The organism is Pseudomaricurvus hydrocarbonicus (assembly GCF_011602365.1).
GTDB classification, from domain to species: Bacteria; Pseudomonadota; Gammaproteobacteria; order Pseudomonadales; family Cellvibrionaceae; genus Pseudomaricurvus; species Pseudomaricurvus hydrocarbonicus.
Genome location: NZ_JAAONZ010000013.1, coordinates 115344 through 167519 on the forward strand (window position 1 = coordinate 115344; position 52176 = coordinate 167519).

The following is a 52176-nucleotide window of genomic DNA, read 5'->3' on the forward strand; positions in this document are numbered from 1 at the left end:
TAGAAAGAAAAGGGTCGATGGGCGTTGGGTTCATCGGCCTTTTTTGTCTGTGGTTTATGGGAGAGGCTATGATGTCTTTTTCTCCGTTACTTTTTTGGCAGGACTTTCAATGACTTCTTCTGACTGGCGACCGTCGGCAACACTGGACGCCGTGCAGCAACGGGCTGAACTCTATCGCGGCCTGCGAGAGTTTTTTTATCAGCGTCAGGTGACCGAAGTCGACGTGCCTTCGCTATCGCGCGCGGCGGTGTCCGATCCTCACATTGACAGCATTAACGCTCAGGTCTGCGGCGAAGCCCTGTATCTGCAAACGTCACCGGAATTTTTCATGAAGCGTTTGCTGGCGGCGGGCTGTGGTGACATTTACAGCCTCAATAAAGCGTTTCGCAATGGCGAGGCAGGGCGCCGGCACAACCCTGAATTTACCATGCTGGAGTGGTATCGACGGGGCTGGGATGACCAGCGCTTGATGGATGAAGTGGCTGAGTTGATCGGCGCTTGTGTTGAATTGTCATCGGTGCAGCGGTTGTCTTATCGGGAAGTGTTTCAGCGTGAGCTTGGGCTGGATCCGCATATTGCGAGTGTGGGAGAGCTGCAGCACGTTGCCCGGCAACTGTGTGATATTCAATGGGATGACGACGACAGGGATGTCTGGCTCGATGTGCTTATGACGCATGTTATTGAGCCAGGCCTGGGCGATGGTTTGGTGCTGGTGTACGATTTTCCGGCCAGTCAGGCTGCGCTGGCGCGCTTGGGGGTGGACGCTCAGGGGCAACAGGTTGCCAGGCGTTTTGAGGCTTACGTCGGTGGTGTTGAATTGGCGAATGGCTATTGGGAGCTGTGCGACGGTCAGGAGCAGGCGCAGCGTCTGCAAAGCGACTTGCGCAAACGCCAGGCTCTGGATTTGCCTCAATACCCCGTTGATCAACACCTGATCGAGGCGCTGACCGCGGGCCTGCCCGATTGCGCCGGCGTCGCCCTGGGTGTCGATCGCCTGCTGATGCTGACCACCGGCATCAACGACATACGCCAATTGTTGGCCTTTCCCTTCGAGCGTGTATAGCCGGACTTGATGCGGGGCGGACTGGGGAGTGATTGTTCATTATCTTTTCGTTGCAATAACGATGTGCCGGTAATCTTTTTCTAGTTTCTAGTTTCTAGTTTCTAGTTTCTAGTTTCTAGGAATCAGATATTCTGATTCATGTCCATCGCCGGCTGGCTATCGAGCGTGCCGACGTCTTTCGCCGGGACACCGGCGACCACCGTGTGGGCCTTCACGGGTTTGAGGACCACGCTGCCGGCGCAGATTTTCGCGCCTTCGCCCACTTCAATATTGCCCAGTATTTTGGCTCCGGGGCCGATCATCACGCCGGCACGAATCTTCGGGTGACGATCGCCGGATTCTTTGCCGGTACCCCCCAGGGTGACGGATTGCATAATGGAGACGTTGTCTTCCACCACCGCGGTTTCGCCCACCACAATACCGGTGGCGTGGTCGAGCATGATGCCTTTGCCTATCCGCGCTGCCGGGTGTAAATCGACCGAAAAAACACTGGATATGCGGTTTTGCAGAAACAGGGCCATGTCCTTGCGATGATTGTTCCACAGCCAGTGGCCCACGCGGTGTGCCTGCAGGGCGTGAAAGCCTTTAAAGAACAAAAACGGGGTGGAGAGGTTGTCGCAGGCTGAATCCCGGTCCTGGATGGCTGTCAGGTCGGCACGCATTGCTTGGCCAATGGTGGCGTCGCTGTTCAGGGCCAGTTGCACCACTTCACGCACTTGCATGGCTGACGCCGCCGCACTCTCCAGTTTGTTGGCCAGGTGAAAGCTGAGCGCATCTTCCAGGCTGCTGTGGTTTAAAATCGTGGCGTGATAAAAGCTCGCCAGAATCGGTTCCCCGGCGGCCTGTTGTTTGGCCTCTTCGCGAATGGTCGTCCAGATCAGATCCGGCGCTGTCGCGTGTTTCAGTTTCTCCGACATGAGATCGGCTCCTGCGAAAGTGAAGGCGACATTATCGCGGTTATCGGCGGTTGTGGCTAGATGAAAGAAAGGGGCGAGTTGACAGTAACGAGTAGACAGGAAAACTTCACTCGCCACTCGCCACTCGCCACTCGCCACTCGCCACTCGCCACTCGCCACTCGCGACTGTCTTTCACCAAGGCATTGACAGGGGCGGCTCCTGCAGTGCGGCCAGCTGCTCGCGCAGGGTCAGGATGTGATCCGACCAGTAGCGCTGGGTGTTAAACCACGGGAAGCTGTGAGGGAAGGCGGGGTCTTCCCAACGGCGGGCCAGCCAGGCGCTGTAGTTCATGATGCGCAGGGTGCGCAGGGATTCCACCAGATTCAGTTCGGCGCCGTTGAAACGGCAAAACTGCTGATAGCCAGCCAGGATTTTGTTCAACTGCCCCTGTTGCTGATCGCGATCATCGCCGGACAGTAACATCCACAAATCCTGTACCGCGGGACCCGTGCGGGCATCGTCAAAGTCGACAAAGTTGGGGATGTCGTCACGCCAGAGTACGTTGCCTGGGTGACAGTCGCCGTGCAGGCGCAGAGTTTCAAAATGCGTGTCGGCAAAACGCTGTTGAATGATTTTCACCAGATCGTCGGTGAGCGTTTGGTAGGAAGTTTCCAGCTCCATGGGAATGAACTGGTTGGCCAGTAAAAATTCAGCACTGTCCAGCGCGTACGTCTGGATGCTGATGGTGGGCCGACTTTCAAACGGTTTGAGGTGCCCCACATTGTGCATGCGCCCCAGAAAGCGGCCCATGATCTCCAGGTTGTTGAGGTTGCCCAGTTCCGGGGCGTGGCCGCCACGACGCTCAAACAGCGCAAACATGAAACCGCCGTAATCGCGGATGGTGTTGCCATTGGCATCGGGCAGTGGCGGTACGACGGGAAGCTCGTTCTCGACCAGTTCGGCACAGAAGTCGTGCTCTTCCTGAATCTGTGCCCGCGTCCAGCGATGGGGGCGGTAAAACTTGGCGATGATCGGTTGGCTGTCTTCAATGCCCACTTGATACACCCGGTTTTCGTAGCTGTTGAGAGCCAGATTGCGGCCATCGCAGTAATAACCTTCAGCTTCGACGGCATTCAATACCGTGTCAGGGGTCAGTGCTTCGTAGGGGTGAACTGATGTCGTTTCTGAGTCGTTCATAGTAAGCACTTAGTCGGTTGTCTTGCCTTGGCAAGATGAGTGATAAAATCTGCGGTTTACAAAACTAACCGTCTATAAAAAATACCTGTCTGTAAAAAGCGCCGTCTACAAAAAAGAAAGGCCCGTTGATCGGGCCTTTACGGATTGAGGTCGGCAGCGCACTGTCAGCGTTTCTTCAGTACCAGGCTGCCAATGGAATAGCCGGCCCCAAAGGAGCAGATCAGGCCGAGATCACCGGGCTGCAGGTCTTCGTGGTGCAGGTTGAAGGCAATCAGTGAGCCCGCCGAGGCGGTATTGGCGTAGCGATCCAGTACGATCGGTGCTTCCTCGGCCGTGGCGTCCCTTCCCAGCAGGCGCTTGCTGATGAGCAGGTTCATGTTGATGTTGGCCTGGTGCAGCCACCAGCGTTTGACGTCGGCGATCTGGATGTCCAGTGATTCCAGTTGCGTGCTGATGTGTTCGGCGGCCATCGGGCACACTTCTTTAAACACTTTGCGGCCTTGCTGGATAAAGAATTTATCCGGCGCGTAGGGATCGCTGTCGTCTGCGTAAGAGGTGTAGCCGAAATTGGAGCGGATGTTGTTGGAGTAGCTGGTGACGGTCTTGGTGTCCAGAATGTCGTAGCTGTGCTCGCTGGTGCAGGTGTCGGCGGTTTCGATCACCGTGGCGGTCGCCACGTCGCCAAAGATGAAGTGGCTGTCGCGGTCGCGCCAGTTGTTTTGCGGCGAGGTCAGTTCCGGGTTTATGGCCAGAACACACTTGGCGGTACCGGCTTTTACCATTTCATAAGCGCGCTGCAAGGCAAAGGTCGCGGCGGAACACGCCACCAGCATATCAAAGCCGAACCCTTTAATGCCCAGTTCGTTTTGCACTTCGATGGCAATGGCCGGGTAGGAACGCTGGGTATAGGCACAGGAGACAATCACGGCATCGACATCTTCCGGCTTTTTGTTGGCTGCAGCCAGCGCCTTGCGAGCCGCATGCAGAGCGATCTCTGCCTGATGAGAGAGCTCATCATTGCTGCGCTCTTCAAATTTAGGGCGCATGCGGTTGATGTCCAGGATGCCGTCTTTGCGGTACACAAAGCGACTTTTAATGCCGGAGGCCTTGGTGATGAATTCGGCGCTGGAAAGAGGCTTGGCGACTAAGGTGCCAGCCTCGATTTCCGCGGCGTGCTCGGCGTTATATTTTTCCGCATAGCCGTTGTAGGCTTCCACCAATTCTTCGTTGGTGACGGTGTTGGTAGGGGTCCATAGACCGGAACCACTGATAACTACATTTTTCTCTGACATACATGATCCCGTTCACGGCAGGTAATTTGGAGATTTTCGTTCCTCGACCGTACTCATTATAGGTTCTTACCAACTTGGGTTCTTGCCAAATTGGCGCCTTACCGTATTTCAGCGGTGTGTGACTGGTCGGTCACTCTGGCAATGGGTACAGGAGTTTAATTTGCGGGGGTGATTGTGCCGTAATTGACCGCACAGGTCTAATAGTGAAGATGGGTTTTGTCGGTTCGTGCCAGGCTCCAGATGTCCACCCGGCCAATGCCCTGGTGGCGTAATTCCCGGCTAATGGCACGGGCGGTGGCGGTGGTGGTGATCACATCGTCAATCAGGGCCACATGTTTGTTGTGCAGGGATGGCCAGATGGACGCTCGCTGACATCGCGGGTGCAGTCTGAAGACCCCCCGGAGATTGCGCTGACGTTCCTGTCGGCTGAGGTGGCGCTGGTCATCGCCGGGCTGGGTGCGGTGCAGGGCCTGAATGACCGGAATGTTGAAATGCCTGCCCAGTTGGCGGGCCATCCAGCAGGACTGATTGAAGTTGCGCCACAGAGCTTTGCGCCAGTGGAGGGGGACGGGAATCAGTGCCTGGGGCCGTCCGTCGGTCGAAGGGTAGGCCCGTTCCAGTTGTTGTATCAGTCGCCGGGTCAGCAGGTGGCCATCGCGCAAGTCGCGAAAATCTTTGAAATTCTGCAACCAGTGACTGAACGGCGGCTGATAGCTGTCGCCGCACACGGTGCGGTCAAAACAGGGAGGATTGGCCAGGCACTCACCGCAGATGCCGGCACTGTCGGTCAGGGGCAGGGCACATTGAAAGCAGCGTTGCCGCAAGTCCTGAAGTGCCTGTTCACAGCGTGAGCAGAGTGCGCCGGATTCGGTTGCAGCGGCGCAGTAACGGCAGGCCTGGCGCGGACCGGCGAGGGCCAAAAGGTGTAACAAGGGGCTGGTCATTGAGATCGTCCGTGATCGAATCAGTGTCTTTTGCCAAGGTAAATGATGAATTAGTTAACCCTGGAGTCAACTTTGGGTTGACAGCGTTGTGCATCCCACTATCATTTGAGCTTTCGCTGATGGGGCTTAGCCTCCGGCAACTCATTTTTGGGTAACTGCCCGTTTTTCGGGCAATTGCCAGACTCCGGCGACTTATGCCAGACAGGAAATCTTTAATTATGGGCACCACCGACACGATTCGCAATGACTGGACCCGCGACGAGATCGCGGCCTTGTTTGAACTGCCATTTAATGACCTGATGTTTCAGGCGCAGGTGGTGCACCGTCAGCACTTTAACCCCAACGAGGTGCAGATCAGCACTCTGTGCTCCATCAAGACCGGTGCCTGCCCGGAAGACTGTAAATACTGTCCACAAAGCGCCCGCTACGATACCGGGCTGGAGAAAGAGCGGCTGATGAAGGTGGAGGCGGTGCTGGAAGAGGCCCGTGCGGCCAAAGCCAGTGGTGCGACCCGTTTTTGTATGGGAGCGGCCTGGCGCTCGCCGAAGAAAAAAGACATGCCCTACGTGACCCAGATGGTCAAAGACGTCAAGGCGCTGGGTCTGGAAACCTGTATGACTCTGGGGATGGTCAGTGAGGCGCAGGCGACCGAATTGGCTGGAGCCGGTCTGGATTATTACAATCACAACCTGGACACTTCCCCGGAATTTTACGGTGACATCATCACCACCCGCACTTATCAGGATCGGTTGAACACACTGGGTAATGTGCGCGCCGCCGGCATGAAAGTCTGCAGCGGCGGCATTGTCGGCATGGGCGAAGGTCAGTCTGATCGCGTCGGTTTGCTGCATCAATTGGCCACCATGGACAAGCATCCGGAATCGGTTCCGGTAAACATGCTGGTGCGTGTTGAGGGGACTCCGCTGGCGGATCAGGCCGATCTTGATCCTTTCGATTTTATTCGCACGATTGCCGTAGCCCGTATCATCATGCCGAAATCTCATGTGCGTTTATCGGCGGGCCGTGAAGAGATGAATGAGCAGATGCAATCCATGGCGTTTATGGCCGGTGCCAACTCCATCTTTTACGGAGAAAAGTTGCTGACTACGCCCAACCCGGAAGCCAGCAAGGACATGCAACTGTTAAAGCGTCTGGGCATCAATACGGAAAAGTATGAAGTCCACGAAGACGAGGCTGAGCAGGAAGCAAACGTGTTGCAGTCCATGGAAGCGGCTAAAAACGACAAGTTCTTTTACGACGCAGCGACCAAGTAACGGCTGCGTGGGCCTGTGCCTTTATGAGCAATAACCCAAAGCCGCAGGCTACGCCTTCGCAGGAAGCTGCCTCTGCGCCGAAAGCGGTCTCTTCGCGGGAGTCGAACTCTTCACTAGAGACTGCCCTGGCTCCGGCGCTGGAAGCCCGCAAGCAGGCCCACCTTTATCGCCGTCGCCGTACCCTCAGCAGTGCCCAGGGGGCACTGGTGACGGTGGATGGTGAGCAGCTGGTCAATTTTTGCAGCAACGATTACCTCGGCCTGGCCAATCATCCCTCTATTGTGACGGCGTTTAAAAACGCGGCGGATCACTATGGCGTCGGCAGTGGTGCTTCGCATCTGGTCAGCGGCCACAGCCTCGAACATCACGCGCTGGAAGATGAGCTGGCGGTGTTTATGGGGCGCGATCGGGCGCTGTTGTTTTCCACCGGCTACATGGCCAATCTGGGCACCATCAATGCGTTGGTGGGCAAGGGCGATGCGGTGTTCGAGGATAAACTGAACCACGCTTCCCTGCTAGATGGCGGTCTGTTATCCGGCGCCCGCTTTCAGCGCTTTCTGCACAACGACCTCGCGGACCTCGACAAAAAATTAGCCCGCAGTGACGGTGATCGCAAGTTGGTGGTGGTGGACGGTGTCTTCAGCATGGACGGCGACCTGGCGCCGTTACCGGAATTGTCTGAGCTGGCTCAGAAACACAATGCCTGGTTGATGATGGACGATGCCCACGGCTTTGGTTGTCTGGGAGCATCGGGTTCCGGTAGCGCTGAACATTTTGCTCTGAGCCAACAACAGCTGCCGATTGTGATGGGCACGCTGGGCAAGGGCGCCGGTTCGTTTGGCGCGTTTGTGGCCGGCAGTGAGGTGTTGATTGAAACGCTTGTCCAGCAGGCGCGGCCCTATATTTACACCACCGCCATGCCGCCGGCGGTGGCCGCCGCCACTCGCGCCAGTTTGCAGGTGATTCAGGAAGAAGCCTGGCGCCGGGAACATCTGCAGCAATTAATTCAGCAATTCCGCACCGGCGCCACACAATTGGGCTTGCAGTTGATGCCGTCACCGACCGCCATTCAGCCGGTGGTGTTTGGTGATGCCGCCACTACCTTGACCGTCTCCGAGCTGCTGCGGGCCCAGGGTTTTTGGGTGGGCGCAATACGTCCGCCAACCGTGCCCCAGGGAACCTCCCGATTGCGCATCACGTTGTCGGCCGCACACTCTGCCGGGCAGGTGGCAGGCTTGCTGGCAGCGCTGGAAGGTGTCGTCAAGTCCTTGCCGGAGTTGACGCCAACTTCATGATTACTCTGCAGACATTACCGGCGCAATCGTCACGCGCATACGCCGAACCGCTGGTGCTTTTGCACGGTTGGGGCTGCGACTCGCGCAGTTGGCAACCGCTGTTGGACAGGTTAAACGAAACCCTGGATGTCATCCTGGTGGATCTGCCGGGGTTTGGCCGTGGCAGCGAACTGGAAATGATTCAGACTGCGGACGATTTTTGTGGCCGTCTGATGGCAGTGCTGCCCCGTCGTTTTCTGCTGCTGGGTTGGTCGCTGGGCGGGATGTTGGCAACGCGACTGGCGGCGCAATACCCACAGCGGGTCCTGGGCCTGATTACGTTAGCGAGCAATCTGAAATTTGTGGCCTCGCAAGAGTGGCCAAGCGCGATGCCGCGCCATGAGTTTGATGCGTTTGCCCAGGGGTTTACCCAGTCGGCGGAGCTGACCTTAAAGCGCTTTGCCGCATTAACGGCCAAAGGTGATATCGACAATGAGCGTGGCTTGTTGAAATCGTTGCGTCAGCAAGCTCAGGCCGCCTGGTTGCAGGCGGGGGCCAGACAGCTGAGTTGGCGAGTGGCGCTGAGCTGGCTGGACGACCTCGACAACCGCCAGTACTTTGCCGGCCTGTCTCAACCCGGGCTGCACCTGCTGGCGGAGGACGACGCGCTGGTTCCGGGTGCGGCGGCGCAAGCCATGGGCTTGTTGAATCGACAGCAAAAAATAAAGCTGCTAGATGGCTGTGCCCACGCGCTGCACTGGTCCCGCCCAGAGCGAGTGAGCGCCGAGATTCTGACCTTTGTGGATGCGGTTCATTACGCGGTCGATAAACGCAAGGTGGCGGAATCCTTCGGTCGAGCGGCGGACAAATACGATTCCGTGGCAGGCTTACAGCGTCAAATTGGGCATAATTTATTATCCACCGTGCAGCCCGACAGCGCCGGGCACTGGCTGGATTTGGGCTCGGGCACCGGCTATTTTACGCCGCAGCTGGTGGCGCGTTGTGAGTCGGTGTTGGGGCTGGATTTGTCCGAGGGCATGCTTCGCTATTCCCGCCAGCACCATGGCTGTGACAACATTCAGTGGTTGTGCGGTGATGCCGAAGCGATTCCGTTAGCGGATGCGTGTTTGTCTGGAGTGTTTTCTTCGCTGGCGATCCAGTGGTGTGCGAATTTACCGCAGTTGTTTGCGGAGTTGAAACGTGTCCTCAAACCTGGTGGCCGTTTGTCTCTGGCAACCCTGGGGCCGGGAACCTTACACGAATTGCGCGCCGCCTGGAGCGAGGTAGACAAGTACACCCACGTCAATCACTTTGCCTCCGAAGCCAGCGTGCGTCAGGCCATCGCTGACAGCGGGTTAACCCTGGAGCGTTGGCAGACTGAACATATCGTTCTGCGCTACCAGCAGGTGCGTGAGTTAACTTACGAACTGAAAACCCTGGGAGCGCACAACATGAATCACGGTCAGAGTTCCGGTTTGACCGGCCGCCAGCGCATCACCCAATTCAAGCAGGCCTACGAACAGTTTCGACACACCGATGGACACTTGCCAGCCACCTACGAAGTGTTTTATCTGGAGCTCTCTCACTAGAGAGAGGTTCTTAAGAGCAAGGTACTTAAGAATAAGGTTCTTAAGAGCAAGATCCTTAACAACAAGGTACTTAGAGAGAGATTATCGCGACCGTGAGCGCTTCTCCCCGACAGTCAACGAATTTACAGCGAGCGAATCCAATCCATGGCTAAGCAAAAATACTTTATTGCCGGTACCGATACCGATGTGGGTAAAACTCTGGTGGCCTGCGGCATTCTGGAAAAAGCCCGTCAGCAGGGACTCACCACGGCGGCCGTGAAACCGGTAGCGGCGGGGTGTGAGCGCACGCCAGACGGCTTGCGCAACGGCGATGCGCTGGCGCTGCAGGAGGCCATGACGCTGGATCTGCCCTATGAACAGGTGAACCCGGTGGCCCTTGAACCACCCATTGCCCCTCACATTGCGGCCCTGCAGGCCGGCAAACAGCTGTCGGTGTCGCGTCTGGCGGGTTTCTGTAGCGGTGTGCTGTTCCAGGCCTGTGATCTGGCGCTGGTCGAAGGGGCGGGTGGGTGGCGCGTACCGCTGAACCCCCGGGAGACGCTGGCGAATCTGGCGATGGAGTTGAACTTGCCGGTTATTTTAGTCGTGGGGATGAAGCTGGGCTGCATCAATCACGCCCTGTTGTCGGTGGAGGCCATTGAGCGAGACGGTTTGCGGGTGGCCGGCTGGGTGGCCAATCGCATCGACCCGGAGATGAGTTGTTATGCCGAAAATATGATGACCTTGCGCGCCTTGCTGGCTGCGCCTTGCCTGGGCGAGGTGCCTTTTCTGGCCGCGGCGGATAAACAGCAGGTTGCTGATCACCTGGACCTGGCTGCGCTTTCTCCCGGTAAGTAATCGCCCCCTTTATGGTGTAGTCACTGTAACGTTGATGCTGTTGCGCTGAGGGTACAGCGGGGTATCCCCTTGTCAGGTACTGATCGGCGCCACGGGCGGGGGTTCAGCGTTATCCAGCCGGCTGCCGAAGTCATCTTTATTGAAGCCACCCTTCATTCAAATCATCCTGAATTACAGTCCAGTCCAGTCCAGTCCAGTCCAGTCCAGTCCAGTCCAGTCTCGGATACCGATATGCACCTTGAGTTGGCATTGAACGGGTCTGACACCAGGCCTGGACTACTCTCTTCTGCCCTCTTTACGCACCATACGGCCTCTGGCAGCGCCCTGTTTGGCGTAAGTGGGTCGGTCCAGCTAAGCTTAAACTCATGTGGATTAACCCCGTAGGGATTACCCCGGTTGGCCCAATAAGCGCGAGCAACAGGTCACTGGGGTGAAAATAAACTTGTGTTTCAAACGGTTGTTTGTTTTAATTTTAGGCAGAATCTGTTGTTGTGCCATAACCAGTGTCGCGTTGAAACCGTTGTTGAGTTGAGTCAGGCGTCAGCATGCCTCAATGACCTGCCTTCCAAAGGCGTGGTCTCTATCTTGCATCAACCCCCTTGACGAAGCACATGGCTCAAACATTCCAATTTCCTGATGAATAATCTTAGAGGTGACAGAGATGGCCGACTATAAGGCGCCTTTGCGCGACATGCGTTTCGTACTGAATGAAGTTTTCGAAGCAGACAAATTGTGGGCTTCTCTGCCCGGCACTCAGGAGGTTGTAGACCCTGAAACTGCCGACGCCATCCTGGAAGAGGCGGCCAAGCTGATTGAGCAGGAGGTTGCACCTCTTAACCGTGAATCCGATGAGCAGGGCTCAACGTGGAACGACGGGGAAGTGACTTCACCTGAAGGCTTCAAAGAAGCGTATCAGGCCTTCTGTGAAGGCGGCTGGAACGGTCTCGGTGGTAATCCTGCTTATGGCGGCATGGGCATGCCCAAAACCCTGACCGCCCAGGTGGAAGAGATGCTGCAGTCGGGCAGCATGTCCTTTGGTTTGGCTCCCATGCTCACCGCTGGTGCCTGCCTGTCTCTCAACGCGCACGGTTCGGACGAGCTGAAGGAAAAATACCTGCCGAATATGTATTCCGGTGTCTGGTCCGGTGCGATGGATCTGACCGAGCCTCATGCGGGTACCGACCTGGGTATTATCCGTACCAAGGCCATCGAAAACGCGGATGGCTCCTACGACATCACCGGTACCAAAATCTTTATTACCTGGGGTGAGCACGACATGGCTGAGAACATCATCCATCTCGTCTTGGCCAAGCTGCCGGATGCTCCAGCGGGCCCGAAAGGCATCTCCCTGTTTCTGGTCCCCAAGATCATGGTGAACGAGGACGGTTCGTTGGGAGAGCGTAACTCCCTGAGCTGTGGCTCCATTGAGAAGAAAATGGGCATCAAGGCCTCGGCCACGTGTGTCATGAATTTTGATAACGCCAAAGGTTGGCTCGTCGGTGAAGTCAATCAAGGCCTGGCCTGTATGTTCACCATGATGAACTACGAGCGACTGGTGGTAGGTATTCAGGCATTGGGCGCTGCGGAGCGTTCCTATCAAAATGCCGTCGAATATGCCCGTGATCGTCTGCAAAGCCGCAGCCCCGAAGGGGCGAAGAACCCTGAAAAAGCCGCTGACCCGATCATTGTGCACCCGGACGTACGCCGCATGTTGTTGAGCATGCGTGCACAGACGGAAGGGGCGCGTGCGTTTTCAACCTATGTGGCCAAATGGCTGGACATCACCAAGTTCGGCGGTGATGCGGACGCTAAAAAGACCGCGGATGCCATGGTGGCTCTGCTCACACCAGTGGCGAAAGCCTTTATTTCTGATAAGGCGCTGGAAGTCACTGTGACCGGACAGCAAATCTTTGGCGGCCACGGCTTTATCCGCGAGTGGGGCCAGGAGCAGCTGGTACGCGATGTGCGTATTACCCAGATTTATGAAGGCGCCAACGGTATTCAGGCGATGGACCTGATGGGCCGTAAAGTCGTTGCCAACGGCGGCAAATTCTTCGACATCTTCGCCAGCGAAGTGCAGGCGTTCATTGATGCCAATGGCGATGATGAAGCGATGGCCGAGTTTATTGAGCCACTGCAGAGTGAACTGAGTAACTTGAAATCGGTGACAGAAGAAGTCATTGCTGAAGCGCAAGAAGACCCCAACGCGGTGGGTGCGGCGGCCAATGATTATCTGCATTTGTTCGGGTTCACCGCTTACGCGTACATGTGGGCGATGATGGCGAAAGTGGCCCTGGACAATGAAGGCAGTGCCGATGTCGATTTCTATGAAAGCAAGCTGAAAATTGCCCGCTTCTTCTTCCAGCGTCAGTTGCCGGCCACCCGATCCCTGAGTGTGAACATTTTGGCGGGCAGCGATACGTTGATGTCTCTGGATGCGGACCTGTTTTAAGTTTGACGTAAACAGTTTCAGAGAGAATTGAGCGCTCTCTATTGATCAATTGCCTGACATGGGTCAGGTGTTGGTTTTGACCCCGGTGCCGTTGGCCCCGGGGTCTTTTTTTATGGGGGTGTTGTGCTAGAGTGGAGCTTCACATGTGGTAAAGGAGTCTCCCTGTGCCTGCAGCAAAGCGTTTGTCTCCGGAAGATCAGCAAAGGGTCGATCGATATTTGACCTCGGGTGTGCACCAAACGGATCGAAAACCGTTTCGAGTCTGGCGGTTGTTTGCCTTTATCTGGCTGGTGTTGGGGGTGATGAGCGCCATCAGTTACTGGTTGGCGATTAATCACGGAGTGATCTGAGCGTGTCGACTTCGCGTCCGGAGACTGGGCGGCTGGCCGGTGCTAAACAGGTCGGAGGAGAAGATACGGGGGGCCGTGAGTTGCAAAGCCGTCTTATTTTGGACGTGGGGGTGTTGAATGCCCTGTTTGCCGGCGACCGGCAGATGCAATCTGCCGTGCTGGAGGAGTTCCGGCGCTGTGCCGACCCCTATGTCGAGGAGTTGTCGGTTGCGATTGCCGGACAGGACCGCAGTGGAGTCCGGGCGCTGGCTCACAAGCTCAAGTCGTCTTGCCGTGCCATCGGCGCATCTGCTCTTGGTGATCAGTGTGAGGTGCTGGAGCAGCTGGCGGAGGATGGCAGCTGGGATAAGCTGCAGGCCCTGGAGCTGCGTGTTCAGCTGCTGATGGCCAAAGTTATAGAAGCTATTGACGCAGTGGTGGATGCTTAACCCGTGGCGACCGGCTTGTGGCGGAGCGTCACCAGAGGCTAATCCTCTGAAACCCAGCGCAGTGGTTCTCCAAAATCATCGGTTAACAGCGTTTTGCGGCTCTGGTTGTTGTGATGTCGGGTCGGTACCCGTTTGGGTTTCTGGCGGCGGGCTTCAATCGCCTGGATTTCAGACAAAACCGGGGTGCGGGTCTGCGAGTTGCGCTCAATGTGAGGGGATTTTGGCAGCGGACTGTTGACCTCTCGGCCACTTTCACCTGCTTTAAACTCGTCCACAGAACCACCATGAGAGAGGAACTTGCGTACCTGATCATCAATTTCCTGACGAATTTGCGCTTTGGTTTTCAGTGGTTTCATTGCTTTTGGATAACTAATGGCTCTGTGTAGACTCGCTAGTGGTCCGCTGTTAACGAGCCGGTGGCTCGTTATTTACCGGCGAACGGTTTTTGTTTACTGGCAGATGGTTCTTTCGTTTACTGACTAAAAGCGCTTTGTTTACTGGCTATTACGCTTTGTGTACTGACGACTAAAGGCGCTTTGTTTACCCGCAACCGTTCTGCAATTGGATCTTAATACTTCATTTTAGAGGGCTTTGGCCCAAAAATCATTGTTCAATTTACCATCAAATCAGGCTGTTGGCTCTCTTTAGCGGCTTTGCACGTCCAGTTTGACGGATTTGTTGAACAGGAGGAGGTTCATTAATATAGCGCGATGGTTGATATTCTCATCCACAATTAACCTGACGTTAGTGCAGGGGGCGAAGAATTTTGGCTGTAATGTTACGTTAATTCCAGTAACGTTTGCTCTTTGGGGGGAGGCTTTTCCGGCGCTGATTGGGCCACTAAGGCGCGTTTCAATAATCATGATACACGGGGGTTGTCGCGTGCCGATTAAGGTTGACGATGGCACTGGAACGACTAGGGAGTGTACTTTTGGACAGCATTAACAGCTTTTTTTTGTTTCTGGACAGTTATTTGGGGTCAGCGGTGTATTTTCCGTATCTGCTGTTGGGGGTCGGGGCTTTTTTCACGGTGTATTTGAAGTTTCCGCAGGTGCGATATTTTGGTCATGCCTGGAAAGTGGTCGCCGGGAAATACGATAAAGCGGAAGATAAGGGGGATACCACACACTTTCAGGCACTGGCGACGGCACTGTCGGGCACCATTGGTACAGGCAACATCGGCGGGGTGGCCTTTGCCATTTTTCTCGGTGGGCCCGCGGCGTTGTTCTGGATGTGGATGACCGCCTTTCTCGGCATGACCACCAAATTTGTCGAGGTCACGCTATCTCATAAATACCGGGAGCAAACGGAAGACGGCACCATGGCGGGCGGTCCCATGTATTACATGGAAAAGAAGCTGAATATGAAATGGCTGGGCGTGGTGTTTGCCATTGCCGCAGTCATCAGTTCTTTTGGCACCGGTAACCTGCCGCAAATCAATAACATTGCACAGAGCATGCAAACCACCTTTGGTGTCGAACCCATCCTCACCGGTGGTGTATTGGCGGTGCTGCTGGCGCTGGTGATTATTGGTGGGATCCACCGTATCGCTGCAGTGACCTCAAAAATTGTGCCGCTGATGTCGGTGATTTATGTGGTGGGTGCGCTGGGAGTGATTTTTTATAATCTGGAAAATGTGTTGCCGTCGTTGACGTCGGTGTTTGCTGACGCGTTTACCGGATCATCGGCCGCCGGTGGGTTTCTGGGGGCGACCTTCGCTTACGCGTTTAACCGCGGTGTCAATCGGGGGCTGTTTTCCAACGAAGCGGGCCAGGGGTCGGCACCCATTGCACACGCCTCGGCCAAAACCGAAGAGCCGGTGTCTGAAGGTATGGTGTCAATTCTGGAACCCTTCATTGATACCATCATCATCTGTACGTTGACCGGGCTGGTGATTTTGTCGTCTGGCGTCTGGACCGAAAAACATCAAACCCATTTTCAGCGTGCGGACACCACCTTCCTGATGGGCGAATACAGCGATACGGTGGTCGACGACCGCGAGCACCTGTTCCATTTTCTCAATCGTGGTGAAAATGAGGTGAAAACCTTTACCGGCAGTATCGAGGTGGTGGCGGGCGTGTCGGTCACTTCTGGGTACACGGTATTGAGCTCCCGCTCTGTGGCTGAAGACGTTCGCTTCGGCGTTGGGAGTGCGGACGAACCCTACAGCGGCGTGTTGCACGTGCGTGATGGCTTGCTGGAGAACCAGGACATTGCCATGACGGGCAAATCCCTGGTGCATTCGGCAGAGCTGACCACCCTGGCGTTTAAGCAGGGTTTCTTTGGGGAATATGGGCAGTACATTGTGTCGATTGGGTTGTTGCTGTTTGCCTTTTCGACCACCATTGCCTGGTCCTATTACGGCGACCGGGCGATGATTTATCTGGTGGGGCAAAAGGGGGTGATGCCCTACCGGGTGTGTTATGTGGCGGGTTTTTTCTGGGCGTCATTTTCGGATACGACCCTGGTGTGGAACCTGACCGCAGTGACTCTGGTGCTGATGACATTGCCGAACCTGCTGGGCATCATGTTGTTGCGCAAGGACATGAAAGACAGCGTGGCGCAGTACTGGCAGCATATGGATGCGGACAAGAAACGATAAAGAGCGGAAAGGCACCGCTCGCGATCACGCCACAGCCCCGGTCTTGCCGGGGCTGTGGCGTTAAGGGCCAGACGTTCCGCTTTAGCTTTTCAAGCGCAATTGCGCTGGAACTCTATGAGCTCAATTCGCCGCGCAGGTTTTGAGTCATCAGGGTTCTGATGGTCTCGACACTCAGGCTTTGACTTAACAGGTAGTGCAGTTTGGTGAGTGTCGCTTCGATCGTCATGTCGCCGCCGCTGATGACGCCGGCCTGGGCCAGGGCGTTGCCGGTGGCGTAGCCTTCCATGTTGACCTTGCCCTGCAGGCACTGGGTGCAGTTAATGATGATGGTGCCCTGCCCGGTGGCGCGTTTCAGGGGGTCTAAAAAGTCGTCGCTTTGGGGCGCATTGCCGACCCCAAAGCTTTGTAAAATCAAGGCCGCCAGCGGCTGATGCAACAGGTTGTCGATGATGGCCGATGAGATGCCCGGGTAGAGAGTGACTACGCCGATGGCCTGGGGTTGAATTTGTTGCACCGTTAAGGGTGGTGAAGCGGGTGGTTGAGACCAGGCCGGCAGCGACGTATTCAGGGGCCGGTCGCTATCACTGATCGAGCTGTCGTTGATCTGAGAGCCATCGATCAAAGTCCCATTGATGAGGGTGATGTCAATGCCGGCCTCCAGCAGCGGACCGAAGTTGGGCGACTCGAACGCATTAAAGCCGTCGGCGTGGGTTTTGACACTGCGGTTGCCCCGGAACAGGCGGTTGTTAAAAAACAGACCCACTTCCGCGATGGGGTAATTGGCCGCGATGTACAGCGCGTTGAGCAGATTGGCGTGGCCATCCGAGCGCAATTGCGCCAGGGGAATTTGTGAGCCGGTAACAATCACGGGTTTGTTGAGGTTTTCCAGCATGAACGACAAGGCGGAGGCGGTGTAGGCCATGGTGTCAGTGCCGTGCAACACCACGAAGCCATCGTAGCGGTCATAATGTGCCGCAATATCATCGGCAATCACCTGCCAGTCCCGCGGGCTCATATTGGCTGAATCGATCAGCGGGTGATATTCCTGCAGCGTGAACTCGGGCAGTTCCGGGCGCTGAAATTCCGGCATGGATTGCAGGTGTGCACTGAGGAAGTTCTCCGCCGGGATATAGCCCTGGCCTGAAGGTTTCATGCCAATGGTTCCGCCGGTATAGGCAACGTAGATGGATTTTTTAGGCATGGTCATAGTGCTTTTGAAGAGTTCATGGCGAAGAGTTCATGGTGAAGAGTTGGTCCGGGTACTGTGTTTGACTGAGCCCGCCTGCGTTGTGTGTACCGGTTTCGTGGACTGACCCGGTCTGTAGAAAAACGTGTCAAAGAGCTATTGTAGCGCGGGAGCTTAAGGGTGCCTATGGGCTGGGAGCTTAAGGGTGCCTATGGGCTGGGGGCTTATGGGCTATCCTCCCCCCGGGGTATTTCAGCAGCCACGGGGGTTATACCCCCGGGGGCCTGGTAGAGATTTGACGCTAGAAGTTGATGGACCGGCCTTAGTGGTGTTCCTGATCGGTACTGGTGGTGCCAAACCGTCGTAACACAGTGGCGGTATGTTCCCCCAGTCTGGGCGGCGGTTGCCGGTATTGCACCGGAGTGCGCGACAGTTTGATGGGGTTGCCCGGCAGCGTTAATTGACCGTTGAGCGGGTGGGGCACGTTCACTTTCATGTGACGGTGCTCAATCTGCGGGTCATTAAACACATCTTCAATGGTGTTGATCGGGCCCGCCGGAACCCCTGCGGCCTCGAACACGCTTAACCACTCATCCCGGCGGCGCTGTGTTAACGGTTCCTGCAGCTGTGGAATCAACAGCTCGCGATGGGCGACACGCTGGGCATTGGTGGCAAACCGCGGGTCGCTGGCCAGCGGGCTGAGGCCAAGCGCGGTGCACAGGCGCTGAAACTGCTGGTCGTTGCCCACGGCAATGATGCAGTGGCCATCGGCGGTGGCAAAGCTTTGGTAGGGCACGATGTTGGGGTGGGCGTTGCCCAGGCGCTGCGGCACCGTATCGCCCACCAGGTAATTGGTGGCCTGATTGGCCAGGGTGGCAGCCGTCACGTCCAGCAAGGCCAGGTCGACATGTTGCCCCAGACCGGACGTTTGCCGCTCATGCACCGCAGCAAGAATACCGATGGTGGCGTAGAGGCCGGTCATGATGTCCGTCAGGGCCACCCCGACTTTCTGGGGCCCGCCGCCCGGCAGGTGATCCTGTTCACCGGTCACACTCATCAAACCGCCCATGGCCTGCACTAAAAAATCGTAGCCGGGGCGATGGCTGTAGGGTCCGGTTTGACCAAAGCCGGTGATCGAGCAATAAATCAAACGCGGGTTGCGGGCCGACAGGGTGGTGTAGTCGAGCCCGTATTTTGCGGCTCCCCCCACCTTGAAATTTTCCAGCAGGATGTCACATTGATCCGCCAGTTCGCGCAGGGTCTGTTGGCCTTGCGCGGTGGTGATGTCGATACACACGGATTGTTTACCGCGATTGGCCGCCATAAAGTACGCGGATTCTGCGGTGGGGTCACCGTTGTCATCGCGCATGTACGGAGGCCCCCAGTGGCGGGTGTCGTCCCCTTGGCCGGGGCGCTCGACTTTAATGACTTCTGCGCCCAGATCGGCGAGTGTCTGGCTGGCCCAGGGGCCGGCCAGTACCCGGGAGAGATCCAGAACTTTTAGCCCTGCTAATGCACTGCTCATGTCGCCAGTTTCTCCGGGTTTAAAAGGCTGGGATGTCGGTTTGCGTGCGGCCCAGAATCAGGCCGTGCACATCGTGGGTGCCTTCGTAGGTGTTGACGACTTCCAGATTGACCATGTGACGCATGACCGGGTATTCATCCGAAATGCCGTTGCCACCGTGCATGTCCCGCGACATGCGCGCGATGTCCAGCGCTTTGCCACAGGAATTGCGCTTGATCAGGGAGATCAATTCCGGCGAAATGTTGCCGTTGTCCATCAACTCCCCGGCGCGCAGACAGCCCTGCAGGCCCAGGCTGATTTCCGTTTGCATGTTGGCCAGCTTCAGCTGAATCAACTGGGTCGCGGCCAGTGGGCGACCGAATTGTTTGCGTTCCAGCGTGTAGTTGCGGGCCGATTGCCAACAGGTCTCGGCGGCCCCCAGGGCGCCCCAGGCAATGCCGTAGCGGGCGTTGTTGAGACACCCAAAGGGGCCTTTCAAGCCCTGGACGTTGGGGAGCAGCTGCTCTTCCGAGACAAACACCTCGTCCATGACGATTTCACCGGTGATGGAGGCGCGCAACGCCAGCTTGCCTTCGATCTTGGGAGCGCTTAAACCGGCCATGCCTTTTTCCAGAATGAAGCCGCGGATCACATCGTCATCGGTTTTGGCCCACACCACAAAGACATCGGCGATGGGGCTGTTGCTGATCCACATCTTGGCGCCGGTGAGCTTATAGCCGCCGTCCACGCTGCGTGCGCGGGTCACCATGCTGCCGGGGTCAGAGCCGTGGTCGGGTTCGGTGAGCCCGAAGCAGCCAATGAATTCTCCGCTGGCCAGCTTGGGCAGGTATTTTTCCCGCTGCGCTTCGGTGCCGTAGGCGTAGATGGGGTACATCACCAGAGACGATTGCACGCTCATCATGGAGCGATAACCGGAATCGACGGCTTCCACCTCGCGGGCAATCAAGCCATAACTGACGTAATCCACCCCGGGGCAGCCGTAGCCGTGAATGGTGGGCCCGAGCAGCCCCAGCTCGCCCATTTCTCGAAAGATGGCCGGGTCGGTGTGCTCATCGCGGAAGGCCTGCTGCACGCGCGGCAACAGCTTTTCCTGGGCGTATTGGCGGGCCGTGTCCCTGACAAGACGCTGTTCGTCGGTGAGCTGTTGTTCCAGCAAAAACGGGTCCTGCCAGTTCATTTTTTGCCAGGAGTTGGAAGGGGTGGTTGATGTCATGGATCAGGGCTCCGTCAGAGTGTTGTCAGGGCTGGCTACCGCTTGGGTGAGCGCCAGGTATTGGCACACCCAGGGATGTGCTTAAGTGGAGCTACCATAGCAAAGGTAATGTCTCTATAATAAATATATGTTTTGTATTATTTTTATATAATATTTATATGGTGGTGGGGCAGGCTGTTTATGGATCTTCGCAAACTGGAAATTTTTGTGCAGGTGGCGCACCTGAAAAATTTCTCCCGGGCTGCCGAACAGCTGCACATGGCCCAGCCACCGGTGAGCATCGCGGTGCGCAAGCTGGAAGAGGAATTGGGGGCAACGTTATTCATCCGCGATCGGCGAGATTTGCGCCTCACTGTCGAAGGGCAGCGAGTGCTGGCCCAGGCCGAGCAGATCCTGCGCCAGGTGGACGAATTGGCGGCTTCCGTGGGCGAACTGCAGGGGGTCTTGCGGGGGGAAATCAAGCTGGCGTGCCCGGCCATGGCCGGTACCTATTTTCTGCCGAAGCTGCTGGGTCAATTTCTGGACCTGCATCCTGGCCTGACCGCCAGTGTCACCCAGGCGGGGACGCAAAAGATTGAGCAGATGTTGCTCGATGACCGGATTGAACTGGGGGTGGTAACCAACGCTGAGGACAATGTGGCGTTGGAGGTTGTGCCGCTGGTGTCCGAAAAGATGATGTTGTGTGTCGGTGAAGGTAATGCGTTACGGCACAAAAAACAGGTCACGGTCAGCGAACTCAGCCATCAATCCATGGTGCTGTATGAGAGTGACTATTTCATCCGCCAACAGTTTAATCAGCTGTGTGCTGAACAAAGAGTGGAGCCGGATATTCGGTTGCAGACGAACTACCTGCCGTTATTGATGCAGTTGGTAAAACAAAATCATGGCGCCACCATTGGCCTGGCAATGATGGCGGCACAGGAGTCGGGCATTTTTGCGGTGCCCTTGTCGCCTGCAGTGCGGGTAAATTTAGGCATTGCGGTCCGGCGTGGACGCAGTATCTCGAAAGCCCATCAGGCTTTCGTTGAATGGTTGGCTGCCAAGGCACACTGATGGCCAATACTTTTGAAGGCAATTGCTGGTGTGGCGGTTATGAAAAAATACAGCGTTTCAATTCTCACTCCGCCTGAGGCGGTTTATGCGCTGGAGACGGATCAGGACATTAGCTTGTTAGAGCTTATGCACCAGCACCAGCTGCCCGTGCGTAAGGCGTGTCGCAATGGGGCTTGCGGAATTTGCCGTTGTCAGCTGGTGGCTGGTGAGATTACCTATAAGCAGCGGCAGCCCTTTGCGCTCTGGCAAGAAGATATTGCCAGAGGCATTATCCTGCCTTGTATCGCTTTTGCACAAACGGATGTCATTGTCAGCGATGTGCCGCTGCAGCTGCCCAAAAAATAAAGCCACAGCGGGGTCTGTTACTCAAGGTTATGCTGCTATTCGCTGACCTGTTGTTCGCTGACCTATTGTTCGCTGGCCCGCTGTTGAGAAACTGCCTGACTGCGTTTGATCACCGATTCGATGATCCCGGCTATGCGAGGGATCAGGGTCTCCGGAAAATCATGGGCCATACCTTCAATGGCAAACAATTCTGCGCCGGGAATGTTGCGGGCAGTATCTTCGCCACACGCGAACGGCACCAGCGGGTCCGCGGAGCCATGTATTACCGCGGTTGGTACCGATAACTGCTGCAGCTGACTGCGCCGGTCCGGTGCGCAGAGGCACGCTGCCAATTGCCGCCGGGTTCCCTGAGGGCAGTAATTGCGATGAAATGCGAAGGCGGTGTGCGCGCGCAGATCTTCATCGGTAGAGGGGTAGCCGGGGCTCATGAGAATTTTCCAGACCCCCGTCAAATGTTCAATGATGGCTTGCTGATCAACGGTGGCTTTGGGCGGTGTTAACGCGACGATGGCAGCCGGATCCGGTTTCGGCAGTGAGCGGTTGCCAGTGGTGGACATGATCGAGGTTAACGACAGTACCCGCTGGGGAAAATGAATGGTCACCAGTTGAGCAATCATGCCGCCCATGGACGCCCCCACAATGTGCGCTTTTTCCCGGTTCAAATAGGTTAATAACGCCACGGCATCCTGCGCCATGTCTTTCAGCGTGTAGGGCAATTTGGGGGTCGATCGAAACAGTAAAGACCACGCCACTCGTTTCATGCTGGGCGTTTTGGCGTGCTGCATTTTGGTGGATAAGCCGGCGTCACGATTGTCGTAGCGAATCACAAAGTAATGTCGATCTGCCAGTTGCTGACAAAAATCTTTTGGCCAGTGAATCAACTGCGAGCCCAATCCCATGATCAATAAAATGGTCGGGTTCTTGGGGTTGCCGAACGTTTCGTACTCGAGGGTGAGGTCATTAATGGTTGCTTGTGTCATGGTAAGCCCGGGACGGTTGATTTCTGGATCAGGAAAAAACATGCGGTGATCAAGAGCGCGATCAACCACAAACTTGGCTAATCCTAACCTGCGGTTTTCCGAAGAGTTACATTAATTTTAGCAATAATCACTCTCTTGTATGTGTTGACCCGTTGTCATCAATTTGTGTGTCCCGGCCGATTGCCGATTGCTGAATGTGTCATCGGTCCATTCGATGGAGCGGCTTGCCTCTGGCTCAGTTGCAGGTTCACTGACCTTTAAAAACGGCCTTTCGTTTTTCGAAGAAGGCTTTGCTGCCTTCTTCGAAGTCTTCACTGCGGAACGTAATGTTTTGCAACAGCGCTTCTTGTTCCAGGCAGACATCCAGATTTTCTGTGGCGGTTTGCTGCAGGATCTGTTTGGATAACCGCAAGGTCAGGGGGGCTTGTTCGGTCAGCGCTGCGGCCCAGGTCAGTGCGTCCTGCAGTAAACTCCCGGCAGGAAACACGCGATTAACCATGCCGGCCGCTTCGCACTGTTGTGCGCTAAGGCGCTGAGAAAAGGCAATCATCTCATAGGCCTTTTTGGACCCCAGGTACGATTGCAGGAATTTGTGCGATCCGCCATCGGGGATCAGGCTGATAGCGCCGAACGCGGAGTAAAGGTAGGCGTCTTCCGCCATGACCATCAGATCACAGGCCATGGCCAGTGCGCCACCCACACCAGCGGCAGCACCGTTGACCACACTGATCACCGGTTTGGGGGCGTTGGCGATGGCTTTGATCAGTGGACTGTATTCGCGGCGCATCAGCTCTGTGATAAAACCCTCCGCGTCACTGCCTGTTCTGGGTTCGCCCAAGTCAGCACCGGCGCAAAACCCTTTGCCGGCGCCGGCCAGTAAAATCACCCGAACCTGTGGGTCATCACCGGCGTCGTGAAAGGCGGTGACCAGCTCGCTGCGCATTTGCCGATTTAAGGCGTTGCGCACCTCGGGGCGATTCAGGGTGATGGTGGCGATCTGGTGGTTCAATGTGTACGTCAGCGTTTCAAAACGACTCATGGCAATTTCCTGTTATGAGCTTATTGTTATCAGGGCGTTATGATCTCCGAGAGGGCTTGGGTCGGGGCAAACCGTTGGCGATTGTTTATTCAACCGCGCCCTGCTCCAGCAGGGTTTGAATGGCGTCGCCGGACAGCCCCAGATGTTCCAGCACGGTCCGGGTATCGTGCCCGGGCGGGTGTTGGCCGTGGCGGACTTCCGAGCGGGTGCGGCTGAAGCGCGGTGCCGGTGCCGGTTGCTTATAGCCATCCAGTTCAATGTAGGCGTCACGCTCGCGATTGTGTGGGTAGTCAAAGGCTTCGTGGGCCGTGAGCACCGGCGAGAAGCAGGCGTCGGTGTTTTCCAGCAGGGCACACCATTCATCGCGGCTTTTTTGTTTGATGACCTCGGCGAGGATGGCTTTTTTCGCGTCCCATTGATCCGCGTCGTTCTGGGTGTGCAGATTAAAAATGTCAGGGTCCAGTCCGCCTTTTTCCACCAGTGTGGTGAAAAACTGCGGTTCGATTGCGCCAATCGCCACGTACTTGCCGTCGGCGGTTTCGTAGGTGTCGTAGTAGAAAGCGCCACCATCGAGCATGTTGACGCCGCGCTCGTTAAAATTCCACATGTTGGAGGCGTGAAAACTGTGGCACATCCACATCAGGTTGGCGGCACCATCGACCATGGCGGCATCCACCACCTGGCCTTTGCCGGAATTTTTGGCTTCCAGCAACGCCGCGAGCACCCCGCTGACCAGGAACATGGTGCCGCCGCCAAAATCACCCACCAGGTTCAGGGGCACCACCGGCTTTTGGCCCTTCACCCCAATGGCGTGCAGCGCCCCGGTGATCGAGATGTAATTGATGTCGTGGCCGGCGTTGTGGGCCAGTGGGCCGGTTTGTCCCCAGCCGGTCATGCGGCCGTACACCAGCGCCGGGTTGACGGCGTGGCAATCTTGCGGGCCAATGCCAAGCTTCTCAGTGACCCCCGGGCGGAAACCTTCGATCAAGACATCCGCGGTCGCGATCAGTTGGAGCAACGTTTCCCGACCCTGCGGACTTTTGAGGTTGACGACAATGGATTTCTTGCCGCGCCGGCTCATGTCTTCGGTGTACAGCGGAGGCAGGTTGCCGCCGCGATCAATGCAGATGACTTCGGCCCCCATGTCCGCCAACAGCATGCCGGCCATGGGGCACGGACCTAAACCCGCCAGCTCAATCACCCGATAACCAGACAATGGGCCCATAGTGAACTCCTCTAATGCAGTGTGATTCGATGTTATACACCCGCAGAGCGGGCGCATCGATATTGGAATGATCTGTAACGTTATCGCGTTTTTACCGGGGTTGCATGCGAATGGCGGCGTCCATCCGGATGCATTCACCGTTGATGTAATCATTGTCCACAATGTGGGCGGACAACTTGGCAATCTCCGCCGGTTTGCCCAGCCGCTTGGGGTACACGGTCGACGCTTCCAAAGACTTGTAATAGGACTCGTCAACGGTGTCAAACAGCGGGGTGTGGATCAGCCCCGGGACGATGGTGTTGACGCGAATGCCGTAAGGCGCGAGTTCGCGTGCCATGGGCAGTGTCATGCCGACGATGGCTCCTTTGGTGGCGGAATAGGCAACCTGACCAATCTGGCCTTCGTAGGCAGCGACCGACGCCGTATTGATGATCACGCCGCGACCGCCGTCGTCGTTCACCGGATCGTTCTGGGCCATTTTTTCCGCGGCTAACCGGGCCACGTTAAAAGTGCCCACCTGGTTGACCATGACCACTTTCATGTAGGTGTCGAGGGGGTGGGGGCCGTTCTTGCCGTAAGTTTTGCAGGCCGGGCCAATGCCGGCGTAGTTGTTGACGATGTGCAGGGCGCCGAATTTTTCCACTACCGCGTCGATGGCGGTTTGCACAGAGGCTTCATCGGCGACGTTCACATGGTAGTAAGCCACCTGCTGGCCGAGACGATCAGCAATGGCTTGGCCAGCGGCTTCGTTCAGATCAAAAATGGCGACGTTGGCGCCGCTGGCCGCGTACAGCTCAACGGTGCCCAATCCCAGCCCGGATGCGCCTCCGGTGACGATAGCGGTTTTACCGGTGATGTCCATAATACTCTCCAGATTGTTGCGCGTGCGACGTCCGTGGCAGCCGCACGCGTGATGGTTGTTAAAGGTTGAGTTCTCAGTTCGTGCATGAGCGGTGATTCCTCACCACTCACTACTGGAACCTGTCGCCGGCGCTGGCTTTTTCAACGGCAATGGCCGGAGGGGTGAAGCGGTCGCCGTAACGCTCCGCCAATTCCTTCGCACGTGCCACAAAGGCCGCCGGACCGGTGTCCTGATGGTGCTCGTAAGTGTTGACGAACTGAAGAAAGCCACCGGTCCAGGCGGGGGCGCCAATGCCCAGCAGGGAGCCGACATTGCCTTCGGCCACTGAGCGCAGTACGCCCTCTTGCAAACACTTGAGGCTTTCAATGACCTGGCGGAACAGCAGACGCTCTTTCATGTCCTGATGGGGAACACTGGCGTTGGCGTTGTAGTACAGCTCGTACAGTTTTGGCCAGACGGTTTTGCTGCCATCCTCGGCGTATTCATAGTAGCCGCCACCGTGGTAGCGACCACCGCGGCCGAATTGGCTGACCATGGTTTCACACAGGTCAATGTTGACCGCGCAATCGCTGTTGCTGCCGAGTACCCCCATGTCGCGGTGGGTTGCTGCCGCCTTGCGAGTCAGCTCCTGGCTGACTTCGTCCTGCACGGTTAACGGTCCAACTGGCATGCCGACCTGCTTGCCCATGGCGTCAATCAGTACCGGATCGTGGCCTTCGGTCAGCAAACGTGCGCCTTCGTCGAGGTAGGTGCCAAACACGCGAGAGGTAAAGAAACCCAGCGAGTCGTTGACGACGATGGCGGTTTTGCGGATCTGGCGAGCGTAATCGAAGGCCCTGGCCAGCGTGGTGTCACTGGTTTTGTCACCGCAGATGATTTCCACCAATGGCATCTTGTCCACTGGCGAGAAGAAGTGAATGCCGATGAAGTTTTCGGGTTTGGCGCTGGCTTCTGCCAGCTGGCTGATGGGCAGTGTCGAGGTGTTGCTGCCGTAAACACCATTTTCCGTCAGATAGCCTTCGGCTTCTTTGGTGACGTTGTTTTTCAGTTCAATGTTCTCAAACACCGCTTCGATGATCAGGTCACAGCCTTTGAGATCGGTGTAACTGTCGGTGGCCTTGATCAGGCCAAGCACGGTGTTTTTGTCGTCTTCGGTTTTACGCCCGCGCTGGATTTGTTTGTCTAGCAGCCTGGCGGTGTAGGCCTTGCCTTGCTCGGCGGCGTCGAGGCTGAGGTCTTTCAGTACCACCTCGATACCCGCCATGGCGGAACTGAAGGCAATACCCTGTCCCATCATGCCCGCGCCAAGGATGCCGACCTTTTTAACCTTGCCGGGCTCAACGTCTTTGGGACGCGCGGCGCCGCCGTTAACGCTGTTCATCTGGAAGAAGCCGGCGGTGATGATGTTTTTCGCTGCCGGCGTGGTGATCAGGAAGGCCAGGCCGCGGGATTCAATGCGCAGCGCGGTGTCAAAATCCACCGACATGGTGTCGCCGGCCACCGCCAGAATGCGCTCGGGGGCGGGCAACAAGCCGCGGGTTTTCTTCAGGGTCATGGCGGGTGCCACCGACAGAAGGTTCCTGACCGCCGGGTTGGACGCGTTGCCCCCGGGTATGGTGTGTCCCTTGCGGTCCCAGGGTTGGGTGCAGGCGCTGGGGTGGTCTTTGATCCACGCCTTGGCGCTTGTGATCAAGGCATCTGCGTCATCCACCAGGGCATCGACATACCCTACCTCCAGGGCTTTGGCGGCGTTCAGGCGTGTGCCTTCGAGCAGTAAGGGCAGGGCTTTTTCCAGCCCCAGCATGTGGATCGAACGCACCACACCGCCGCCGCCGGGCAGCAGGCCGAGGGTGACTTCGGGCAGACCGATCAGCACTTTTGGGGTGTTCAGCGCGAGCCGGTAGTGACAGGCCAGGCAGATTTCCAGCCCGCCACCCAGCGCGGCACCGTTGATGGCGGCAACCACCGGGACGCCGAGCTTTTCGAGGCGCCGCAGGGGGGCCTTGATGTCATCGTCAATCATACGGAACTGTTGCTCTTCCTGCCCTTTGGCAACACTGGAGAGCTCGCGCAGATCCCCGCCGGCAAAAAACGTGCTCTTGGCCGAGGCCAGCACGACACCGGTCAGGTCAGTCTCGGTTTCCAGTTTGGCCACGGTATTCTGCATGGCGTCGCGGTACTGGCTGTTCATGGCGTTTACCGGTCCATCCATATCCATGGTCACGGTAACAATGCCGTCAGTGTCTTTTTCGTAAATAAAGCCGTGTATGTTCTCGCTCATGTTTGCTTACCTTATGTCTTCTGTTTGCCTTTGCGTTGCTGTTTTCAGCGGCGCTTTTGTTCTTAACTTCGACCTAGATCCTGTGTCTTAACTTCGACCCGGTAGGTACGGCGATTCGCCTGTTAACTCCGAGTCAGACACGTTCAATGATGGTGGCGATGCCCATACCGCCACCCACGCACAGGGCGATCAGGGCACGTTTCTGATTGCGGCGTTCCAGCTCATCGAGCACGGTGCTGATCAGCATGGCGCCAGTGGCACCCAGCGGGTGGCCCATGGCGATGGCACCGCCGTTGACGTTGGTCACTTCGTGGGAAATATCCAGATCCCGCATAAAGCGCAGCCCCACGGAGGCAAAGGCCTCGTTGATTTCAAACAGGTCAATGTCGGCAGTGGTCATGCCGGCCTTGGTCAGAGCCTTCCTGGCGGCAGGGCCGGGACCGGTGAGCATGATGGTCGGTTCGGTGGACAGTACCGCGGTGGCGACAATGCGTGCCCGCGGGGTCAGGTTTAAATCTTTACCAGCCTGCTCGCTGCCGATCAGCACTGCCGAGGAACCGTCGACGATACCGGAGGAATTGCCCGGTGTGTGGACGTGATGAATGGCGGGCAACTGCGGGTATTTGCGCAGCATCATGTCATCAAAACCCAGCTTGCCCATCGCTTCGAACGACGGACGCAATTGGCCAAGGATATCCAGCGTGGTGTTGGGTTTGATGAAATCGTCTTTCTCCAGGATGGTCACGCCGTTAAGATCCTTTACCGGTACCACGGAGCGATCAAAGTAGCCCTGCGCCTGGGCGTGAGCAGCGCGCTGCTGGGAGGCCAGGGCAAAGGAGTCCACATCCTCGCGGCTCCAGCCTTCGAGGGTGGCGATGGTATCGGCGCCGATGCCCTGGGGCACAATGCTGTCGTGCAGCGCGACTTCAGGGTCGTACAGCCAGGCACCGCCGGAGCTGCCCATGGGCACCCGGGACATGGACTCAATGCCGCCGGCGACCACCAGGTCTTCCCAGCCAGAGGCTATTTTCATGGCGGCGATGTTGACGGCTTCAAGCCCGGACGCGCAGAAGCGGTCCAGCTGCACACCCGGCACGCTCTCGTCCCAGCCGGCAAACTGGACAATGCTTTTGGCCACATCGCCACCTTGTTCGCCGGTTGGCGACACGCAGCCCATCACTACGTCGTCAACGCGACGGGTGTCCAGGTCGTGGCGCTGCTGCAGCGCGTTTAACAGCCCGGCGCCCAAGGCAACGGGTTTGACTTCATGCAGGGAGCCATCGGCTTTCCCTTTGCTGCGCGGGGTGCGGAGGGCATCGAAAATGTAGGCAGTATGGGGCATCACAAAATCCTGTGGGCTGATCATTGAAAGGAAAACGTCTCGTCCAGCCTTTTCTGGCCGGGGGGCAGGCTCTCATTGTGGTTGTTGCTATTGTGAGTCTATGACGATAACGTGCATTTTTTCATTATTGTTTGCGTATAGGTCTGCCTTCAAGGATATATTGGGACAAAAATTGACATTTTGTCCCATTGGCATAGGATGCGGTTAGAAAGGCTGTCTGGCTCGGACTGCCTGGTTTGAGATTGAAGCAAAAAATCCGTGGTAAAGAGATTGTTAGTGACATGCAGGAAATATCGGTCTCCAGTTATTTTTTAAGGGCGGTGGTGAAGATGGCGCCGGATAAAGGCGTCGATGTGGCGAATTTATTGCGGCGGGCGCACATCCCCGCGAAATTATTCAATGAAAATAATGCCCGGGTGACGGCGGACCAGTACGCGGCACTGCAGACCATTGCCATGCGTGAAATGAACGATGAGACACTGGGCTATTGTCAGGATGCGCTAAAGGTGGGGACCTGGTCCGCCGTGTGTCACTGGGTTATTCATGTGCGCACACTGAGTCAGGCCCTGAAGCGGTTTTGCCTGTTTTACTCACTGTTGGAACGAGGTATGAAAACAGAGCTGGCCACCAGTGACGAGACCCTCACCATCCACTTTCGTCCATGGCGGGCCAATGAGGTGTTAGAGCCCTACGCCTATGAGTTGTTTATGTTTGGTCTGCACCGCTTGGCTTGCTGGCTGGTGGAAGATAATTTGCCCATTCAGCAGGTGCGTTTGAATTACCCGGAACCCGAGCACAGCAAGGAGTACCGGGTGATGTTTCCCGGGGCCGAGTGTGTTTTTGAACCGTGCGATAACGTGCTCGGTGAAACGGATTCGATCATGTCGAGTTGTACGCTGACCTTCAGTCGCCGGATTATGGAACTGCCCATCAAGCAAACGTCGGAGTCCCTGTCGCAGTTTTTACGGCAGCCGTTACTGAATGTGATGCTCAATGACTACAATCAACAAAGCTGGGTGGCTCGAACCCGAACGGTCTTGCGTCAGCGTCTGACCAGCATTCCTACATTGCTGGAAGTGGCTGAAGAACTGGGTGTCCACCCCAAAAAGCTCCGGCGCAAGCTGGAGGCAGAAGGCATTGGTTACGGCGATTTAAAAAGCCAATTACGCCGCGATATTGCCATCCGATGCCTGATCAATAGCCGGGATTCGATCGAGCAGATCGCTTATCTGACCGGCTTTTCTGAAACCTGTACCTTTACCCGGGCGTTTAAGCGCTGGACCGGTGTCACCCCTCACACCTATCGAAAACGCGCAATCGGAAGCAAACAGAAATACCCCTGACGGTTGGCGGTTCATGCTTTCGTCAAGCGGCTATACAGCGTTCAATGGCTCAGCGTTCTCCGGTTGGAGGACGCAGTGTCCGCGTAGCGACGAACCGCGATGTAATCCTGATAGACCTGTTCTGCGGCAAAAGACGCGACACCGTCTGCGGAGGATTGTGGGCGGAGTATCGCCTGCAGTTCGCCGTTGGGGTTGATGAGGTACATCATGGTGCCGTGGGCAACAGAATAAAATGGATCCTGTTCCTCGGGCCCGGCACTGCCTGCTTCTGGTGACCGGCTGTAAACAATGCCCAGGCTTTTTTCAAACGCGGTCCAGTCTGTCGGGTCGGGGCGCGACGCGGCTGCAACATTGGTAGGCTGATTGGTTGCAGTATTGATTGCAGGAGTTGTGGGCAGGAGTGTGGCCTCTTTTGTCTGGCGACGCAGCCCAATAAAGTCGGAATTAAAATGCGCCATATACTGTGCCAGTTGTTCGCTCCCATCGCGTTCGGGATCAATGGAATAAAAGATTACCTGCAGATCATCAAACTGCTGTTGTTGCTGGAGTTTGTCGGTGACCTTCGCCAATTCCGTTAACAGGGTGGGGCAGAAATCCGGACAGTTGGTGAAACCGTAAGCCAGCAAATTCCAGTGTCCCTGTAACTGCTGATTACTGAATGCCTGATTGTATTGATCTTGCAAGATAAAATTCGCAAGAGGTCGTGGAGCGGGGATGAACACCCCTTCAATCTGTGGCAGATCCGGTGTGTTTTTCCAGACCCAAAAGTTCACGGCCAACGCGGTGGTGATGACACCCAGGGCGATCAGCATGGCCGTAACCGGCAGGTGTGCAGGTGACGATTTCAGGGGTGATATTCCTGTTGCGGATAGGCAGTGAAGTGGTTGTCGCGCGAATCACTGGTGTAGCGCCCTTCACTGGCCATGAACACGATCAGCACCAGAATGGCGATGGGTGGCAAAATAACTAAACATTTAAGGGACAGCCGCTCCCAGCCCAGGTGCATGAATATGCTGATGATAAGCCCGGCTTTCAGTGCCATGAAGATCAACACCAATGACCAGCGCAGCCCACCCTGCAAATGAAAAAAATCCACCAGATAAGAGCCGGTGCTGAGTAAAAATAACAGCAGCCAAATTTTCAGGTAGACCCCGATGGGGTGTTGCTGTTCACCGGGCGACGGGGGATGACTTCCGGCTTGATGATGTTTCGTTGACATGGTTTTGTCTCCCGCGCTACCAAAGATAAAATAGGGCAAAAATAAACACCCACACCAAATCCACAAAGTGCCAATAGAGCCCCGTGATTTCCACAATCTGGTAGCCGCTGCGCTCATAGTCACCGCGCGCCACTTTGATGGCGACTATGGCCAGATACAGAACGCCTATGGATACATGCAGGCCATGAAAACCTGTGATCATAAAAAAGCTGGAACCAAACTGGGCAGCACCCATGGGGTTTCCCCAGGGGCGAACGCCCTCAGAGATCAGTTTGGTCCACTCAAAAGCCTGCATGCCGACAAAGGCCGCGCCCAGCAATGCGGTGGCCAGCATGAATTGCACCGTGCGCTTTTTATTGCCCTGGTAGCCAAAGTTCACGGCCATGGCCATGGTGCCACTGCTGGTGATGAGCACAAAGGTCATGATGGCGATCAGGATCAGCGGCAGGTGGGTGCCGGCAATTTCCAGCGCAAACACTTCGCTGGGATTGGGCCAGGTGTCGGTGGTGCTCATGCGCACGTTCATATAGCCGGTCAGGAAAATACTGAAGATGAAGGTGTCGCTGAGCAAAAAGATCCACATCATCAATTTGCCCCAGGGCACATCAAAAGTTTGTTTGTCCGCAGACCAGTCCGCCACCAGACTGTGCATGGCGGGTTGTGGATTCGATGAGTGTGAGGGCTTGCCGATCGCCACGGGAATACTCCTCTTCAGTAAGCGTCTATGTGCTGAAATCAATAACCGCACAGTGCTGCCAGGGTTTTATACACCGCCGGTGAGCTGGCATTGAAAAAAAAGATCAACAGCCAAATGACAAACAGGTAATGCCAATATAGCGCACAGAGCTCGAGACTATATTGCAGCTGTTGTTGCCGTGGTGGTTGCAGAGGTCGTTGCTGCGGGGCTGTGGTGGCCGGTCTGAAGAAGCCAAAGCTGCGCAGGATCACTGGCACCAGTACGAACAGCCCGCCGATTAAATGCAGGCCATGCAGCGCTGTGAGCAGATAAAAATAACTGTTGGCGGGGTTGGACGCCATGTAGAACCCCAGCTTGTAGAGATGTCGCCACAGTAACAGCTGTGCAGCGCCAAACTGTAATGTAAACAGTAGCGCCAGGCACAAGGCAATTTGAGCGGTGTGAATGTTCTGACGGCGTGTGGCCATCAGCGCGACCTGCAGGGCAACACAGGCGATCAGTAGCAAGCCGGTGTTGATCCACAGTTGCTGAGGGTGGTAAAAGGGTTGCCAGGTTTCACCCGCCAGGGCCTGAAAATCCGGGTATTGGGAGCGCGCCAGGAAGGTTATCAGAAACAGGAAAAAGAAGACGCTGACAATGCCCAGAAAGACGATGAGCGGCAACTTCTTGGGATTGATGTCGCTTCTGTCCATAACACGTTCTGGCAACACTGCATCGGGCTGTAACCAGGGTTTTTCCTGCAAGGTTCGAAAAAAGTTCAAGCTCATGTGTGGCTCCCCTTGTCGCTATGGTCGTCAACGTCGCCACTCGTTTCAGCGTCACGAATCACGGCATCTTCACTGATATTTTGGGGAATAAAATCACTGGTGATACCGGGAACGCTGTAATCGTAAGCCCAGCGATAAACCGTGGGCAGTTTTTGGCCCCAGTTGCCGTGTCGGGGGGGGACGTTGGGCGTTTGCCACTCCAGAGACGCCGCTCCCCAGGGGTTGGGCGAGCAGGGCTTGGCTTTGCGCAGTGTCCAGATGAGATTAAAGATAAATATCAGTTGCGCTAAACCGACCACAATGGCGGACACGGTAATACTGGCATTCAGCGTCTGGGCAGACTCGGGAATAAAATCCGTACTGCCCAGGGCGAAATACCGGCGCGGCACGCCCAGAAACCCGAGATAGTGCATGGGCAGATAGATTGCGTAGGTGCCGAGAAAGGTGATCCAGAAGTGTAATTTTCCCAGACCGTCGTGCAGTCGCTTGCCGGTGACCAGCGGGAACCAGTGATAAATGGCTGCAAACAACACCATGATGGGTGAAACCCCCATCACCATGTGAAAATGGGCCACCACAAAATAGGTGTCGGAGAGCGGCAGATCCACCACCACATTGCCGAGAAACAACCCGGTCAGCCCGCCGTGGGTGAAGGTAAAAATAAAGCCGATGGCAAACAGCATGGGAACCGTTAAATGAATGTTGCCGCGCCACAGCGTGAGCACCCAATTGTAGACTTTGATGGCGGTGGGGACGGCAATGATGAGGGTGGTGGTGGCAAAGAAATAACCGAATACCGGATTCATGCCGCTGACGTACATGTGGTGTGCCCAGACAATAAAGCTCAGAAAGCCGATGATGACAATGGCCCACACCATCATGCGATAGCCAAAGATGTTTTTACGGGCATGGACGGCCAATACATCCGACACCATCCCAAAAGCAGGCAGGGCCACGATGTAGACTTCCGGGTGTCCAAAAAACCAAAACAGGTGCTGGAACAGAATCGGGCTGCCACCGGTGTAATCCAGTTGCTCGCCCAGTGAGACGATCGCGGGCATAAAAAAGCTGGTGCCAATCAACTTGTCGAGGGCCATCATGATGGCGCTGACCAACAGGGCGGGGAAGGCGAGTAAGCCAAGCACGGTGGCTGTAAAAATTCCCCAAAGGGAGAGCGGCATACGCATCAATGTCATGCCGTGAGTGCGAGCCTGGAGGACGGTGGTGACATAATTCAGGCCGCCCATGGTGAAGGCGATGATAAACACCGCCAGCGAAACCAGCATCAATACAATGCCCGCGTCCACGCCGGGAGTGCCGGGCAGAATGGCCTGCGGGGGGTACAGTGTCCAGCCTGCCCCGGTGGGGCCGCCGGGAACAAAAAAACTCGCCAACAAGATCAGCACGGACAACAAGTAGGTCCAGTAACTGAGCATATTCAGATAGGGAAAGACCATGTCCCGGGCGCCAATCATCAACGGGATCAGGTAGTTGCCAAAACCGCCCAGCAGCAGTGCCGTGAGCAGATAGACCACCATAATCATGCCGTGCATGGTGACAAACTGCAGATAGGCGTTGGGGGTAATAAAATCAAACGTGTCAGGAAAACCCAGTTGTAAACGCATCATCGCCGACAGCACCAGGGCAATCAAACCGACACCGATTGCGGTCAGGGCATACTGAATGGCAATCACCTTGTGATCCTGACTCCAGATGTATTTGGTGATAAAGCTTCTGGGGTCGTGCAGTTCACTGGTTTGATCGGCAATTGCGACATGTGGCATAGCAGTTCCTTACTCTCGTGTCTGCGTCATGATCAGAGACTTTGTATGTAAGCCAACAGGTTGTTCATGGACTCTTCATCGCTCAGCATATTAGCCATCAAGGTCATTTGTTTGCCAAAATTGTCGGCTGCATGGGCGCCCCGTAAACCGGTTTGGTAATTCACCAGCTGGCGCTTTAAATACCAGTCTTGCAAGCCCGCCAGGCGTGGGGCACTGGTGGAAAACCGGCCCTGCCCCTGAGCACCATGGCACGCGGCGCAACTGACAAACAGAGGTTGTCCTTTGTCGCGGTGGCCTGTCAGAGTGGCTGCCGGTGTGCTGGAAGACAGTGTTTGAATATAAGCCACCACATCGTTTATGGCGGTTTCGTCGGGGAGGGTTTCGGCCATGGCCGCCATTTGCTGACCGTAGGTGTCCTCAGGATGACGGCCCCGGATGCCGGCTTTGTAATAGACCAGCTGCCTTTTCAGATAGTGGGGCGATTGGCCACTGATTCTGGGGGCGTTTAAGGCCTGGTTGCCCTCGCCCCGGGGGCCGTGACAGCTGCTGCACAGGGCGTAAAGGGATTCGCCGGCAACGGCGTCACCGACCGGTCCGCCCTGAGTGCTTGCGAATGTGGGTTGTTGACTGAGCCACTGCTGAAAGTCTGTTTCGCTGTCGACCACCACAAAGCCGCGCATGGTGTGGTGGGCGATGCCACACAGCTCCATGCAAAGAATGTCAAAGCGGCCGATTTTCTCCGGGGTGAACCACAGGGATGACACCAAGCCCGGTACGGCGTCCATTTTTACCCGAAATTGGGGGACCGCAAAATTGTGCAGGACGTCTTTGGAACGGATCCACACTTTAACGGCCTGGTTAATCGGCAGGTGCAGTTCGTTGTTATCGATAATGATGTCATCCTGGGCAAACGGATCCTTGGGGTCGATACCCAGGGGGTTGGTGACACTGATAAAGCGAACATCGCTTTTGCCCAGTGTTTGATCCTCACCGGGAAAACGAAAGCCCCACTGCCATTGTTGAGCTACCACCTCCAGTTCGGCGGCGTCTGTGGGTGGGTTCACAAATTTTGCCCAGACCACCAGCCCGGGAGCCAGCATCAAGCAAACCCCGGTGGCAGTAATAACGGTCAGCCAGACTTCCAGTTTTTTGTTCTCAGGTTCGTAATGGGCTCTGCGATTTTTCTGAAAGCGGTAGCGGAAAACCACATAGGCGAGGAAAAGATTGACTGCGACAAACACCGCGCCGGTGATCCAGAAGGTGATTTCAATGGTGTCGTCAATGCTGCCCCAGTTGGACGCGATGGGTGTTAACCACCAGGGGCTGATAAAATGAAAGACGAGGGAGAGGGCAACTAATATCACTAGCGCAATTGCAAGTTTCATCGCGATCCGGTCCTGTGTGTCACCCTCATAAAATGTCGGCGACCTGCTTCAGTTAAGATCGCCGAGAGCGCCGGTTGAAATTCCTTTCGGTGGCTTTTCTTTTCGGTCCTTGTGTGGTGTGTGCGTTGCTTGCTGTGTTGTTCAAACCTGTATCGGTAATTGATTAAAACTAGGGCGCCCAGTGGGTAAATTTGTTCATCCTAATTTGGGATTTGGTAATCCATTCCGGAGTGCTGGAGCCATCACCTGCAAGTGTTAAGTGTGGATGGTTGCGGACGATTCGTTGAAACGTGGGTTCCTGGTCGGGACGAACGTCTACAAAAAAAACATGACGCCCCATTTTCAGATCTTCCTTGAAACGCCGGAACACCCGATTAATTTTTTGAATGCCCCATAAGCCCCCTTCCCAAGTGCAGAAGCCGAGACTGACCACCGACAGAAAAATGGGAGGCACCCAGGTGATGGTTTCATAAACACCGGAAAAATAGGTGAAGCTTAAAATAATGATCGAGGCGAGCAGCCCGCACAAGAGTCCGATGATGCCGGAGCGGATGACGTCTGAACGGGAAAACGAATCCACCGCGTGCAAATGATGGTGCTCGAGTTCCGCTTCGTTGTCACTGAGGACATGGATCTGTTCGATGTTCACCCCGGAGTCTTCAAGCTCGTGCTCGAGGGATTCAAGGTCGTCGAGGTCATCACTGACGTAGTAGTGTCGGTTCATGGTTATCACCCTCTTATAAGAACTTGCGTAGCATGAGTATAACACGCAAAATTTTATGTAAAGAGTGACGCCGTGGCCGGTAAAAATTTAATGAGATTAGAAAAAATCTGTATATCGCTTAAAAAACTATCAACGGGGGAAATAAAGGTTTAGGTCTAATCAGAAATAACCAATGGGCTGTTTATTTAAAAACAAATGGTCATTTCAGTCACTGGCAGTCACGGTCGGATCCATGCAGAGGGTGATGATTAGCGCGGGGGATCGGTGCGCAGGGCGCTGCTGGTGTTGACTCGAAACCAGCCCGCAATAGAGTAGCGGTCGTTTTGAGCTGGCAAAACTTCATGCGGGAACTCTTCACTTAAAAAGACCACGATGGTACCCAGTGTGGGGGTAATCTTTTGCCCTTGGTCATCCTGGTCGTCACTGTACAGGACCAGCTCGCCCCCATACTCGGGTCGCCATTCGGGATTGAGGTAAACCACCATAGACAATATCCGATTGGCATCTCCGCGGAAGGCATCCACATGACGTTTGTAAAAGTCCCCCGGGCCGTAATGGGCGAAGTGAGACTCGAAGGAAAACAGGCCCAGAAACAAGCGTCGATTGAGATAAGTTTGTAATTCACCGGCCCATGTGAGCCAGTGCCGTCCCGCTTCCCAGTCATCTGTGATCCAGCATATTTGATCCTTGCGAATCGCCTCGCTGCGGGTGTGTTGTGTATCGCGACCGATGCCGGCGGGATCAAACTGTTGCTGCGGGAGCTCTTGGCTGTGACGATACAGTTGTTCACTCAATGCCTGTGGCAAGGCGCCGGGGTGGACGCTGTAACCTTGGGACAACAAATTTTGGGCTATGGCTTCAAACAGATGTGGTTGTACCGGCGGGGCACCAGTGTGAATGTCAGCCACCGTTGGGGCAACCAGAGCCGAAGTCGTCGCGGAAGGCGAAGTGTCTACTGCGTGAGCAGTCGCGGCTTCATGGCTTCCTTCAGCTAAACAAGGGGCTTCTGTTAAGGGGGCGGCTTGCAGGCAGTCAGAGACCTCAGGGGAGATCAGGATGGTCGACACTGTAGATTAGGCCTCGGCTGCACACTGCTGGTATCAGTGTAGTGTTGTCAGCATATTGTGGGGTTGGCGCGGGATTATCTGAAGCCAGTGTGGGCTTGTACAGCGATCAATTCTGACACTGACGATGAAAATTATTGATCGTCACGACGGTGTGCGTGATAGATGCAGACCTGACAGAAACGGAGTCTGGTCGAAAGGAGCGGCGCTTGCAACGGTTTTTAAAAGAACAAGGTTGCATTGGGTCGTTTCTGGTTGGGGGCTGTCTGTTTGGCTGCCAGCTGTCCCGGGGACGTGGGGGCGACGGGCGTCAGCAGGACTCGATAGCGCAACGGGCCATTGGCGGTGATCGCATCGAAGGGGTAGCAGGTAATCAATTGCAATTGATGACGAGTGGCGTCTAGCCACAAAGGACCGTCCTGGATGTTATGAACCTGAGTGTGATCGACCCGAAATGATTGCCAGATTCCCTTGGGCGTTTGAATCTGAACCCGGTCGCCGGGTTGCAGGTGCTGCAGAAAGGCAAAATGGGTGTCCCGATGACCGCCAACCACACTGTTTCCCTTGGTGCCGGGCGCTGCCGTACCGGCCATATGCCCAGGGCCAAAGGCGAGGCTGCTGCCCGTTGCACCTTCCAGAATGTACAGATCTTGCGTGCCGTGCTCGCCTTGATAGCGCAGTCGGGCGATGGGCCAGGTATCGGCCCAGGGCCAGGGGCGCACTGGCCCTGGTCGAGTGGACTGAGACGGCGGACGCGGTTGCTGTCGCTGAGATTGTGGTAGCCGGTGGTGTTGTAACACGCTTTGCTGCCAGGCATCGGCGATCAGCCATTGGGCCAGAACGGCTTTGGCATAGAGATAGCCCGCCTGCCCGTAAAAGGTCAGTGCCGCCAACAGCAGCACGGCAGCGGATCCCCGGCATCGCCAATGTGTGTGTCTGGTCATGGATTAGGCGCCTTCACATCTTGAGATGGACCTTGCAGAGCGTGTTGAGAAGCCGGTTGAGAAGCTGTTTGAGGGGAGGGCTGAACAAAAGAGCCCGCTCTCAGGAACCACTCAGGGGGGATCATCAGGAGCTTTCCAGCGGTCATCAATAGCAGAGCCAACAGCGCACTCAGGGTGCCCATCCACAGCAGCCCGTTCAGGCCCAGTGCCGTTTGTGGGTAACTGTGTGGGCTGTACTGGGCCGGACTATGAGGCTGGGTGCTGAGTAACGTGTGTGGCATGGGGGTTTGCCCTTTGGCCACCAGATTGGGAACGGAAGTCGCTTTAAGAGTTGTTTCTGGCGGGCGAGCCGGGGTTTTATCCCGTGCGATAAAGCTGGTGTAGGCACTGAGTAGCTGATGAGTTAACGCGACCTCGAGCACTTGCGGTTTAATGTCGGCTTCCGGCACCCCGGTGTGTTTTTGATCCATCAGGGCGGAAATTTTTGCGCGTCCCCAGAGGCTGCCGACACCCTTGCCGGCGGGGTTTTGGTGGTCAGTCGGCCGCTCCTTAAGGGCCGGTACCGACAGGGTCCGCGACCAGGGGCCGCTGGCGCTAAGGCCTGAAACGGTGATACTGCCGTCGCTGGCGGACCGGGAATGTTTGACGGCTCCCTGGGCAGATTGCCGGTGGGTGAGTTTTGCTTTGATGAGCAAGGGCTGGCCGTGATACAGGTCCGGAGACCGGGTTGGGTAAGCTTCGGCGGAGAAACCGTCTGGCCAGCTCACCTGAATATCCTGTAACCGTGGAGTTTGCAGCTGGCGAAAGAGAGCGGACATCTTCTCAGACACTTCCGCCAGATTGCCCACGTGAGTAAAGGTGCCGCGGCCAAACTGAGCGCTTTTGCGCATAAAGAAACTGTTCGGCGCCGAGCCGATGCCGACCGTGAACAAACGAGCCTGATGTAACTTTTGTTCGATGAGCTGAAACAGCGCGCCCTCGTTGCCGACGCTGCCATCGGTGATGAAAACCACCTGTTTTAAAAACCCCTCGGCAGCAGGCTCTGACAGCACCGCATCCAGTGGCGTATACATTTCCGTGCCACCGTGCGCGTGCAATCTGTCCACAAACGCCTGAGCCCCGCGCAGGTTTGTGCCAGTGGCGGGCTGGGGGTGAGTGCTGTAACTACGATAATCGGAATTGAATGCGATAATGTTGTAGCGATCATGAGGGCTCAGTGTGGTCAGGGCCAGTTGCAAACTTGCCTTTGCCTGTTCAATTGATGGGCGGCCATGGAGCCGGATGTGTCGACAATGAAAGTGATCTCTCGCGGCAGTGAAACTGTGTGTTGTTCACCAGCGGGGATCTTGTCTGCAGGCGCCTGCGGAGGTAATAACATTAACAACAGATAATCGCTGCCGGCATCGGAATTTGTGTTTTCCAGATACTCGGTAAACAGGGCTACGTGAGGGTTTTTTGTTTGACCGGTTGCCAGCTGAGCACAAAATCCCGATCCATGGCAACCTGGCCTTCGCTCAGGGTGATGGTATGCTCGTCACCGTGTTTGCGGATGACAAGGTCGTGATAGGGGCTGTCGATCCTTGCCAGCGGCAAGCCTGCCCGCAAGTGGACGGTGATGCTGACCGGATTCTGGATGGTGCCGTTGGGTAACCGAGGTCGTTCTGACATGGGCGCTGTAATAAGCGCCGCATCCGCAACCTGATCTGTTGCCTGGCCCCAGCCGTGTTGATTGATCTGCATCGCGCTGACCGTCGGTGCAGATGGTGCGGCTTTTGCTCCGGGAGGTTCTGTCATCATTGTTTCGGGCGGCTCATCGACCGCGTCCCGGATCGGCAGGCCGGGAATATATCGAGGGGTGATGGTCAGAGGCAGGTGCAGAGAAAAGTTGCCATGTTCATAGTGCGCCACTTCACGATAGGTCAGCGTCACTTGAATGTGTTCATCGGGGGGGACGTTGGCCACGGTCTGGGTAAACAGGTTGGGGCGTTGCTGTTCGACCAGGCTGACTTTTTTGCCGGCGGTTTTGGCTTGCTGATATAGTTTGCGGGCCCGCAACTTTTCCTGAATCTCGCCGACAATGATACGTTCGCCGATGCGCATGGTCATGCCGTTGACTGCCGCACGGTCAGGCAGTGGAAACAGATAACGGCCTTCGACCCAATCTGTCGAGAGGTTGTGAAAGGTCTGTCGATAAACTGTCGTTGTAATCATCCCATTGACCCACAATTCAACATTGGTCTGGAGCAACGGCGCCTCCACCATTGCACCATGGCTGTTTTGAAACTGCATACGCCCACTGCTGTTTTCGTCAGTGGACGGTTTCGATTGCAGGGTTGTGGCTGCTGTCGGTTTTGAGGCTGCAGCCATTGTGGGTTGTGTGGTTGTAGGCACAGTCGACAGCGGCGCCGATTTCGCCGGTATTGCTGAAAGCACCATAACGGCGAAGCCGCACAGCAGCCAGCCAAAGCCCGTTCGATCAGGGTTGGTGGCTGGTGCAGGGTGATCGTCATGCCGGGGATCCCTGGGATTTCCCCGGGAAACTGGATAAGGGGCCATTCAAGTAACTCCTTCGGTGAGTGGGTTGTTCCCAGTGTCTGGTTATGGCGTTTTACGAACTGGGATTGTTGCGAACCATTACACAGAGAGGAGGTGGCAGGACGGGGACCAATTTGGGGTCATGCGGTGATCAATTGTGATCAAAAATGATTGGCGCAGTAATCACTGGAAGTTCGATGGGAAACTGTGGGCGAAAGGAATCACGCAGTTGCTGACTCAGCGGTGGCCAAAAGCCAGTGACTAGTACAAAATAGGATCCGTTTATAATGATTTCCCTCGATATAACGAATAGATAAGCTCTAATCAAAGAGCGAGGACCGAGTGGTGTGGGATCGATTAAATAAAAGGGGACTCCCGTGGTTGGTAACGGGAGTGGTTGCTGCGTGTGTGAACAGCCACGTGGTGCAGGCTGAAGAGGTTGTCCAAACGTTTGACAGTCTTGCCGAGTTGAGCCTGGAAGAGCTGCTTGAAATCGAGGTGTTCACGGCGGCTAATTTGTTCCCGACAAGGGTCAGTAAAGCCCCGGGCACTGTGTACAGTTTTACCGCTGCGGATTTTCGCCGTTTTGGGGTTCGCCGCGTAGATGAGTTATTGCAGTATGTGCCAGGTATCCAATTAAACCAGCATCGCAAACGCCATCAGTCGGTGTGGGCTCGAGGGATGGTTCAGCGCTACAACGATAAGTTTGTCCTGTTGATTGATGGTGTGCGCCAGCAACAGCTTTACTACGGTCATTTTTCCCTGGGTGATCAGTACCCCCTGGAGCAAATCGAAAAAGTTGAAGTCATTCTTGGACCTGTGTCCAGTTTGTATGGTGCTCATGCCTTCAGCGGCTTGATTTCCATAAAAACCAAAGAGCTGTCTGCTTCCAATCAGGTGACCACTTCGTTCGAACTGGGCACTCACGATCGGCAAAAAGTTACCGCGTTATTCAACAGTCCACGTGTACAGGGGTTTGCGTCTTATCTGGATCAGGATGCCCCATTCCGTAAAGATCGGCTCAGCTTCATCGGCGGTGAGACGTTCCAGCCTTTGGATGAGGAGTATCAGAGCCTGTATCTCAAAGCGCAGCTGGCGCCGGGCCTGCTCGCCAAGGTCGATTACAGCCATAGTGAAACCCCGTTTTTGTTTATCCCCGCCACTCAAAATGCCTTTGTCGACAGCGAAAACTGGTCGGTGGCGGTAAATTATGTGACGGGAGAACTGGATCGCGGGCGCCTGGAAGCCAGTGCCTATTACCAACAGGAAGAGGTGCGGGAATTTGAACGGGTAAACCCTGGTGGAGCGCTGGGTTACGAAGAATACCAGAATGCGACCATGGCGGGCACGTCATTGACGGGACTCAAACGTTGGGGTAATCACACCGCGGCACTGGGGGCGAGCTGGCGCTATGAGGAAGCGGAAGAAACAGACTATACCCGCTGGTTTGACTTCAGACAGGGGCTCTATGCCAGCCCCTTAACGGGGGATCTGTTAAGCCAGCCGGGAATCGCGAATGAGGATTTTGCGGTTTTCATTCAGGACGTCTGGACGATCAACGAATCCCTGAGCCTGACGGCCGGAATTCGTTACGATGATTTTGAACAATTCGACAGCTATGTGAACTATCGAGTGGCGGTCAATTATTCTCCCGTTGGGGTTCACAGCTGGAAACTGATGTATGGCACCGCGATAAGGACCCCCACTCTGCGCGAATATCTGAAGGTGCTTGAAAATACCACTTTTGTCCCCCCCATCCCTGAAGCAGAGAGCATTAAATCGTTGGAGCTGGGCTATTACCTGAATACGGATCGGGTGAAAAGTGCCGTCACGGTTTACCACAACACACTGGAAGATTTTATTTACGAAATGCCGACGCCGAACAATGCCGATGAATATTTCTTCAACGCTAAAGAGCGGTTTCATCTTTATGGTGCAGAAGGCCTGGTGGATGTTGCGGTGGCTGATGACCTGTCTATACGCCTGACTGCGGCCTATGTGGATTCATCCGACCTGGGTGCTTATTCTGAATTGCCCTATATCGCCAACTGGAGTGGCAGTGTCACAACCAACTACCAGCTGACACCCCGCCACTCCTTGGGCCTGTCGCTGGTCTTCAACAGTGATCGATGGGATGCGAATGGGTTCACCACGGACGACAGTGATGGGTATGTCTGGGCGAACCTGTACCTGAATGGTGAGCTGACGCCGAATCTATCCTACCGTCTGGGTGTAGACAATCTCCTGGATGAACAAGTGCACGATCCGGCGGCAGATTTTGGCGGCCAGTACAATACGGAAAAAGCCCGACGCCAAGTTTGGCTTCAGTTCACCTGGACGCCGGCGCTCTGATGATAGTGAGCCTTTGGAATCTGCTGACACACCGATCACATCTCCTGTGCCTGATGTGGGCTTGTGCATGTCTGCCCGTTAGCCATTTTGTGGAGGCTGCGAAGACCGCAGACCAGGTGCAGTTAAATCAGCTGAAGTCAGCGTTCGTGTTGAACATCGCCAAATTTGTTCGCTGGCCCGATGCCCAGTTGCAGCAGCGGGGTGATCAGCTCAACCTCTGCTATTATCAGGAGGACGTTTTGGGGGCCGCCGACGATATGATCCGTGGCCGCGAAGTGGGTGGTCGCCGACTCCAACTTGAGCGCATAGGCACGCCCGAAGGGCTGAGTGCGTGTGATATTTTGTTGTTATCCGAAGCCGGTGCTGAGCGCATGATCAAAGCCCCCCTGGTCAGCCGCACAACCCCTGTGCTGGTGATTGCGGATATGACCGATCATAAGTCCACAGGGAAAGTCTATCCGGGGGTGCACGTGGCTCTGGTGCGCAGGGGCAATCGAATTGGCTTTGAAATTAATTTAACGGCTGCCAATCAGGCTGGTTTGAAATTCAGTTCGCGTTTGTTGCAGTTAGCCCGCATTGTTGGCGAAGAGACCTGACATGTTATGACCGAGTATGGACACCGTTCGATTGGCAACACCATTCAAAACGTGCTGTTGGTGACCACAGCCAGTGCGCTGTTACTGGCGACCATCGCGTTTGCTTTTAATGATTGGTATTCGTCTAAGGGGCAGGTGTTTGAACAGTTGCGTTCAGAGGCGGGCATTGTCGGTCACAACAGCGTCGCGGCATTGATGTTTGAAGACACCGAAAACGCTCATCAGACTCTCAGCAGTCTTGCCAGTCAACCCAATATTGTCGGCGCCATGTTGTTTTTGCCGAGCCAGCAGCCGTTTGCACATTTTGAGCGCATTGCGGGGGTCCTGCCTGCCGCACCTCCCGAGGGTGTGCAAGGGTCACTGGGCGATTACTGGTTTGTCCAGCTGCCGGTGGAGTTTGATGGTGAAGTGGTGGGAAGTATTCTGCTGCTGTCCGATGACAGCCAATGGTTGCAAGAGCAAATGTTGCAGCTGTTGGTTGCCTGTGGGGTGTTTGCGGTGTCGATGCTGGTGGCTTACCTCATTGCTCATTATGTTCAGCGCCTGGTCACCCGTCCGGTGGTGGAGCTGGCTGAAACGGCTCTCAATATCACGGAAAGCAGAGATTACAGTTTGCGTGCCAAGCGGATTTCCAATGATGAAGTCGGTGCACTGGTGGATCATTTCAATGACATGCTGCACCAGATTCAGATCCGTGACAAAGACTTGCGGTTGATACAGGGGTTGCTCGAGGACAAGGTAGACGAGCGTACCCGGGAGCTGGCTGACCTGGCGAAAAAGTTCGAACATCAGGCCTATCACGATGCGCTGACCGGACTGGCCAATCGCGTGACATTCGATCGTCGCCTGCAGGAATCTATCAGTCGTTGCCGACGACATGGGGCTCATTTGTCGGTGCTCTTTCTCGATTTGGATCGTTTTAAAGTCGCCAATGATACTCTGGGGCATGGCATTGGTGATCAATTGTTGATTGAGGTTGCCCGGCGATTGCAGGCGTGTTTGCGGGAAGGGGATACTCTCGCCCGCCTTGGCGGCGATGAGTTTGCCATTCTGCTGACCGATCTGGAGCCTGGGGCTACCGGGGATGTGGCCAATAAAATCATCCACAGTGTGAGTTCGCCGATGGAGCTGGAAGGCCATAACCTAACGCTGACGACCAGCATCGGCATCAGTGTGTTTCCCGGCGATGGTGACAATGCCACCGAAATTCTGAAGAATGCCGATACCGCCATGTACCGCTCCAAGGATAAAGGGCGTAACCGGATGACGTTCTTTGCACCGGACATGAACCGTAAAATGGAGCGGCGTCTGGTGTTGGAAAACAAGTTGCGCCATGCCATTGAGGCGGAACTCTTTTATCTTCATTACCAGCCCAAGGTGGATGTCCACACGCTTGAAATCGTTGGGGTTGAGGCGTTGTTGCGCTGGAAGGATCACGAACTGGGTGCGATTTCTCCGTCGGAATTCATCCCTCTGGCGGAAGAGTGCGGCCTGATTGGTGCCATTGACGATTGGGTGATGGTGCGGGCCTGTCAGGAGATCTTGACGTTAACTCCGGGTCGGGCGCCCAAGTTACAGTTGTCCGTCAACTTTTCCCCGCTGCATTTTTACCGCCGTAAGGCTCCGGCAGAAGTGCAGGCGGCGTTAACAAAAACCGGTTTTCCCGGTGCCAAACTGGAGCTGGAAATCACCGAAAACCTGGTGGGCCCATCCTCGGACAGCTTGCTGGAACAGCTGCAGGGTATTCGCCAGCTGGGCGTCGAAATTTCCATCGATGATTTTGGCACGGCCTACTCTTCGCTGAGCCGGTTGAAGCAGTTTCCGTTGAATACCCTGAAAATCGATCGCAGCTTTGTGCGTGACCTTGGCAAGGACGCCGACGATGAAACTCTGGTGAAAACCATCATCACCATGGCCCATAACCTGAACTTGAAAGTGGTGGCCGAGGGTATCGAAACGGAAGCTCAATACGAGTTTGTTAAGCAGCACGGTTGCGATTTGGTGCAGGGTTTTCTCTACAGTAAGCCCATCCCACTGGCTGACCTGGCCGAGGCGCTCAACGATCAAACAGCTGAGGTGTGAGGCGGTCCTCTGGTTGATGACGGTATGACACAAGATCATTGGATGTTGCGGGTTTATCAGCCGGCGTCAGACCGGGGCAAATGGCGGGTTAAAATTTCTGCCCCAGTTTGATGTAAAACGCGGAGTTGTCTTTTTCGCCCACGGCGTATTCGGTTTTGATGATGAAGCCCGACGCCGGTTTGAGGACATAGGTAATGCCTGCGCCCGCAGAGGCGAAGAGGTCTTCGTTGTCGCCGCAATCCGACATGGAGGAATAGAGACAGGATATGCCGGCGAACATCGTCGCACCCCAGCGGCCGCGTAAGTGTATACGGGCTTCCATGTCGAAATGGGTGTAATTTTCGTCGAGGTAGTTTCCGCGGGTGTAGCCGCGCAATTGCAGCGATGAATAACCACTTTGCGGGGCGTCGCTGGTCCATCGGCCCTTCAATTGCAGAGCGAAGACGTGACCTTCTCCGAACGGGGAAAACCAGCGATAGTCTGCCTGAAACACATCAAACGACTCATCACCCCCCAGCCCTTCCCGGTAGGCAATGTTGTTCAGATTAAAATAATGCCCCAGGGTGCTGCTGCGAACATTGTCGCGGGTGTCATACTCCAGGACCAGGCCGATGCCATTGGAATCGAAGCCAGTCAGGCCTATTTGATGGGCGGCTTCATCCGTCAGCTCGTCGATACCGATGGCGTAGTTGGACGACAGGAACTGCGCCCCAAGGTACCATTTGGGAAAGATCAGGTGGGAGTAACGTATGAACAGCCCTTTCAGGTTGTCCTCTGTTTCGACTGTCTGGCCGGTGCCGAGATAATCTTCGTATTCATTGTTGATGTGGCCATTGATGATGCCCGCCCGCAACTTGTTGCGGTTGGCGCCCCAGTAGAGGTCGGTAAACAGACCACCGGTGTAGGAGTCAGTATCACTGTAATTGGCAAAGCCACCCATCATTGAAAAATTGGAGTCGGCATCCACTTTGTACAGGTAGCCCCCCATTACACCACCTTTAAACCCCAGCTTAGGGTCGTTACTGACGGTTGGAATCAGCAGCCAGGGTGACTCTTGGGCGAACACGGTTGGCGTTGTCAGCAGGAGAAGGGCAAGCAGACAGCTGACGTGAGTGCTCAGAAGGCGGACGTAATTGTTCAGACTGATGATGGTTGTCCCCATGGGAGTCTCGCACGGATGAAGTCTTCATCCAGTCTAGTTCACAAATAATCTATTGTGATGCGCTATGGACAACATTATGCCCGGTGATTTACGCCGGAGTTCAAAAAGGCGACTTCTTCTGGCGTAGAAACCCGACCTAAAATTTCATTCCGATGGGGAAAGCGGCCAAATTTTTCGATGATGGCGCGATGTGCCTGAGCTGCATTCAGCCCCCGTTTGACCTCGTGTCGCAATGTCGTGAATTTCTCAACACTCAGTTCCTGTAAGGTCTTGTCTTCAGCGTGCATCAGCGGCATGTAGAAAAAGTGTCGTTCGGTGGGCTGCAGAGGCTGGTCGTCACCGTTTTGTATGCCCTCCAGTACCAGTTGTTGTGCACGAGCATCCTGTGCATAAGCCTGAGGGGTACCGCGGAAGATGTGTCGGGAAAACTGATCCAGAAGAATGATCAAAGCCAGGCGCCCATAGGGTGATGACGCTCAGTGGTCCAGTGCCCCCTGTGTGGCCTGATGCGCTAAGTTGCCAAACCTTTCTCGTATCGGGGTGTCCAGCTTTTTGCCGCCACTGAACCATTGGTTGGGAGTTACGTCCCGGAACCAGAAGTCCAATAGGCACTGATATTCTGTTGTCGCGTGTTCATTGTTCATCATTGCGTTTTCGGCGAACCGCGGCGTCCAGTGACATTGTTTTTGTCGTTAAGATCGTCGGTAACTCTCACGAAGGAGTGTCGCCGTCGCATACCATACCTCGCTGAACAGTGTGACCGTGAAAGGGGGATTGCGGTTGTGATTGATTAACTCTAGGCAGAGATGGGCATATGATCAATGACCAGTGCAGGTTTGGATCCGTGCTGTTTAAAAATCAAACCTGCTGAAATGCCCCTGCTATGGTTGTATCAAGCACCATGGTTGTTCGCGAAGGCGATGTCAGTAAGCCAAGGCAGCCGGCGACTTTCTCGGGGCAAGGGGCTGCCAAATGAGGCTAACACTAAAGATTGAAACGAGAGCAATACGAACTAAAACGGAAAATACGAGGGACAACATAAGGAGAAGGGCATGTGCGGTCGCTTTAACATCTCAATGACTCCGGGTCTGGTGCAGCTGTTGGACGAACTTGGCGTCCCAATTGTCCTTAGGGAGCAGTACAACATTGCCCCTACGGAATCCGTGCCTATTTTTTATGAGATAGACGGCGAACGCAGTTGCCACCCGGCGCGCTGGTGGCTGACGCCCAGTTGGTCTTCTGGTCCTGACACGCGTTTTTCGATGTTCAACGCCCGTGCGGAAACATTGGAGTCCAGCCGCGCCTTCAAGGGGCCGTTTCACCACAAACGCTGTGTCATACCCTGCAGTTCATTCCTGGAATGGCAGAAAACCCCCGACGGGAAACAGCCCATCGAGCTCTATCGTGAAGATGGTGCCATTGCCTTGGCGGGGCTCTGGGACTGTTGGAACGAAGAGCTGTTGTCCTGCGCTCTTGTGACCACCGCAGCGGATGAATGCTTAAAGGCCATTCACCACCGCATGCCAGTCATGTTGGATAGCGCGGGGATTAATCTCTGGCTGGATACCAGTCAGCCGTTAGAGGATTTGCAGCCGCTATTGGCTCCCCGGCTGAGGTATACCATAGCCCATCGTCGGGTGGACCCGGCGATCAACAACAGTCGCTCGAAAGTGTTGCCGGTGCCCTTGCCGGATGCATAGCGGCATGGTGCGGGGATTAAAGCGGCCGTGGTCGCACCCAAAACCAGCAGCCCACCACCCATGCTCCAAACACGCTATAGCCGGTGATGAATACCCACTCTGGTAACGGGTAATACAATACCTTACCCAGCCAATAGGCGATGAAGGTGCCGCTATAGATGGCCTCGCCGCCTCGTTCGCGCAAGGCCATCTCCCATCCGGTGAGGGGGCATAAAATTCCAAGCCACGCCTGCATTACCACTATGCCGATGGCGATGATGTGGGCCAAACGAAACCAGAAGTTGCGTACCCAGCGCCAGTTCAGCAGTTTGCCCATCACGATCAGAATCAGCCCCAGAATGACGAAAATCACGAAGAGTGTGTGCATCACGAGCATGACATCTGCCGCCAACAGGTAGGCAGATGTTGAAAAGGGTGCTGAGTTTGTAATCGCATTAAGAGGCATCGGGTAACAGACTTCATTTGAGAGCCGTATGGCTGGTCTATACTTTGCTTAAGAGTTAGCAGTTCTGCTCCAAAAACAACATGACAAACAAAAATATAAAATACTTATTGGAGATTACTATGAACAGAAAGATTTTGGGCTCTTGGGTGTTTTTTGGGTTGCTCAGCAGCAGTCTTGCCCTGGCTGCCGACAAGGCGGCGATGATTGCCAGTGCGGAAAGTGCCGCTCCTGTGGATGTCACTGCCAATGCCACGATCAAAGCCCCCGATGGTACGGTGTTGCGTCAAGGGTCCAATGGATTTACCTGCTATCCCCAACAAGCCATGACGGGACCCATGTGTAACGAGGCCGAGTGGGAGAAACTCATGGCCGCCATGATGAGTAAGCAGGATTACCAGCCATCCCGGTTTAGTATTTCCTACATGTTGGCCGGTGAAGGCACCGCCAAGGGCGTCAGCAACATTGATCCCTATGCCACGGAACCTACCGCAGATAATGCCTGGATTAAAGAGGGGCCGCACATGATGGTTATCCTGCCGGACCACTCCATGCTGGAAGGAATTTCCACCAACACCCAGGACCCGATCTATGTGATGTGGAAGGGGACCCCCTATGCCCACGTGATGATTAAGATCGCCAGCGAGAAAGAATAACCGGGGTAAAATGGTATTGAGTCAATTGAACCTACTCAGAGGGCTGTGGAGGTCTTAAGAAGCAGGTGCACCTTGTTGATTGGCAAGGGGGGATACACCTGCTTCGTTAAAGCGAACGCACCTTTCTGTAAAATAGTAGGTTGCATTTCAAGCAGCGAAATTTGGGGCTTCTGCGTAAGATTTTATCAAGGGTAGACCGATGAATGCGTAGAGTGCTTTGTGCGTCGCAGAACGGGCAATTTACATGCTGACGGGCGGGCATTTTTGCTCCAGATGGTTGCAGTCCTTTTTTCAAGAGACGGATACACATCAGACATTATCTTTGACGAATGGTTCAGTTGTGCTGAAGGCTGGACTGTGGCTGGTTAAAGGGCAGCTGTTCTTCGGCTGGCTGAGTATTTATTTCACGCACGCCCGGCCATGGCCACGACAATACCGTCAAAGGTTTCTCGCCTGAGAGCAAAGCGGACAACTTCAGGGGCGCCCTCACTGGCGAATATTTTTGTTGAGCGAACCAAGCTCGCCTCCTGCATTTTACTCACCGGCGAATGATATGGGTGCACTGTGTGTGGCTTGAGCTGGCAGAGTTGGCAGAGGGAAACATCGTTGGACAGACCTTTTTGTGAGGAAGGTTCATCCAGTTTCGCGCTGACCAAGAGTTTTCTGGTTGCTGCTGCTGATGGTGGTGTTCGAGGACGATTTTTGTCTAACAATGTGTTTATCTCTGCGCAAGAGAGCCCGTTGATTTTGTAGGGTCAGCATCTCAACATCGAAGTGCGATTTTCCAATCCGCTGTCACGACAGGTTTTCAAATGGTGGCATTATCTCTGTGACTTTTCTCACGCAAATGTAAGGATGCTCTAACCCTCTTTGGGGTTTGGGAAATGGTGTACCCGAGGGCATAAAGGCCCTGACAGACTTGAACTGGCGACCTGCCTGGGTTGTATCAAGCGTTGAGTCGGATGCTCTAGCCCGCAAAGGGGTTGGGAGATGGTGTACCCGAGGGCATAAAGGCCCTGACAGACTTGAACTGTCGACCTGCCTGGGTTGAATCAAGAGTTGAGTCGGATGCTCTAACCCGCAATGGGGTTGGGAAATGGTGTACCCGAGGGCATAAAGGCCCTGACAGACTTGAACTGTCGACCTGCCTGGGTTGAATCAAGAGTTGAGTCGGATGCTCTAACCCGCAAAGGGGTTGGGAAATGGTGGGCCCTGACAGACTTGAACTGTCGACCTGCCGATTATGAGTCGGATGCTCTAACCAACTGAGCTAAGGGCCCTTAAGTAATTGTTTTTAAACGACAGTTTTTAAACAACAACGGGGCGCATTATAGTGCCCTCTGTGGGTTCTGGCTAGCCCGAATATTTCACAAAGGACTAAACAAGAACGGCTGAAAGCCTTATGGTTATTGGTGTCTAGACAATATCCGCAAGCAATCAGCCGTGAACAAAATGATACCACAGTCTTTCCAGT

44 protein-coding genes, 1 tRNA gene and 1 pseudogene are annotated in these 52176 nt (G+C 55.3%); 17 read left to right on the forward strand and 29 right to left on the reverse strand.

What is annotated here, in order from left to right:
• Positions 1-109 precede the first annotated feature (109 nt).
• Complete coding sequence (epmA, locus tag G8770_RS15720; protein ID WP_167188857.1) at positions 110-1063, forward strand: EF-P lysine aminoacylase EpmA; 954 nt, start codon at positions 110-112, stop codon at positions 1061-1063.
• 122 nt (positions 1064-1185) lie between these two features.
• Here the strand turns inward: epmA and cysE are convergent, their stop codons facing one another.
• From cysE to G8770_RS15740, 4 genes are all read right to left on the reverse strand, one after another.
• Complete coding sequence (cysE, locus tag G8770_RS15725; RefSeq protein ID WP_167188859.1) at positions 1186-1980, reverse strand: serine O-acetyltransferase; 795 nt, start codon at positions 1978-1980, stop codon at positions 1186-1188.
• 172 nt (positions 1981-2152) lie between these two features.
• A complete protein-coding gene (locus G8770_RS15730; RefSeq protein ID WP_167188861.1) occupies positions 2153-3157 on the reverse strand; it encodes a serine/threonine protein kinase in 1005 nt (334 codons plus the stop codon).
• 164 nt (positions 3158-3321) lie between these two features.
• Positions 3322-4449 carry a beta-ketoacyl-ACP synthase III gene (locus G8770_RS15735; protein ID WP_167188864.1) on the reverse strand — a complete coding sequence of 376 codons (1128 nt, stop codon included), beginning with the start codon at positions 4447-4449 and terminating at the stop codon, positions 3322-3324.
• A 197-nt stretch (positions 4450-4646) separates the two neighbouring features.
• Positions 4647-5393, reverse strand: a complete 747-nt coding sequence (locus tag G8770_RS15740) for a ComF family protein (RefSeq protein ID WP_167188867.1) — start codon at positions 5391-5393, stop codon at positions 4647-4649.
• A 218-nt stretch (positions 5394-5611) separates the two neighbouring features.
• Here G8770_RS15740 and bioB point away from each other — a divergent pair, with 218 nt between their 5' ends.
• From bioB to G8770_RS15775, 7 genes are all read left to right on the forward strand, one after another.
• Positions 5612-6667 (forward strand): biotin synthase BioB, encoded by a 1056-nt coding sequence (gene bioB, locus G8770_RS15745; protein ID WP_167188870.1) that lies wholly within the window; start codon positions 5612-5614, stop codon positions 6665-6667.
• A gap of 23 nt (positions 6668-6690) precedes the next feature.
• Positions 6691-7962, forward strand: a complete 1272-nt coding sequence (bioF, locus tag G8770_RS15750) for an 8-amino-7-oxononanoate synthase (protein ID WP_167188873.1) — start codon at positions 6691-6693, stop codon at positions 7960-7962.
• Positions 7959-9530, forward strand: coding sequence for a malonyl-ACP O-methyltransferase BioC (gene bioC / locus G8770_RS15755; protein ID WP_167188876.1), 1572 nt, complete (start codon positions 7959-7961; stop codon positions 9528-9530). The genes bioF and bioC overlap by 4 nt, the downstream gene beginning before the upstream one ends.
• A 144-nt stretch (positions 9531-9674) precedes the next feature.
• Positions 9675-10367: a dethiobiotin synthase gene (gene bioD / locus G8770_RS15760; RefSeq protein ID WP_167188879.1), complete on the forward strand. Its 693-nt coding sequence runs from the start codon at positions 9675-9677 to the stop codon at positions 10365-10367.
• A 661-nt stretch (positions 10368-11028) separates the two neighbouring features.
• Positions 11029-12819, forward strand: a complete 1791-nt coding sequence (locus G8770_RS15765) for an acyl-CoA dehydrogenase C-terminal domain-containing protein (RefSeq protein WP_167188882.1) — start codon at positions 11029-11031, stop codon at positions 12817-12819.
• A 164-nt stretch (positions 12820-12983) separates the two neighbouring features.
• Positions 12984-13169: a DUF3094 family protein gene (locus tag G8770_RS15770; RefSeq protein ID WP_167188885.1), complete on the forward strand. Its 186-nt coding sequence runs from the start codon at positions 12984-12986 to the stop codon at positions 13167-13169.
• 2 nt (positions 13170-13171) lie between these two features.
• Positions 13172-13597: an Hpt domain-containing protein gene (locus G8770_RS15775; RefSeq protein WP_208022297.1), complete on the forward strand. Its 426-nt coding sequence runs from the start codon at positions 13172-13174 to the stop codon at positions 13595-13597.
• A 38-nt stretch (positions 13598-13635) separates the two neighbouring features.
• On the opposite strand, the gene G8770_RS15780 is transcribed toward G8770_RS15775, so the two are convergent.
• Positions 13636-13953 (reverse strand): hypothetical protein, encoded by a 318-nt coding sequence (locus tag G8770_RS15780; protein WP_167188888.1) that lies wholly within the window; start codon positions 13951-13953, stop codon positions 13636-13638.
• A gap of 575 nt (positions 13954-14528) precedes the next feature.
• On the opposite strand from G8770_RS15780, the gene G8770_RS15785 reads away from it, so the two are divergent.
• Entirely contained in the window at positions 14529-16199 is a 1671-nt protein-coding gene (locus G8770_RS15785) for an alanine/glycine:cation symporter family protein (RefSeq protein WP_167188891.1), read from the forward strand.
• A 112-nt stretch (positions 16200-16311) separates the two neighbouring features.
• Here the strand turns inward: G8770_RS15785 and G8770_RS15790 are convergent, their stop codons facing one another.
• The 3 genes from G8770_RS15790 to G8770_RS15800 form a co-directional block, all read right to left on the reverse strand.
• Positions 16312-17400 carry a type I asparaginase gene (locus G8770_RS15790; RefSeq protein WP_167188894.1) on the reverse strand — a complete coding sequence of 363 codons (1089 nt, stop codon included), beginning with the start codon at positions 17398-17400 and terminating at the stop codon, positions 16312-16314.
• Between the two features lie 307 nt (positions 17401-17707).
• The gene (locus G8770_RS15795) at positions 17708-18910 is read right to left on the reverse strand and encodes a CaiB/BaiF CoA transferase family protein (protein WP_167188897.1); all 1203 of its coding nucleotides are present in this window, start codon (positions 18908-18910) and stop codon (positions 17708-17710) included.
• Between the two features lie 19 nt (positions 18911-18929).
• Positions 18930-20123 (reverse strand): acyl-CoA dehydrogenase, encoded by a 1194-nt coding sequence (locus G8770_RS15800; RefSeq protein WP_167188900.1) that lies wholly within the window; start codon positions 20121-20123, stop codon positions 18930-18932.
• A gap of 180 nt (positions 20124-20303) precedes the next feature.
• Here G8770_RS15800 and G8770_RS15805 point away from each other — a divergent pair, with 180 nt between their 5' ends.
• Together G8770_RS15805 and G8770_RS15810 are read left to right on the forward strand one after the other, a co-directional pair.
• Positions 20304-21176: a LysR family transcriptional regulator gene (locus tag G8770_RS15805; protein ID WP_167188903.1), complete on the forward strand. Its 873-nt coding sequence runs from the start codon at positions 20304-20306 to the stop codon at positions 21174-21176.
• Positions 21177-21215: 39 nt separating this feature from the next.
• On the forward strand, positions 21216-21521 hold the full coding sequence (locus G8770_RS15810; RefSeq protein WP_167188906.1) for a 2Fe-2S iron-sulfur cluster-binding protein: 306 nt from the start codon (positions 21216-21218) through the stop codon (positions 21519-21521).
• Between the two features lie 62 nt (positions 21522-21583).
• Here the strand turns inward: G8770_RS15810 and G8770_RS15815 are convergent, their stop codons facing one another.
• The 6 genes from G8770_RS15815 to G8770_RS15840 all read right to left on the reverse strand — a co-directional run bounded on the left by G8770_RS15815 (position 21584) and on the right by G8770_RS15840 (position 29250).
• Positions 21584-22501 carry an alpha/beta fold hydrolase gene (locus G8770_RS15815; protein ID WP_167188909.1) on the reverse strand — a complete coding sequence of 306 codons (918 nt, stop codon included), beginning with the start codon at positions 22499-22501 and terminating at the stop codon, positions 21584-21586.
• 247 nt (positions 22502-22748) lie between these two features.
• Positions 22749-23540 carry an enoyl-CoA hydratase/isomerase family protein gene (locus G8770_RS15820; protein WP_167188912.1) on the reverse strand — a complete coding sequence of 264 codons (792 nt, stop codon included), beginning with the start codon at positions 23538-23540 and terminating at the stop codon, positions 22749-22751.
• 85 nt (positions 23541-23625) lie between these two features.
• Positions 23626-24765 (reverse strand): CaiB/BaiF CoA transferase family protein, encoded by a 1140-nt coding sequence (locus tag G8770_RS15825; RefSeq protein WP_167188915.1) that lies wholly within the window; start codon positions 24763-24765, stop codon positions 23626-23628.
• Positions 24766-24856: 91 nt separating this feature from the next.
• A complete protein-coding gene (locus G8770_RS15830) occupies positions 24857-25627 on the reverse strand; it encodes an SDR family NAD(P)-dependent oxidoreductase (RefSeq protein WP_167188918.1) in 771 nt (256 codons plus the stop codon).
• A gap of 109 nt (positions 25628-25736) precedes the next feature.
• Complete coding sequence (locus G8770_RS15835) at positions 25737-27908, reverse strand: 3-hydroxyacyl-CoA dehydrogenase NAD-binding domain-containing protein (RefSeq protein WP_167188920.1); 2172 nt, start codon at positions 27906-27908, stop codon at positions 25737-25739.
• Between the two features lie 133 nt (positions 27909-28041).
• Entirely contained in the window at positions 28042-29250 is a 1209-nt protein-coding gene (locus G8770_RS15840; RefSeq protein WP_167188923.1) for an acetyl-CoA C-acetyltransferase, read from the reverse strand.
• A gap of 236 nt (positions 29251-29486) precedes the next feature.
• Here G8770_RS15840 and G8770_RS15845 point away from each other — a divergent pair, with 236 nt between their 5' ends.
• Entirely contained in the window at positions 29487-30593 is a 1107-nt protein-coding gene (locus G8770_RS15845) for an AraC family transcriptional regulator (protein WP_167188926.1), read from the forward strand.
• Positions 30594-30634: 41 nt separating this feature from the next.
• Here the strand turns inward: G8770_RS15845 and G8770_RS15850 are convergent, their stop codons facing one another.
• The 11 genes from G8770_RS15850 to G8770_RS15900 all read right to left on the reverse strand — a co-directional run bounded on the left by G8770_RS15850 (position 30635) and on the right by G8770_RS15900 (position 41733).
• Positions 30635-31405 carry an SCO family protein gene (locus G8770_RS15850; protein WP_167188929.1) on the reverse strand — a complete coding sequence of 257 codons (771 nt, stop codon included), beginning with the start codon at positions 31403-31405 and terminating at the stop codon, positions 30635-30637.
• 32 nt (positions 31406-31437) lie between these two features.
• Positions 31438-31812 (reverse strand): cytochrome C oxidase subunit IV family protein, encoded by a 375-nt coding sequence (locus G8770_RS15855; protein WP_167188932.1) that lies wholly within the window; start codon positions 31810-31812, stop codon positions 31438-31440.
• A gap of 16 nt (positions 31813-31828) precedes the next feature.
• Positions 31829-32509: a heme-copper oxidase subunit III family protein gene (locus G8770_RS15860; protein WP_341771163.1), complete on the reverse strand. Its 681-nt coding sequence runs from the start codon at positions 32507-32509 to the stop codon at positions 31829-31831.
• Positions 32510-32547: 38 nt separating this feature from the next.
• Entirely contained in the window at positions 32548-33276 is a 729-nt protein-coding gene (locus G8770_RS15865; RefSeq protein ID WP_167188935.1) for a cytochrome c oxidase subunit 3, read from the reverse strand.
• The gene (locus G8770_RS15870) at positions 33273-35060 is read right to left on the reverse strand and encodes a cytochrome c oxidase subunit I (RefSeq protein WP_167188938.1); all 1788 of its coding nucleotides are present in this window, start codon (positions 35058-35060) and stop codon (positions 33273-33275) included. Before G8770_RS15870 ends, G8770_RS15865 begins: the two co-directional genes overlap by 4 nt.
• Before the next feature lie 32 nt (positions 35061-35092).
• Positions 35093-36445: a cytochrome c oxidase subunit II gene (gene coxB / locus G8770_RS15875; protein WP_167188941.1), complete on the reverse strand. Its 1353-nt coding sequence runs from the start codon at positions 36443-36445 to the stop codon at positions 35093-35095.
• Between the two features lie 169 nt (positions 36446-36614).
• Positions 36615-37169: a magnesium transporter gene (locus G8770_RS15880; protein ID WP_167188944.1), complete on the reverse strand. Its 555-nt coding sequence runs from the start codon at positions 37167-37169 to the stop codon at positions 36615-36617.
• 248 nt (positions 37170-37417) lie between these two features.
• On the reverse strand, positions 37418-38236 hold the full coding sequence (locus G8770_RS15885) for a 2OG-Fe(II) oxygenase (protein WP_341771164.1): 819 nt from the start codon (positions 38234-38236) through the stop codon (positions 37418-37420).
• Positions 38237-38454: 218 nt separating this feature from the next.
• Positions 38455-39177: a class GN sortase gene (locus tag G8770_RS15890; protein ID WP_167188947.1), complete on the reverse strand. Its 723-nt coding sequence runs from the start codon at positions 39175-39177 to the stop codon at positions 38455-38457.
• Positions 39174-40460, reverse strand: a complete 1287-nt coding sequence (locus G8770_RS15895) for a hypothetical protein (RefSeq protein WP_341771166.1) — start codon at positions 40458-40460, stop codon at positions 39174-39176. Before G8770_RS15895 ends, G8770_RS15890 begins: the two co-directional genes overlap by 4 nt.
• A 157-nt stretch (positions 40461-40617) precedes the next feature.
• Positions 40618-41733 (reverse strand): VIT domain-containing protein, encoded by a 1116-nt coding sequence (locus G8770_RS15900; protein ID WP_167188953.1) that lies wholly within the window; start codon positions 41731-41733, stop codon positions 40618-40620.
• 387 nt (positions 41734-42120) lie between these two features.
• Here G8770_RS15900 and G8770_RS15905 point away from each other — a divergent pair, with 387 nt between their 5' ends.
• The 3 genes from G8770_RS15905 (at position 42121) to G8770_RS15915 (ending at position 46742) form a co-directional block, all read left to right on the forward strand.
• The gene (locus G8770_RS15905) at positions 42121-44064 is read left to right on the forward strand and encodes a TonB-dependent receptor domain-containing protein (RefSeq protein ID WP_167188955.1); all 1944 of its coding nucleotides are present in this window, start codon (positions 42121-42123) and stop codon (positions 44062-44064) included.
• Positions 44065-44180: 116 nt separating this feature from the next.
• Positions 44181-44660, forward strand: a complete 480-nt coding sequence (locus tag G8770_RS15910; RefSeq protein ID WP_167188959.1) for a YfiR/HmsC family protein — start codon at positions 44181-44183, stop codon at positions 44658-44660.
• Between the two features lie 6 nt (positions 44661-44666).
• Positions 44667-46742, forward strand: a complete 2076-nt coding sequence (locus G8770_RS15915) for a bifunctional diguanylate cyclase/phosphodiesterase (protein ID WP_167188962.1) — start codon at positions 44667-44669, stop codon at positions 46740-46742.
• A gap of 88 nt (positions 46743-46830) precedes the next feature.
• On the opposite strand, the gene G8770_RS15920 is transcribed toward G8770_RS15915, so the two are convergent.
• A complete protein-coding gene (locus G8770_RS15920; RefSeq protein ID WP_167188965.1) occupies positions 46831-47904 on the reverse strand; it encodes a BamA/TamA family outer membrane protein in 1074 nt (357 codons plus the stop codon).
• Between the two features lie 74 nt (positions 47905-47978).
• Positions 47979-48551, reverse strand: a pseudogene (locus tag G8770_RS15925) (DUF924 family protein).
• Positions 48552-48956: 405 nt separating this feature from the next.
• On the opposite strand from G8770_RS15925, the gene G8770_RS15930 reads away from it, so the two are divergent.
• Complete coding sequence (locus G8770_RS15930) at positions 48957-49604, forward strand: SOS response-associated peptidase (RefSeq protein WP_167188968.1); 648 nt, start codon at positions 48957-48959, stop codon at positions 49602-49604.
• A 16-nt stretch (positions 49605-49620) separates the two neighbouring features.
• Here the strand turns inward: G8770_RS15930 and G8770_RS15935 are convergent, their stop codons facing one another.
• Complete coding sequence (locus G8770_RS15935) at positions 49621-50049, reverse strand: DUF2784 domain-containing protein (RefSeq protein ID WP_167188971.1); 429 nt, start codon at positions 50047-50049, stop codon at positions 49621-49623.
• A 119-nt stretch (positions 50050-50168) separates the two neighbouring features.
• Between G8770_RS15935 and G8770_RS15940 the strand changes: the two genes are divergently transcribed.
• Complete coding sequence (locus G8770_RS15940) at positions 50169-50702, forward strand: hypothetical protein (RefSeq protein ID WP_167188973.1); 534 nt, start codon at positions 50169-50171, stop codon at positions 50700-50702.
• Positions 50703-51905: 1203 nt separating this feature from the next.
• Here G8770_RS15940 and G8770_RS15945 read toward each other — a convergent pair.
• Positions 51906-51982: transfer RNA gene (locus G8770_RS15945), tRNA-Ile, on the reverse strand.
• Positions 51983-52176: the final 194 nt, after the last annotated feature.

Excerpts from the sequence above, each read along its gene's own strand:
- G8770_RS15880 (WP_167188944.1), bottom strand. The coding sequence starts at position 37,169 with ATGAACCGACACTACTACGTCAGTGATGACCTCGACGACCTTGAATCC.
- G8770_RS15855 (WP_167188932.1), bottom strand. The coding sequence starts at position 31,812 with ATGTCAACGAAACATCATCAAGCCGGAAGTCATCCCCCGTCGCCCGGT.
- G8770_RS15915 (WP_167188962.1), top strand. The coding sequence starts at position 44,667 with ATGACCGAGTATGGACACCGTTCGATTGGCAACACCATTCAAAACGTG.
- G8770_RS15780 (WP_167188888.1), bottom strand. The coding sequence starts at position 13,953 with ATGAAACCACTGAAAACCAAAGCGCAAATTCGTCAGGAAATTGATGAT.
- G8770_RS15730 (WP_167188861.1), bottom strand. The coding sequence starts at position 3,157 with ATGAACGACTCAGAAACGACATCAGTTCACCCCTACGAAGCACTGACC.
- G8770_RS15865 (WP_167188935.1), bottom strand. The coding sequence starts at position 33,276 with ATGAGCTTGAACTTTTTTCGAACCTTGCAGGAAAAACCCTGGTTACAG.
- G8770_RS15825 (WP_167188915.1), bottom strand. The coding sequence starts at position 24,765 with ATGGGCCCATTGTCTGGTTATCGGGTGATTGAGCTGGCGGGTTTAGGT.
- G8770_RS15735 (WP_167188864.1), bottom strand. The coding sequence starts at position 4,449 with ATGTCAGAGAAAAATGTAGTTATCAGTGGTTCCGGTCTATGGACCCCT.
- bioF (WP_167188873.1), top strand. The coding sequence starts at position 6,691 with ATGAGCAATAACCCAAAGCCGCAGGCTACGCCTTCGCAGGAAGCTGCC.
- bioC (WP_167188876.1), top strand. The coding sequence starts at position 7,959 with ATGATTACTCTGCAGACATTACCGGCGCAATCGTCACGCGCATACGCC.
- G8770_RS15815 (WP_167188909.1), bottom strand. The coding sequence starts at position 22,501 with ATGACACAAGCAACCATTAATGACCTCACCCTCGAGTACGAAACGTTC.
- G8770_RS15795 (WP_167188897.1), bottom strand. The coding sequence starts at position 18,910 with ATGAGCAGTGCATTAGCAGGGCTAAAAGTTCTGGATCTCTCCCGGGTA.
- G8770_RS15820 (WP_167188912.1), bottom strand. The coding sequence starts at position 23,540 with ATGAGTCGTTTTGAAACGCTGACGTACACATTGAACCACCAGATCGCC.
- G8770_RS15850 (WP_167188929.1), bottom strand. The coding sequence starts at position 31,405 with ATGCTGATCGCCCTGGGTGTCATCACCACCGCGTTGGCCGTGAACTTT.
- G8770_RS15920 (WP_167188965.1), bottom strand. The coding sequence starts at position 47,904 with ATGGGGACAACCATCATCAGTCTGAACAATTACGTCCGCCTTCTGAGC.
- epmA (WP_167188857.1), top strand. The coding sequence starts at position 110 with ATGACTTCTTCTGACTGGCGACCGTCGGCAACACTGGACGCCGTGCAG.
- G8770_RS15790 (WP_167188894.1), bottom strand. The coding sequence starts at position 17,400 with ATGCCTAAAAAATCCATCTACGTTGCCTATACCGGCGGAACCATTGGC.
- G8770_RS15765 (WP_167188882.1), top strand. The coding sequence starts at position 11,029 with ATGGCCGACTATAAGGCGCCTTTGCGCGACATGCGTTTCGTACTGAAT.
- G8770_RS15830 (WP_167188918.1), bottom strand. The coding sequence starts at position 25,627 with ATGGACATCACCGGTAAAACCGCTATCGTCACCGGAGGCGCATCCGGG.
- bioB (WP_167188870.1), top strand. The coding sequence starts at position 5,612 with ATGGGCACCACCGACACGATTCGCAATGACTGGACCCGCGACGAGATC.
- G8770_RS15800 (WP_167188900.1), bottom strand. The coding sequence starts at position 20,123 with ATGACATCAACCACCCCTTCCAACTCCTGGCAAAAAATGAACTGGCAG.
- G8770_RS15835 (WP_167188920.1), bottom strand. The coding sequence starts at position 27,908 with ATGAGCGAGAACATACACGGCTTTATTTACGAAAAAGACACTGACGGC.
- coxB (WP_167188941.1), bottom strand. The coding sequence starts at position 36,445 with ATGAAACTTGCAATTGCGCTAGTGATATTAGTTGCCCTCTCCCTCGTC.
- G8770_RS15940 (WP_167188973.1), top strand. The coding sequence starts at position 50,169 with ATGAACAGAAAGATTTTGGGCTCTTGGGTGTTTTTTGGGTTGCTCAGC.
- G8770_RS15935 (WP_167188971.1), bottom strand. The coding sequence starts at position 50,049 with ATGCCTCTTAATGCGATTACAAACTCAGCACCCTTTTCAACATCTGCC.
- G8770_RS15740 (WP_167188867.1), bottom strand. The coding sequence starts at position 5,393 with ATGACCAGCCCCTTGTTACACCTTTTGGCCCTCGCCGGTCCGCGCCAG.
- G8770_RS15870 (WP_167188938.1), bottom strand. The coding sequence starts at position 35,060 with ATGCCACATGTCGCAATTGCCGATCAAACCAGTGAACTGCACGACCCC.
- bioD (WP_167188879.1), top strand. The coding sequence starts at position 9,675 with ATGGCTAAGCAAAAATACTTTATTGCCGGTACCGATACCGATGTGGGT.
- cysE (WP_167188859.1), bottom strand. The coding sequence starts at position 1,980 with ATGTCGGAGAAACTGAAACACGCGACAGCGCCGGATCTGATCTGGACG.
- G8770_RS15890 (WP_167188947.1), bottom strand. The coding sequence starts at position 39,177 with ATGACCAGACACACACATTGGCGATGCCGGGGATCCGCTGCCGTGCTG.
- G8770_RS15930 (WP_167188968.1), top strand. The coding sequence starts at position 48,957 with ATGTGCGGTCGCTTTAACATCTCAATGACTCCGGGTCTGGTGCAGCTG.
- G8770_RS15900 (WP_167188953.1), bottom strand. The coding sequence starts at position 41,733 with ATGGCCCCTTATCCAGTTTCCCGGGGAAATCCCAGGGATCCCCGGCAT.
- G8770_RS15840 (WP_167188923.1), bottom strand. The coding sequence starts at position 29,250 with ATGCCCCATACTGCCTACATTTTCGATGCCCTCCGCACCCCGCGCAGC.
- G8770_RS15810 (WP_167188906.1), top strand. The coding sequence starts at position 21,216 with ATGAAAAAATACAGCGTTTCAATTCTCACTCCGCCTGAGGCGGTTTAT.
- G8770_RS15805 (WP_167188903.1), top strand. The coding sequence starts at position 20,304 with ATGGATCTTCGCAAACTGGAAATTTTTGTGCAGGTGGCGCACCTGAAA.